The 57,671-nt window shown below is 54.6% G+C and carries 22 protein-coding genes (2 of these 22 cut by a window edge); 3 read left to right on the top strand and 19 right to left on the bottom strand.

Annotated elements, in window-relative coordinates:
• The 6 genes from IPJ96_05265 to IPJ96_05240 all read right to left on the bottom strand — a co-directional run.
• Nucleotides 1–235, bottom strand: partial view of a DUF58 domain-containing protein gene (locus tag IPJ96_05265; GenBank protein ID MBK7909758.1) — the 5' end (the start) only. The gene continues 689 nt to the left of window position 1, outside the view; only the first 235 of its 924 coding nucleotides appear in the window; the start codon lies at nucleotides 233–235; its stop codon lies off the left edge, out of view.
• A 95-nt stretch (nucleotides 236–330) separates the two neighbouring features.
• Nucleotides 331–651, bottom strand: coding sequence for a thioredoxin (gene trxA, locus IPJ96_05260; protein ID MBK7909757.1), 321 nt, complete (start codon nucleotides 649–651; stop codon nucleotides 331–333).
• Nucleotides 652–744: 93 nt separating this feature from the next.
• Nucleotides 745–4,335, bottom strand: a complete 3,591-nt coding sequence (dnaE, locus tag IPJ96_05255; protein ID MBK7909756.1) for a DNA polymerase III subunit alpha — start codon at nucleotides 4,333–4,335, stop codon at nucleotides 745–747.
• Between the two features lie 125 nt (nucleotides 4,336–4,460).
• Nucleotides 4,461–5,669, bottom strand: a complete 1,209-nt coding sequence (locus IPJ96_05250; protein ID MBK7909755.1) for an ABC transporter permease — start codon at nucleotides 5,667–5,669, stop codon at nucleotides 4,461–4,463.
• Nucleotides 5,670–5,672: 3 nt separating this feature from the next.
• The gene (locus IPJ96_05245; GenBank protein MBK7909754.1) at nucleotides 5,673–6,806 is read right to left on the bottom strand and encodes a glycosyltransferase; all 1,134 of its coding nucleotides are present in this window, start codon (nucleotides 6,804–6,806) and stop codon (nucleotides 5,673–5,675) included.
• Entirely contained in the window at nucleotides 6,803–7,786 is a 984-nt protein-coding gene (locus IPJ96_05240; protein MBK7909753.1) for a flippase-like domain-containing protein, read from the bottom strand. The genes IPJ96_05245 and IPJ96_05240 overlap by 4 nt, the downstream gene beginning before the upstream one ends.
• A 46-nt stretch (nucleotides 7,787–7,832) precedes the next feature.
• Here IPJ96_05240 and ruvC point away from each other — a divergent pair, with 46 nt between their 5' ends.
• Entirely contained in the window at nucleotides 7,833–8,402 is a 570-nt protein-coding gene (gene ruvC, locus IPJ96_05235; protein ID MBK7909752.1) for a crossover junction endodeoxyribonuclease RuvC, read from the top strand.
• Here ruvC and IPJ96_05230 read toward each other — a convergent pair.
• The 5 genes from IPJ96_05230 to IPJ96_05210 all read right to left on the bottom strand — a co-directional run bounded on the left by IPJ96_05230 (nucleotide 8,395) and on the right by IPJ96_05210 (nucleotide 18,201).
• A complete protein-coding gene (locus IPJ96_05230; GenBank protein MBK7909751.1) occupies nucleotides 8,395–8,790 on the bottom strand; it encodes an HIT family protein in 396 nt (131 codons plus the stop codon). The genes ruvC and IPJ96_05230 overlap by 8 nt on opposite strands.
• Nucleotides 8,790–9,263 carry a transcription elongation factor GreA gene (greA, locus tag IPJ96_05225; protein ID MBK7909750.1) on the bottom strand — a complete coding sequence of 158 codons (474 nt, stop codon included), beginning with the start codon at nucleotides 9,261–9,263 and terminating at the stop codon, nucleotides 8,790–8,792. Before greA ends, IPJ96_05230 begins: the two co-directional genes overlap by 1 nt.
• 82 nt (nucleotides 9,264–9,345) lie before the next feature.
• Entirely contained in the window at nucleotides 9,346–10,371 is a 1,026-nt protein-coding gene (locus IPJ96_05220; GenBank protein ID MBK7909749.1) for a PorV/PorQ family protein, read from the bottom strand.
• A 74-nt stretch (nucleotides 10,372–10,445) separates the two neighbouring features.
• Complete coding sequence (locus tag IPJ96_05215; GenBank protein ID MBK7909748.1) at nucleotides 10,446–14,438, bottom strand: T9SS C-terminal target domain-containing protein; 3,993 nt, start codon at nucleotides 14,436–14,438, stop codon at nucleotides 10,446–10,448.
• Between the two features lie 40 nt (nucleotides 14,439–14,478).
• Nucleotides 14,479–18,201, bottom strand: coding sequence for a carboxypeptidase regulatory-like domain-containing protein (locus IPJ96_05210; GenBank protein MBK7909747.1), 3,723 nt, complete (start codon nucleotides 18,199–18,201; stop codon nucleotides 14,479–14,481).
• A 344-nt stretch (nucleotides 18,202–18,545) separates the two neighbouring features.
• On the opposite strand from IPJ96_05210, the gene smc reads away from it, so the two are divergent.
• Nucleotides 18,546–22,109: a chromosome segregation protein SMC gene (gene smc, locus IPJ96_05205; protein MBK7909746.1), complete on the top strand. Its 3,564-nt coding sequence runs from the start codon at nucleotides 18,546–18,548 to the stop codon at nucleotides 22,107–22,109.
• 70 nt (nucleotides 22,110–22,179) lie between these two features.
• Here the strand turns inward: smc and IPJ96_05200 are convergent, their stop codons facing one another.
• From IPJ96_05200 to IPJ96_05175, 6 genes are all read right to left on the bottom strand, one after another.
• The gene (locus IPJ96_05200) at nucleotides 22,180–27,714 is read right to left on the bottom strand and encodes a hypothetical protein (GenBank protein MBK7909745.1); all 5,535 of its coding nucleotides are present in this window, start codon (nucleotides 27,712–27,714) and stop codon (nucleotides 22,180–22,182) included.
• Nucleotides 27,715–27,842: 128 nt separating this feature from the next.
• A complete protein-coding gene (locus tag IPJ96_05195; protein MBK7909744.1) occupies nucleotides 27,843–33,635 on the bottom strand; it encodes a hypothetical protein in 5,793 nt (1,930 codons plus the stop codon).
• A 262-nt stretch (nucleotides 33,636–33,897) separates the two neighbouring features.
• Nucleotides 33,898–36,204 (bottom strand): T9SS type A sorting domain-containing protein, encoded by a 2,307-nt coding sequence (locus IPJ96_05190; protein ID MBK7909743.1) that lies wholly within the window; start codon nucleotides 36,202–36,204, stop codon nucleotides 33,898–33,900.
• Nucleotides 36,205–36,234: 30 nt separating this feature from the next.
• Complete coding sequence (locus IPJ96_05185; protein ID MBK7909742.1) at nucleotides 36,235–39,792, bottom strand: SprB repeat-containing protein; 3,558 nt, start codon at nucleotides 39,790–39,792, stop codon at nucleotides 36,235–36,237.
• 98 nt (nucleotides 39,793–39,890) lie between these two features.
• A complete protein-coding gene (locus IPJ96_05180; protein MBK7909741.1) occupies nucleotides 39,891–52,097 on the bottom strand; it encodes a lamin tail domain-containing protein in 12,207 nt (4,068 codons plus the stop codon).
• A gap of 641 nt (nucleotides 52,098–52,738) precedes the next feature.
• Complete coding sequence (locus tag IPJ96_05175) at nucleotides 52,739–54,421, bottom strand: hypothetical protein (protein ID MBK7909740.1); 1,683 nt, start codon at nucleotides 54,419–54,421, stop codon at nucleotides 52,739–52,741.
• 545 nt (nucleotides 54,422–54,966) lie between these two features.
• Between IPJ96_05175 and IPJ96_05170 the strand changes: the two genes are divergently transcribed.
• Nucleotides 54,967–56,526: a T9SS type A sorting domain-containing protein gene (locus IPJ96_05170; protein MBK7909739.1), complete on the top strand. Its 1,560-nt coding sequence runs from the start codon at nucleotides 54,967–54,969 to the stop codon at nucleotides 56,524–56,526.
• Between the two features lie 107 nt (nucleotides 56,527–56,633).
• On the opposite strand, the gene IPJ96_05165 is transcribed toward IPJ96_05170, so the two are convergent.
• Nucleotides 56,634–56,930 (bottom strand): hypothetical protein, encoded by a 297-nt coding sequence (locus IPJ96_05165; GenBank protein MBK7909738.1) that lies wholly within the window; start codon nucleotides 56,928–56,930, stop codon nucleotides 56,634–56,636.
• A gap of 248 nt (nucleotides 56,931–57,178) precedes the next feature.
• Nucleotides 57,179–57,671, bottom strand: partial view of a sugar transferase gene (locus IPJ96_05160; protein MBK7909737.1) — the final stretch only. The gene runs 686 nt beyond the window's last position; the window shows 493 of its 1,179 coding nt (coding positions 687–1,179); its start codon lies beyond the right edge, outside the window; its stop codon occupies nucleotides 57,179–57,181.

Below are 57,671 nucleotides of genomic sequence, written 5' to 3'. Positions count from 1 at the left end.
GCAGGTTGGTCTCTTCTTCGTAGCGTTTGACGAAGAGCTTTTCGGTACGGCCGAAGAGTTTCCAATCGATGTGCCGGGTCGATTCGCCGGTATTGTAGAGCCGGTGCTCGGCGAATTCCACGGAGAAACCATGAAACGGACTTTTGTGCAGCCCGGTGATGAATCCCTCCACTACCTGCTTGGCAAGCAGTTCGAGGTGACCGAAACGTTGGATCTCCTGTTGATTGACCGGCATGGGATCAAAGATAACGAATCGCTTCGGGCGGTATTGAAAAGCAAAGAGCGGCCAGCCTTGGGGCTAACCGCTCTGCTCTATGCGTCCAGGATCGATCAGGCGATCTGGGCGTTCAATTTATTGGCCAGAATCGACTTCGGTACGGCGCCGACCTGCTTGTCGACTACCTGACCGTTCTTGAAGATCAACAGGGTCGGGATATTCCGGATACCGAAGTTCATCGAAATGTTCGGGTTATGATCCACGTTTACCTTACCGATCACAGCCTTGCCGTCGTATTCTTTGGCGAGTTCTTCCACGATCGGACCTACCATGCGGCAGGGTCCACACCACTCGGCCCAAAAATCGACGAGGACCGGCTTATCGGACTTCATGACCAGTTCTTCGAAATTCTGGTCGTTAATTTCTAATGCCATTTTTCTTTGGTTTTTTGATGTTTTTACTTCTTCCCGTAGCAGGCACAAACTTAGGCAAAATCCCAGCCAAGGCCGGTTTCCGCCTTATTGTCACTAATTAACTTGATATTCTACTGTCCCGATGGCGTCAAGATCCTCCAGAAGCTGCCTATTCAGGCGGATTCTAAGCTTTCTGGAAGGTAAATCCACCGCCAGATTGTCCACCGGGTCGCTGACCTGGATCTTCACCTGGCAATTGCCCGGACTGGCGGACAGGACGTCCGAGAGGCGGTCAATCAACCCTTCCGACAAGACACTCAAAGGCAGTTTGAGTGTAAAGGATTTTGCCATTTTATCGCTTACGTCGGACAGGTACTGCATCATATACGGGCGAACTTCATACTGATCGGGTGCATTGAACCGGTTCTGGACTTTGGCCCTGATGAAGACGAATGATTCCTGTGCCAGGTAGTCTTTCATCTTCATGTAGTCCTCTCCGAACAAGACCATTTGAACCCCGCCGGTATAATCCTCAACAGTGAACGAGCCGAATGGTTTTCCATTCTTGCTGATACGGTGATTCACTTCCGTCAGAATTCCCGCAATGGAAACTTCCCGGTTCTTCAACTCCTCCAGGTTCGCCAGTTGTTCGATGCGATGACTGCAAAAGCTGCGGATCTCGAACCGGTATTCGTCGAGGGGATGGCCGCTGATGTAGAATCCGATTACTTCTTTTTCCTTCCGCAACTTCTCCAGGTTATTCCAAAACTCCCCTTCCGGAATCACGGGCAATGCGATGGTCTCTTCATGATCGTCTCCGAAAAGGCTATTCTGCATGGAACCTTGTTTGTTCTGCAAGGCGCTACCGAAACGTATCGCCTTCTCGATGCCGTTGGCGTTGTCTTTGGGATCGATCGCGAAATAGCGTGATCGCTCGATCGATCCAAGGCTGTCCAGCGCACCGGCCTGCACAAGGCTCTCCAGGCATTTCTTGTTCATCGCCTTGCTGCTGACACGTTTGGTAAGATCGAAAATGCTTTCGTAGGGCCCCTCTTTGGTTCGTTCGTCAATGATGGAGATCACCGCGTTCTCCCCAACCCCTTTCACCGCACCCAATCCGAATCGAATCTGTCCTTGTTGGTTGACACTGAAATCATAGAGCGATTCGTTCACGTCGGGCCCGAGAACCGGAATACCCATCCGCCGGCATTCTTCCATGAAGAAGGTGATCTTATCGATCGTTCCGAGGTTGTGCGTCAGTACCGAAGCCATGTATTCGGCCGGGTAATGCGCTTTGAGGTAGGCCGTTTGGAACGCTACGAACGCGTAGCAGGTGGAGTGTGATTTATTGAACGCATAGGAAGCGAACGCTTCCCAGTCGGTCCAGATCTTCTCGCAGACCTCCGGATCATGTCCGTTGGCTTTGCAACCGTCCATGAACTTCGACTTCATCTTGTCGAGTACGTCCTTCTGCTTCTTGCCCATCGCCTTCCGCAGCGTATCCGCGTCGCCCTTGGTGAATCCGGCCAGTTTTTGCGACAGCAGCATGACCTGCTCCTGATAGACGGTGATCCCGTAAGACTCCTGAAGGTATTCTTCCATCGCCGGCAGGTCGTAGGCAACCGCCTCCCGGCCGTGTTTACGTGCGATAAAGTTGGGGATGTATTCCAGCGGGCCCGGACGGTAGAGGGCGTTCATGGCGATGAGGTCCTCGAACTTGTCGGGGCGCAACTCCTTGAGGTATTTCTGCATGCCGGCGGATTCGAACTGGAACGTTCCGTTTGTTTCGCCGCGTTGGTAGAGTTCAAACGTCTTGGTATCGTCGAGCGGGATGGCGTCAATATCGATCTTGACACCGTGATTCTGCTCAATGAGACGCAACGCATCACGAATGATCGTCAGCGTTTTCAGCCCAAGGAAGTCCATCTTGATGACGCCGGCATCCTCAATGACTTTGCCATCAAACTGGGTGATGAGCAATTCCGTATCCTTCGAGGTGGCGACCGGGATGATCTCGGTGAGATCCTTCGGCGCTATGATGATACCAGCGGCATGGATGCCGGTATTCCGGACCGACCCTTCCAGTCGGAGGGCCTCTCGCAGCACCTCAGCATGCAGGTCTTTTCCATTATATATCTCACGCAGGCGCTTGACCTGTTCCAGATCATCGCTGCTGAGGTTCTCCTTTTCGCGAAGGCTTTTTTCTCCATCGAGTGGGGCCTCGAGTACCCGCTGGAGTTCGATGCCGGGCCGCTCCGGCACCAGCTTGGCCAGGGCATTGGATTCGGGCAATGGCAGATCCAGGACACGCGCCACGTCCTTGATGCTCATCTTGGCGGCCATGGTGCCGTAGGTGACGATCTGGGCCACCTGGTTTCGTCCGTACTTCGTCACGACATAGTCGATCACTTTCTGACGGCCTACATCGTCGAAGTCGGTATCGATATCGGGCATGCTCTTGCGATCCGGATTCAGGAATCGCTCGAACAGCAGGTTGTACTTGATCGGATCAATATTCGTAATGCCGATGCAATACGCCACGGCAGAACCGGCGGCCGATCCGCGGCCTGGTCCGACGAAAACGCCGAGGTCGCGGCCAGCCTTGATGAAATCCGCAACGATCAGGAAGTAGCCCGCGAAGCCCATCGTCTTGATCGTAAACAACTCGAAGTTGAGTCGCTCTTCGGTTTCCGGAGCGATGTCGCCATAACGCTTTTTCGCGCCCTCGAAGGTGATGTGCCGCAGGTATTCGTCCTGGTCGGTAAATCCCTTCGGCAATTGGTAGTGCGGAAGCAGAATATCCTGCTTCAGCTTAAGCGTCTCGATTTTGGAGACAATTTCGTTGGTGTTGTCGATCGCCTCCGGCACATCGGAAAAGAGCGTCGACATTTCGTCGGTCGTCTTGAAATAGAACTGGTCGTTGTAGAAAGCGAAGCGTTTTCCTTTCGTAAAAGCATCGTCGTCGCTGAACTCCTTCATCGTCGGAGTCGCCTGCTTCTCCCCGGTATTGATACACAGCAGGATGTCGTGGGCATTGTAATCATCGCGATCGGTATAATGGGAATCGTTCGAGGCGATCACCTTTACACCATACTTGACCGCCCATCGCAACAGCACCTCATTCACTTTGTGCTGTTCGGGAATATCGTGTCGTTGAAGTTCGATGTAATAATCCTCACCGAACAGGTCGAGCCACCACTTGAACTCTTTCTCTCCTTCGGCCTCGCCTTTACGCAGAATGGTGCGCGGCACCAGGGCACCCAGGCAGCAGGTCGTAGCGATCAACCCTTTATGGTACTTCAACACCAACTCCTTGTCGATGCGGGGATATTTACCATACAACCCTTCGATGTAGCCGAGTGAACACAGCTTGACCAGGTTCTTGTACCCTTCCGCGTTCTTCGCCAACAGGAGTTGATGAAAACGCTGGTCGCGGTCGTCTTTGGTAAACTGTTGCTTGTGGCGATTCTCCACCACATAGAATTCGCATCCGACGATCGGCTTGATCGTATCCGGATGTTCTTTCGTGTTGTGTTTGGAAGCCTCCGCGACAAACTTAAAAGCGCCGAACATATTGCCATGATCGGTGATGGCAATGGCAGGCATCTTGTCCTTGACGGCCTTTTTATAGAGGTCGGATATATCGGCAGCCCCGTCCAACAGGGAAAACTGCGTATGGACGTGCAGGTGGGAAAAGTTCGGCATGATGACGGAAAAGGGCCTGCTACCGGCCCAGTCTTGTAAATATACGCAATCCGGCTACCCTCCGGGAAGCGGATTTTTAACTTTTTCAGGATGAAGCCTGAAGGTTATTGACAGCCGTGTACAACTCAGGCCGACAAGAGCTGTTGCCTGCTGTCGAGGGCGTCGCGTAGCCCGTTGGCCACAAAGGTGAAGGCGAGGGTCAGCAAGAGGATGGCAAGGCCCGGTAACACGGCCAGGTAGGCCGTACCGGGAAGAATGATGTAGCCATAGTTCTCCTTGATCATCGCACCCCAGCTTGGCGTAGGTGGTTGTGCGCCGATGCCAAGAAAACTCAGTCCGGCTTCGAGCAGGATCGCGGTAGAGAAATTCGCGGCGGCGACAACGAGCACCGGCCCGGCGATGTTGGGGAGTATATGACGAAAAATGACCCGGGCGTTCTTATAGCCCAATGCTCTCCCCGCCGTTACGAACTCCTGTTCCCGCACGCTGAAGATCTGTCCGCGTACCAGGCGGGCCACATCCACCCACAACGTCAGTCCCACGGCGATAAAGACCTGTGAAAAGCCTTTACCCAGTAGCAAGGTGATCGCAATGACGAGCAGCAAGGTTGGCATCGACCAGGTAACGTTGATGAGCCATAAGATGAACCGGTCGATTCTTCCCCGGAAGAAACCGGCTAAGGAACCCAGGGTCACGCCCACGAGCAGCGCGATGACGACAGCGACGAGACCGACGAAAAAAGTGATACGCGTTCCGGTAAGCAGGCGGCTCAGCATATCGCGACCGTACCGGTCGGTACCAAGTAGAAACGTCCGGCGGGTGACCTGGTGCTCGCTGAATGTCGTTCTCAATTCTTCCGTGGAGGAAGTACGGATGGTACCATAAACATCGCGCGCTGACCACTTGCCATCCGTGTTCACCAACTGATGCGGATCCAGTAAGGGCCATACCGCTTCGGCCAGGAGCACGAACTGCTCCGGGAGCAGGGCATCGGGCGACCATTCATGATAGAAAACCGTATCGGACGCGATGCGCCAATCGGAAACCGCCACCCATTGCATCGAATCCGGGGTTCCGTTCCAGAACTGTTGCCACAGACCCGGGACCATGGCTTCCTGGTTCTTTCTTAACAAGAGAAAATCGGAAGTGAATCCCGGGCGTTGATTCCCGATCGGCAGGCAGATCCGGTTAGCCTCCGGGCTTTCATCGGATCGAATGACAGTGCAGCAAAGAGCTACCAGGATCGCAAGCGCGATGACCGCTAATCCGGACATGGCCGCACCGTTTTTTCGAAAGCGGCGCCAGACTTGCTGACCGGGAGAATCGTATCGCATGGGTTACCGGCCTTTTCGGCCTTTCCAGGTATAGGGAAGAAACACTGCCGCCGCGCCTACCAGGGTGATGTAGAGCGCATAGAACGGTTGAGCGGCTAAAATTAAGCCGAAGGAAACGCGATGACCGAAGTAGTCGGCTCCATCTTTCAACAAGAGGTATTCAGCAAGGACCTTGAGGAAAAAGACCGGCAGCACCACAAAGGCTGCAATGGGCGAGAAAAACATGATGCAGAGCGCAGCCAGGAAGCCGGCATGCGACAACCAGGCGATCAGGGAAATCAGCAAGGTAACGGTGGTCAGTGCAACCGGGATCTTGGATGCCCAGCGATGACGCTGACTAAACGCAGAACCAATACCATCGTCTGCGAAGGTTTCGACGATAGCACCTGTCCCGGATTGAAAGCCGATGCTGCCGGGCCAGCTTCGACTGAATTGCAGCAGGAGGTCCGTGTCATCACCCGACAGCCTCTTCTTGCTCCTGGTGAATCCTCCGCTCTCTGTGAATGCTTGTTTCCGATAAGCCAGGTTGGCTCCGTTACAGAAGAAATTCCTTCCGCGGTAGATGCCGGCAGCACCGATGCATTGAAGACCGATCCACTCAGCGGTTTGCAGTCTGCCCAGGAAATCCGGTGAACCAACCAGGTTGACGGGTCCTGCCAGCATGGTACGACCGGGCGACATACCCTGCGCCATAGTTGTTAACCAGGAAGGGCCAACCCTACAATCCCCGTCGGTGGTGAGGATCCATTCGCCTTTTGCATTTGCTATCGCCATCGCGACAGCCTGCTTTTTTGATCCGCCTTCCTTATCCGGAAGATTCAGCAGACCGCCGCGGTTCGGGTGGGAATGAAAAAAATCAGCCGCAATGGCTGCTGTGCCGTCGGCAGACCCATCATTCACAACGATGAGCTCCCACCGATCGTCCGGATAATCCTGTGCCAACAAGTCGTTCAAAAGATCGGGCAGGTGTTGCGCTTCATTCCGCACCGGTACAATAACAGTGACGAATGGGAATGAAACGGAAGCTGGCTGCTCGACATTGGCTTGTCTCAGGCTCCACCAGGCTTTCCGGACACGACCTAGAAAGATAACATACAGGAAGCTGAAGAGTGTATAAACTCCGAGCACGAGCATCATGTACGCTTCTTCACGAATTTGAAATCAAACACGAACAAGAGGCCGATGAGCGCGGGCAGTACCAGGTTGATGACCCATAGCGCGGATGTCGCGAGCAGTACGCCGCTCACCTGCTCGGTGACCGGCTGAAAGACCCAGGCGGCCAACGCGCCTCGTACACCGAGTTCCGTCAGCGCGATCGAAGGAATGACCGACATGGCCAGGTACGTCAGGGCGATCCGGAGCATCGCGACCCCATACGGTAAGGGGGCACCGAACACGTGCAGGAGCAGGAAGAATTGTCCGGTGAAGATGAAATAACGTAAGGCCGAGAGCAACAAGAGTTCGATCATCTGCGCCTTGGTATAGCGCTCCAGAATCCCGGTGACGCGCAGCCACCTGCCCGAGAAACGCAGTCGCACGAACATTGCCTGCAATACACCGGAATAGATAAACGCAAGCACGAGAAAGCAGGCGCCCACCACGGACAAGATCCGGAAGGAACTCATCAGATAGGATTGGGTCGTAATCAGGTCCTGCACACCATAAGCCAACGCGAAGCCGCCAAAGAAGAGCGTGATGACGAGCTGGCTCACGTTTTCCAATATGGTTGCCAAAACCGCCTGTGGGCGATCGGCTTTCACGAGATGGAAAACGCGACCCGCGTATTCCCCTACTCTATTCGGGGTAAAAAAGCTGACGGAGAGTCCGGAGAAGACCGCTTCCAACGCCTTCAGGAGCGAGACCTGCTCCAATGGGCGCAAGACCCGTTTCCATTTGAACGCCTCGATCGCCCAGTTGATCAGCATGCCGAGCAACACGGCCGAGAGGAGTACCCGGTTGTGCGGCTCACTCCAGGAATCGCGTGCAACAGCTACCAGTGTTGCCAGTCCTTCCCGTCGAACCACTTGCCAGTAAATAAACGTAAAGGCGACAGCGGCGATCAGGAGCTTGAGTATCCAGCCCCAGCGAACGAGTATATTTTCCGTACTTTGTCGCATCCGGTCACGACAATATTACGCAATTTGAATCCGGAAACCCCTGAAGATGGCTACGGTGAAGGAACGAATCATTCTTGGGATCGACCCGGGCACCAACATCATGGGCTACGGTATCATCCGGGTGATCGGGACCAGACCGGAATTGATCACCCTGGGTGTCTTGCGCCTCAAGCGCGATGACGACCATTCCCTACGGCTTAAACAAATATTCGAATATACCCTGGGCCTGATCGACCAACATTTGCCGGATGATCTCGCGATTGAAGCGCCGTTCTTCGGTAAAAACGTGCAGTCCATGTTGAAGTTGGGACGAGCACAGGGCGTAGCGATGGCTGCCGGGCTGTACCGACAAGTTCCGATTACCGAATATTCGCCTAAACGGGTCAAACAATCCATTACAGGGCATGGCAACGCGTCAAAGGAACAGGTAGCCGCCATGCTGAAGACGCTCCTCTCGCTTAACGAAACACACGCGTATCTGGATGCAACGGATGCCGTAGCAGTCGCCCTGTGCCATCATTTCCAAAGCGGAAACAATTCAGCCGGAGCGGCTGGTGCGCACTCCGGCTGGAAATCGTTTCTGTCGGCTAATCCTGACAGGATCGTATCTAAATGATCTTTTCCCGGATGGCAGCGGCGGTCTCCTCCATGACAGCGGGAGGCAGACTGATTTTCGGGTTCGCGAAGTTCATGTCTGAAACCCGCTCCATCGGAATTAGATGAATGTGCGCGTGCGGCACTTCCAAGCCAATCACAGCAATGCCGACCCGCTTGCAGGGCACAGCGGCGCCGACCGCTTTGGCGACGCGCTGCGCAAAGGCCCAGAGGGCGGTGTACTCTTCCGATTGAATATCGAAAATGTAATCGGTCTCCTGTTTCGGAATGACCAGGGTATGCCCTTTCACCAACGGATTGATGTCCAGAAAAGCCAGGAAACGATCATCCTCCGCTACCTTGTAGCAAGGTATTTCGCCGTTGACAATGCGGGTGAAAATGGATGCCATTAGCGGGAGATCTCGAGTACTTCGAACTCCATCTTGCCGGAAGGGACTTCGATCTGGGCGGTGTCGCCGATCTTCTTACCCAACAGGCCTTTGCCGATCGGAGACGTGACGGATATTTTTCCGGCCTTAAGGTCCGCCTCATTTTCCGCAACCAGCGTATAGGTGAGTTCCTGACCGGTCTTCCGGTTCTTGATCCGCACTTTGGTCAATACCATGACCTTGGAAGTATCTAGCTTGCTGTCGTCCAGCAGGCGCGCGCTGGCGATCACTTCTTCCAGTTTGGAAATGCGCAATTCCAAAAGTCCCTGCGCGTCTTTGGCAGCATCATACTCCGCGTTTTCGGAAAGATCTCCCTTTTCGCGTGCTTCGGCGATCTGCTGGGAAATGCGGGGGCGTTCGACGTTCCTGAGCTGGTGCAGCTCTTCCTGTAGTTTCTTCAGGCCGTCGGGTGTGAAATATTGTACGGATGACATAACAGAATCTATTAAGGCATTTAAAGCAGAACAAGACCCCGCTGGTGCGGGGTCTTGTCCGATTATGCAAATATACGGTTTTTTAGAGCGTAAAACGCAAGCCGAAGGTATGCACCCCGTTGAAGGGGTTGGTAGCCCGGAACGCGTAGTCGATACCGAACTTCTTACCCGACTTTCCCATCGGCACATCCACCGTCACACCAGCACAAGGACCGGTGTAAACAGTGGTACGATCGTCGTCGGAGGTGATGCCGTCTTCGTAAACAAAACCACCGCGAATCATGAACATCTCGCGGAAGGCATATTCAAGTCCACCGGCGATCTGGTCACGCGTGAAAGAGTTGGAGGTGAAGCTTGCTGAGGCCGACAACCTGTGATCCTTAGCCAGACTAAAGTCGTAGGTAGCACCCATATTCAGCAAGGAAGGAATTTCAAATCCTTGTGAACGCTGCTCAACAGTGTACTGGTAGGCGCCGGAAGGAGCCGTCAGGCGCACCGACAAACCATCTCCGCCGAATTTCATCGGGGTACCGACGTTTTTCAACGAGATACCGAATTTAATGTTGTCGCGATCTTCATTGGTACCGGTTACATATTGGATACCTGCATCAACTGCGACTCCTCTTGCGCTGACGTTGGCGATATTCTCATTTACGATCTTCAGGTTAAAGCCACCATAGATAGAATTAGAGAACACCTTTGCGTAAGAAAGTCCGATGTTGATGTATTGGGGTCGGTAATTACCAATATTTCCTTCCGGTTGATCCGTGGTAGTGACGGGGATCTCGCCAAAGTCGAAAGAGACAACGGATAAACCAATCACACCTGCTTCTCCTGCTTTTTGCGTCAGTCCAAACGCATTCAAAGCCATTCCACTTCCCTCCAGGTACATGGTATGGGCAAAGATGGCTTCCGTCTTTTTGGTGAACGCGGTTCCTGCAACGTTGAGAAACTGTGCTTCCAAGCCGCGGATGGAGCCTGAGTTGGCTCCGCCCCATCCATTCGAGCGTGCCCAGGGATTGATCAGGAGCTCAGAGGCCCCAGCCTGACCGGCACGGTCTGGATTACCTGCCTGCACGCCCGCCGGTAGCAACAGGGTTGCCAGCATGACACGAAGGAACGGTCCGATATTACGTGTTTTCATAGTGCGTGTTTTTCTGTGTCGGTGCGTGTGAAGTGGGGTCAGAAGGTATCAAGATCAAGCGGGCGCATTACGCCGAACCATTTCACTGTACGTTCTCCAATTCCAGGTGCATCAACATGAATGATGTACATACCGCTCGCAACAGGTATTCCTTTCGTGTTCTTGAGATCCCACTCCAGCGATGTATCAAGGTTCAGATTGGGATAGACAGCACCGGATGTATTATCCGCAGAAACATTGCGGTTAAATTTCCGGACGAGGGTACCCGACGGGGTGAAGATCGAAATGGTACAGCGAGAAGGCAGGTTGGTGATCTTAATTCGATTATCCAACTGATTCTTTTCGTACATGGAGTATGCATAATAGGGGTTTGGCACTACACTCACCAAATCCAGAGCATTCTTGGCAACATCATTTTGATTCACCTTACTGACCAAATCGTTCGTATTGAATTTGTAGTAAGGGAAGAAATTGTTTTCAGTGACATTAGAATCAAACTCAACCTGACGGTAAGGACGTGCAACACGAAGTCTGATTTTTGCCGTATTGGCGAGCCAGGTAGTGCCCGGCGCAGCCATCGGGATGCCCACCCACTGGCAATCGGCCCAGGCCTTCGGGAAGGGACGACCCGGAGTAGCCAGCGGCTGCGTCGTGATCGGCCACAGCAGATCATAGATGTACTGGCAACCATCATAGGCCGGACTCTTGTAAATCGAGTCGTTACCGGTAACACCGTCCGGCAGTTCCACATCGGTATGGCCGAAGACATACACTACGTGACGGCCACCGGCGATGACTTCCAGGCTGTCGTTGACCAGGGTGGTCGTCGGATTGAACTTCATGTCCGCGCCCGTCTGGCCGGCATATCCGCTATCCGGATTGAGGTAGGAATCTTCTCCGAAGGCGATATTCAACCGCTCGCCGGTTTCCACATTGATGGCATAACCGGGGAACCAGGAGAAACCGGAATCGGTCGTGCTGTAGGTTCCATCGAGATTGAGCGAAGGATGCTTGCGAATCAGGTTCTTGTACTGACGGCCTTCCGATTTATTGCGGTCGCCCTGCATTTCGAATACCACGCAACGGCTCCACTTGCTCTTGTCCGGAGTGAAGACGATGTCAACGCCCGGCAGATACTTCAGTTGTGCCTGGTTACGCGCAGCACTGGTGCTGTATCCGGGAGCCGGAGCGATCGCACCGCCGGAAACGTCCGTATTCGTCAAACGATAAGGAGCCCAGGAGCCGTTGAGTACTTTTTCAAAGAAACCGGCACCATCGATGAACTCACCCTGTGAAGTCAGATCCACGCCATCGGTATTTCCGGCGCGAATCCAGTTCAATGCCGTGAAATTATCGATGTCCTGTGCGAATGATAACCAACGGCTATTGGCATCCGAGTAGCTTATCGTCCCTTCTGCGAATCCATTGCCATCGGACGGTGCTTCACCCGGCGACTTCACCTGGTTCATACTAATATAGAAGCCGTAATCCGGGAATAATTGGTCATAGGGGAACTCCAAGGTTTTCTCAGATTCCACTTCCTCGCCGGTCGACACGTTGCGAAGTTTCCATTTGCCACTCGCAGTTACTGTATCCTGAAGGAATAGCACATACTCGCCAGGAGCTACCTTAACCGGATCATAAATTCGAATATCAACCGGACCACGAGCACGTTGATAAATCGGTGAGGGGATGGAAACTTGCGGGTTAGATGAGTTGAAAATGATATTATCGATCTGATCCTGACGAAGATCCATGGTCAAGCGGTCCGATAAAAGATTGTAACCGTTACCGACGCCATTGATCCGTTGGATTTCCGGTCCGTCGCCATAGGAGGTATTGAGCACAAGCCCTTGTGCCTCCGGGGCTGGAATATGTGGAATAGCCGTGAATACCTTCACCGGACCACCATCAGCGCCACGACGTCCCTGGAGATAGGGCTTACCGAGTGCGCTTTCGTAAGGATCGAATACTTCCTGGTCCTTGTTATAGCCGTAGGCAATCGCCATGAAGTAGTACGTCTTATGATTGACCATGTTCGGATCACCGGTGGCAAACGCATCCGTAGTCAGGCGGAAGGAATGCTTCAACCCTTCATCAACGCCTTCGACCTCAACAACCGGAAGGAAGGTGGTAGTTTCCGCCTGCAGATACTGATTCACAATTCTGCCAACACCATTCTTAATATCGCACTGGAATACCAAACGGGCTTTGTCCGCATCGGCAAGATCCGTTACGGAGACCGATGCATCCTTCAATTGATAGACTTTATAGCCTTCGAAGGTGAACTGTGATCCCGGGAATCCATTGTCAATGGCTTTCTTGTCAATTTCCGCGTACAGCTCCCGGTAGTTATTGGAGGAGGTAGGATTGACAAGCGAGAAAATGACTTCCTTGTCCAATTCGCGAATAACCAGATTCGGCGCATCCGGACCATCGAGTACTTTAAAGCAGTTGTTGAACAGGTCCTGAGCGGTGTTGTCGGTGATGCGCAGGAGTTTCACGGATGCCAGGGGACCGCCGGAAGAAGCACGGGCCCAAACAGCACCAGTAGTAATGTAATTGACGGCACCCGGTTGCAGGGTGAATGCACCGGCAGACTGGAGGAAACGACGGTCATCCGGCTGGTTCGGTGTACCGCCCGGAGTCGGTTCGGTTTCCGACCAGGGGAACAACTGACTCAGCGGTGTTCCGTTGGTACCCCAGCCGTTAGGATCCGTATCCCCAGGAAACATGAAGTCACAGGTATCGGCACCGGGAGTCTGGTAACCATTCCCGCCGTAAACTAAGAGTGACCCGTCTTTCCAAATACCACGCAGGTAGTTATAGTATTGTTGAGCATTATTGGGGTTACCAATGTTAGAGTTATCGTTGTTATAATAAACGAACTTCGACATGATGATCTGCTCACCGCCGATCTGATTGGTGTCTGCAGCATCGATCAGGGAGTCGCGGTCGTTGTCAATACCGTCTGTTGGATCCGCCACCGGACCTTCGAAGAAGTCCATACCGATCGCGGGAGGATTGGCACCATAACCCAACGCACCGTCGTCGTCCGCGTCGCCGTTGTAGCAATAACCGAAACCACGGGTGACGTCACAACCGACGTAGTCGTCCACATAGTTGCCCAGATCCGGATCCACCCACGCGCCGAAATATGTTTCGTTCAGTGAGGAGGAAGACCGGTTAATGATCTGGTAACGATAGAAGGTCATGTTGTTGATCTCGTTCGTCGTAGAAAAGGCGAATGCCTGCCCGCGGATCTCAAGCCCAACAGCATATTGTGATTCAGTTTCGGTATGGATATTTCCCACATCGTTGAACACCCACCAGATGGTCTGATCGCCCAATAGCACGTTTCGATCCGAGCAATCCGGTGTTGAGGAATAATCATACTTTGGGTAATCACCGGCCTCCCAGTTATAGAATCCATCGTTATCGCGGTCCACGAATGGTGCTAAATATTGATCTTGCCCCTTGGAAACATCGCCATTTCCGGGCCAAGTCTTGATCATTTCCGAGACCGGGTAACCGGATGCTGTCCCGTTGAGGTCATAGTAATCTTTGAAATCCTTCACTTCCGCTTTGCTGAGCTTCCAGTGTTTATCGTACTGAGAGCATACGTCGGCTGTGGTTGTGGCATCTCTTTTATCCACTGGTCCTGGCCAGAAGTCCGATCCCGACTGACGGTAGGTTTGGGCCGCAACCTTCAGGTTACCGGCCGCGTCTTTACCACCGATCCAGATGGCACCGGCGAACAGGGAGTTCTTTCCTGAACCTTTCGGCACTTCGTACTCGGCATTACCGACGAGGTCCCACCACATATCGCCGTTGATCCAGATGGGCGTACGGACGTTGTTGATATCGAGGTCTGCACGGGACTTGGACGGGGTACAGCCGGCGAAGATCCGGCCGGAACCCGATCCCCCACTCCCGTTGCTCGTGCTCGTCTGACCAACATTCTGCCGGGCCTGTGCGCTGAAAGCTACAGCCAGGAGAATGAGCGTGGTTTTGACAAACTTGTTCATCATGCTATCGCGGATGGATTGTTAACGAATGGAATAATTATGATCAGAAGTTCAACTGAAGACCCAGGCGGATACGACGTGGTAACTGATAATTCCCCGGGTTGTTCTGGGCAATCTCATACAAGTCGATATAGGACTGCGGGTTGACTTTTGAGTCGATGAAGGCTTGCGCGCCGGGTGAGCTGAGATAACCATCGTCGGCGGGATCGCCGGTAGCGGCGTAAACGCCCAGGATATTCTGTGCATCGAGCACGTTCTGTACGAGTAAATAGATGTTGGCGGCTACCGGATTGCGGGCTTCCCCATCCTGCTTCTTACCCATCTTGATCTCGAAGTTCTTATCTACACGGGCGTCAATACGGAACTGCCAGGGCAAACGGGATCCGTTGATTGAGCCGGTCAGCACGGAACGGGAGTTGGCTGTTGAGGTGAAATCAGCCGTCGGCGTGATGTTGGACTGACGTGAATAAGGAGTACCGGAACCTGCACGCAGGATCAGGTTCAGCCCAGCTTCGGCAAGCACCTGACGTCCCCACATCACCGGACCATTGTAATCTTTTCCTCGTCCATAGTGGTAGTCAAAGGTCGCGACGAAGGTATGGCGTTGATCGAAGCTCAAAGGTTGGGGCTGACGCAGGTTGGTCTGTCCCTGCTGTGCTAACACGCCGGCGGAAGTGAAGGGGCTTGATCCGGTACCATCCGCGAACTGCAGGGTGTAGCTGAAGTTCATGCGGACGTTATTCGTACGGCGCAGGTCATACGCGAAGGAAAGGCCTTTGACCGTTCCAAAGTCGATGTTGCCGTAGGTCGAATACGTGATCGGGTAAGCGTACTGAACGTTGATGATCTGGATCTGATCACGCAATTCACGATAGAAGGCGGCGATGGAGAGTGCAGAGCTTCTGCTTAATCGTTGCTCGAAGGTCACTTCGTACTCGACTGTACGCTCCGGTTTCAGATCCGGATTGGAGATAGTACCGGAAATACCGCGTGCCAGTGAGCCATAACTACCCGGATTCAAGCGAAGAAGCGCACTATTCTGGGGTCGCTGCGTCAATACATCGTAATGCGCACGCAGAATCGCCTCGTCTGAAATCGGGAATGAAAACGCGATACGCGGCATTAGGTTAATCTGAGGAGAATAGTCAGTAAACACTTCAGGTCGGAAAATGCTTTGTTGTACGTCAGAATAGTTCTTGACGAAAGGCTGAATTCCGCTTCCTCCGGTTCCATTATCAAGCAAGGGAGAAAGATCGGTTATCGGAGTCCCTTCGGCATTATACCATTGGTCACCATCACGAAAACCGACAATAGCTGTTGGATTCTGAATGTTGTTTACGTACACTGCAAAGTCGGACCCGATATTGCTGGGGATAACCGCATTGGGGATTTTATCCAGCACCGCCGGGTCACCGGCCGTGTAAGTCGGGTACAGCAGATACTTATCCCGAAGCACCTTTTGGTTTGCATCGAAACGATCCACACGCAAACCAACGTTGAAAGTAATATCCTTAAACGTGAATCGATCTTGGATGTAACCGGCAACATAATTCGGCCGGAATGCATCGACCTCGCGCAGGTAGTTGTTCTTGCTGTCTTTCTTGATAAAGTAATCTTCATACGCAGGCTGCCCGGTGAGTTTTTCACCGGTATACGTATAGCCATAGTAGTTGACGAATCCGAAATCAAGCAACTCATCCGGACTGAAAAGGTCCAGCGATAACTGGGAAGGGTCAAGGGCGTCAATTTGAATGGTATCCGTATAAGCTATTCCCAGGTGATCCCGAACCTTTTCAAAAAAACCAGGAGCGACTTGTCCATCCAGATTGGTAGTTGGGCTATAGTTAGCGTTCGGATAAGTAATAAAGGTAATTGGAGTACCGCCCGATGTTGTGGACGTGATAACAGCAGTTGTTGTGTCAAATCCGGTAAGACGGCTATTGGAAAGTTGGCGCATGAGCGACCACAAGTTGCTGGGGTTAACCGACCAACCTCTGTCCGTACGCTGCTCATACTCCATTCCCAAAATAATATTGTGATTATTAATATCCACCGATCCTCGTGCAGTCAGACGGAATTGGGAATTATCAGTTTCTCCATAGAAATTGCGAAGTCGACCAGTGGTACCCCAGAGGCCATAAACAGTCAGCGGATTCCGATTGTCGCCGTTTACCAGGGCGCCACGAAGCAGCAGTGTTCCATATGAGTCCTGGTAACCTGAAGTGCCAAGCGGATCTGTTATATCATAATATTGGGATGTATAGGCCGAGATTTCAGGATTCGCATCTCCGGGTACAAAATCGTATAGGGTGTCGAAATTGGCAATCTGGGTGAAAACCAGACTATCAGACAAGCCCGGTCTTGTAATCGCCTCTCCCTGGTAAAAAGGAACACTGTAGGTGGTAAACTTCCCAACATGACCGTAGCGGAAAAGATCATCCTTCAGGCGATAGTCCTGACTGGTTTGCATATTCCGGGAGTAATCAGCCTGAATTGAATAATACGCACTCTTCAATGCCGAAGAAGCGCCTTCTTTACCTTCCGATACAAATCGCTGGGTGATGCGTCCCCAAGCCCGCCAATTCGTGTTGATGGTTTGTGGATTATTATCATAATCCATGAGTGAATAAATGTCAATAAAATCCCGACTCTTTGAACGCTCCAGGGATCCACCAAATGCAACTGTTACATTCTTTACCGGCTGAAGGTCCAAACGTCCATTGAATCGATAGGCGTCCGCCGCAACATTCGGTCGTGCTTTCACTTTATCCAGACTATCATAGGTCCAATAGTGTGACCGGTGGATGTAGGTAAAACCACTGGGGTCGCGCACCAAGGGGCTGGATTTAGCACTCTCAAGAATATCGTCTTTAACTTTATAAATTGGAATGGCTGAAGGGTCAGGATCCTTGTCATACTGATATTCGGCCGCCAGGAAGAAACCAGCCAACGGTTGTCCGAACTTCTTGCCTGCTGAGTCGCGCTTGGTATAAATCGGTCCTGATACCGAACCGGTGGCAAGGCGATAGCCATAAGCGTCGAGGAATTCGGAGGTTTGAAACTCCACCCCTCCGTTGTAAAATGGCGAAGCACCGCGGGTAGTAATGGCGATCACACCACCGGTAACGTCACCGTATTGGGCTTCCAGTCCTCCGGTTGTTACCGTGATCTGTTCGATACCACGCTGGGGAAGACCGGTACCGCCACGAACGCGCACACCGTCTACGAAGTAGGTCGTTGCATCTTCACGCGCCCCGCGGATATTCAGTCCGCCGCCTTCGTCTTTCTGGTAAACACCGGCGGTTGTAGAGGCAAGCGAGTTGACGTCGCGTGTCGGAGCCGCCTGAATTTCTTCATAGGTAACGGTCTTCTTGGTCGAAGGCGAACCCTTATCAATCAGCGGAACGGTATATTCCGTGATCTCAACTGCTTTCAACTCCACACCCTTCGTCATTTCAAAAGAAACGAAAGCGGCCTTATCGGTCGTGACGAGAACGCCTCGCGTTTCTTTGGCCGTGTAACCGACACAGGTCACCTTGACATCGTACTTCGCAGGGTTCAACGGCTTGATGACATAGTTACCGTCAAAATCCGTCAGTGTCGCCTGGACCTGAACACCGTTGAGCATGGCAGCCACGCTGGCGAACGGAACTCCTTCGGCTCCGCCTTTTTCCGTGACACGACCACGGATCTCTCCGGTCTGCGCATAGCTGACGCCGCAGAGGCAAAGGAGCAATAGAAGGAGTACGTATAGCTTTCGTCCCATAGGATGGATTTGTTAGCAGGTAGTTAATTTTCGTGGGCGGTAAATGTATGAATTGAATAGTTAAAACCAAAAACAACGCATTTTTCCGACATTCGATGACGACCTTCATGCTGAGTGGGTTAGCAATTATTCCGGCAGAAAATACTTCCGTGTAATTGTTAAAGCCACTCACTTTCTTCCACCCAAAGAAAAGGCGACGTTTTTCGAATTCTGTCAACCGCTCGTCAGCTTATTTACTGCACATGAATTACCCCGTCATCACAGGGTCAAGAGTTATTAACAAATCCTTCTGAAGCCCCATCAAATGGCTTATTTTTGCCAGTTCACGACTCGACACACACTTTATGCGTCTTACAACACTAGAAATCAAGGGATTTAAGAGTTTCGGCGAGAAGGTGACCATCCACTTCGACAAGGGGGTCACTTCGATCGTAGGTCCCAACGGTAGCGGCAAATCCAACGTGGTGGATGCCATCCGTTGGGTACTGGGCGAGCAGAAGACGCGGATGCTGCGCTCTGAAAAGATGGAGAACATCATTTTCAACGGCACCAAGAGCCGGAAAGCCGCGAACGTCGCCGAAGTCTCCCTGACATTTGAAAACACCAAGAATATCCTCCCGACGGAGTATTCCACCGTCACGATATCCCGCCGCTATTACCGCGAAGGCGAAAGCGAATACCTGCTCAACGGGGTTACGTGTCGTCTCAAGGATATTACCGAACTTTTCCTGGACACGGGTATCGGTTCGGACTCCTACGCCATCATCGAATTGAAGATGGTCGACGAGATCCTCAACGACAAGAATAACGCGATCAAGAATCTCCTCGAGGAAGCTGCCGGCATCTCGAAGTACAAGATCCGTAAGAAGCAGACTTTCCAGAAACTCGAGGATACCGAAGGCGACCTCAACCGGGTCAACGACCTGTTGTTCGAGATCGAGCGGAACATGAAATCGCTCGAATCGCAATCAAAGAAAACCGAGCGTTACTACCGGCTCAAGGAACAATACAAAGAACTGAGTACCGAACTGGCGGTTTTCACCTTGTCCGGCAGCAAGCAGACATTCGACGAACTGCAGCAGCAGGAAGTCCAGCAGGTGGAACAAAAGGTCGCGCTGGATACCCAACTGGATACCAGTGAAGCCGAACTACAGCAAAAGAAACTGCTCGCACTCGATCGCGAGAAGGAACTGACGGAGTCACAAAAGAAACTCAATCTGAAAGTCGACACGATCCGCTCTCAGGAAAACGACAAGAAGGTCAGTAATGAAAAACTGAAGTACCTCCAGGACAAGGAGCAGACCCTGACGCAGCAGATCTCTTCCGATCGCGCCAATCTGCAGACGACTCAGGACCAGATCCGCCAGTCGGAAACCGATCGTTTGCAGGAGGAATCCCTGCTTGACCAGCTTCAGGCACAGTTACAGGAAATGAAAACCGCGCTCGACGTCGTGCGTTCCCGCCACGACGAAATGAAGAGCGACATCCACCGCTTTACCACCGAATCGCAGTCGATCCAGACGGCGATGCATGAAACGGAGAAAACGCTCGCGGTCACCCAGGCGCGGAAAGAATCCCTTCAGAAGGAGATCGAACGACTGGGCTCCGACACCAGCCACAAAGAGCAGGAACTCGGACGCATCAGCTCCGATACCGACCAGAGCCGCCTCAACAAAGACAACCGGGAACAGGAGTTGAATTCGCTGCTTGAACGCGAAGTACAGATCGGCGCCGACCTGACGCGTTACGAAGAAGAATTGAAAAAGGCGAATGAGTCGCTCATGGCCGAGGGTCGTAAGCTGGACGCCCGCCAGAATGAATTCAACCTCACCAAGAGCCTCGTCGAGAACCTCGAGGGTTATCCGGAATCGCTGCGTTACCTGCGTAAGAACGCGCCGGACGCACTTCGCGCTCCCCTGTTCTCGGAAATCCTGAGCTGCCAGGCCGAGTTCAAGACGGCAATTGAAAATTACCTCGATCCGTTCATGAACTATTTCGTGATCGAGGATATTGAAGCCGCCAGCCAGGCGGTTAACCTGCTGGCACAAGCCGCGAAAGGCCGCGCGAATTTCTTCATCCTCCAAAATTTCGAAGGAAGCGCCTCTACCGATTCCAACGGCCCGCAAGGCACCATCCCTGCCCTCTCCATCCTCGACGTAGAGCCACGCTACCAGGCCCTTTGCAATCACCTCCTGCGAAACGTATACATCGTCGTGGAAGACGAGGACCGCACACCCTTCCTGCGTGAAAGCCAGGAGGACCGCATCTTCATTTCCCGCAACGGCAAATACTGCCGTACCCGCCACGCCCTTTCCGGCGGCTCGGTCGGCCTCTTCGACGGAAAGCGCATCGGACGCGCCAAGCATCTGGATACGCTTTCCAAAGAGATCGAACAATTGACCGCCTCCCTGGAGACCCACCGCCAGGAGCGTGATCGTCTGCAGGCGGCTTTACAGGCTACCCGGCGCGAACGCGACGAACTCACCGGCCGGAAAAAGCACTTCCAGCAAGAGCTGAACCGGGCGGTACAGGAGTTCGCTTCGTTGCACCACAAGACGGAACACCTGCAAGCCGGTATCGACAACAACCAGAAACTGCTCGACAACCTGAATGCCCAGTTGCACGAGATCGACAACACCCTGCAGCAGGACAACCTGAGCTACCAGGAGCACATCCTGCAGCTCCGGGTGCGGTTTGATGAGGTCACCAGCCATCTGTCGGCCCTGCAAACCGAGTTCAACACGCTGACCGACGAGATGAACCGTGCCGGTACGGAATACAACCAGCACAACATCCATTGCATCCAGCAGCAGAACAAGATCGCCGGCATCATCCGGGATCACGGGTACAAGGTCGAACTGGAAGGCAACCTGCAACGCAACATCACGGCCAATGTGGCCGAATTGGATTACATCCAGGAACAGATCCGGGAGTTGCTCCAATCGTCCACCGATTTCGACGGACAATTGCTGGAACTCTATGCCGAGAAGGAAGAGCTCGAGAAATCGGTCAGCCTCGTCGAAACCGAATTCTACCGTTCGCGCGGCGAGATCGACGAACTGGAGAACCGCATCCGGCAGATCCGTCACCAGCGCGAGCAGTGCGACCAGTTGGCTCAGGCCATCAAGGAACGTACGACCGAATTAAAGATCCAGCTCAACTCGCTCAAGGAGCGCCTGTCGGTCGAATTCAACATCGACATCAACGACATCCTCGAACGCGAACCTTCACCCGACTGGACGGAAGAGGTGTTGCGGGAAAAAGTTGCCAAGCAGAAACACCAGCTGGACACGTACGGTCCGATCAACCCCATGGCGGTTGAAGCGTATAACGAGATCCAGGAACGCCACACCTTCATCACCACCCAGAAGGACGACCTGATCAAGGCCAAGGAATCACTCTTGCAGACCATCGAAGAGATCGAGAAGACGGCCCGCGAGAACTTCATGACGGCCTTCCACTCCATCCGGGAAAATTTCATTCGCGTTTTCCGTTCCCTGTTTACCGAAGACGACGATTGCGACCTGGTCCTGCTCAACCCGGACAATCCCACGGATTCGGATGTCCAGATCGTGGCCAAACCGAAAGGCAAGCGCCCCTTGTCGATCTCCCAGTTGTCGGGTGGAGAAAAGACCCTCACCGCGACCGCGCTCCTGTTCGGCATCTACCTGCTGAAGCCGGCTCCGTTCTGCATCTTTGACGAAGTGGACGCGCCGCTCGACGACGCCAACATCGACAAGTTCAACAACATCATCCGGAAGTTCTCCAAGGACTCGCAGTTCATCATCATCACGCACAACAAGCGCACCATGGCCGCCACCGACATCATGTACGGCATCACCATGGTTGAGACCGGTGTCACGCAGGTCGTGCCGGTGGATCTCACCGAAATGGAAGAGACCGTTTGATGCTTCTGGCCATTTGTAAATGAAAAACGCCCGGCACTGCCGGGCGTTTTTGCGATAGGTCCTGTTCGAATCAGGGGTGAGCGGCGAAGAGAAACATCGGCATGTTGTTCTCGATCCGGCTGTAATCCGTGGCTTCGACCAATCCGTCCCCATTGAGGTCGGTCACTACATAGCCGAACTGAAACGCCGCCACATCGTTCTCGACTAAGGCATAATCGGATGCCTCGATCAGTTCGTCCTGATTGATATCGCCACTCCACAGCGCCCAGATTCCCGGTTCCACTTCCGTCATGTTCGGGCCGTAGGAAAGATTATTATCCGCAGAGAAATCGTAGCTGACTGACCCCGCAATGCTCACCGGAGCTGCGCTCCAGGTCTGCAGCGTATTGCGGTGCATTACCTTGAGGAAATAGCTGCCCGAAGCGGCGAAGCTGAGCGACAACGATCCATCCGACTGCAGAATACCCTGCGCACATTCCACTTCCGAATAGGTCACCGGATCCATCAGACAAACAGTAACACTATCGCAATCACCGGGGTTCGCACTGAGTCCGGAATTGAAGAGTGAAGAAGTCATTCCTCCGCTTGCATAGTAGCCTTGCAGAAACAATGTCAACTGCACATTGGAACCGCATACCTGTTTCAGGTTAAACAACGGACTCACTCCCGCACAACCGGTGGAACCATCGGTCAGCGTAATTCCGCCCGATGTAGTGCCAACCGGGACGGTCACCTGGATGGTGTAATCATCCAGTACGGAGAAAGTCGTGGCCGCCGCTCCATTGAAACTCAGGGATGTCACATTGCTCAACCCTGAACCATTGAGGGTGATGACATCGCCCGCGCAGGCGGAATCCGCAGGAAGGAAGGAATACACCTCCGGAGTCGGATTCACCGTGAAGACCAGGTGATTGGACGCTGAAGAACATCCCAGGGAGTCGCGCGAAACGTAGAAGTCGTAGACACCCGGTGGTGAAAGATTGTAGGCGATCGACGGAGTGTTGTCAAACGTCGGGAACCAGGTGAGTCCGTCGGGAATATCGGAATTGATGGTGACGAATTCATTGTTACACACACTGAGCGGACTGGTACTGGTTATCAGTGGAGCCACAGGAGCAACACCTGCTGTAAAGGCTATTTCGGCATGGGTCACGCAACCATTCGTGTCTGTGGCCGCAACGGCGTAGGTGCCTGGATTAGCAATCGTGATCTGTTGGGTGATTTCTGATGTGCTCCAACTCCAGGCTACGAAGAGCGGTGCGCCATCGGAGAGCAGATCACGGTTGCCCGAACATAGCGCGAGTCCGCCGCCGGAGACGTTGATCAGCGGCGGTACCGTATCGAATCGCACGACATCGACATACGCCCGACCGGAAGGACAATAAGCATCCGAACTGTAAACCGAAACGACCTGGGTAGTATTGACTGTTATGGAATTCGTTGTTTCCCCGGTACTCCAGTAATTCGGGAAAGCCGTACTGGAAGATGTTAAGGTTACGCTTCCGCCCGGGCAGAAGGAAAGCGGTCCGCTGCTCGAAATCACCGGTGTAGGAGCTTGTGGCGATACGAATATCTGTACCGTATCCTGAGCACTGCATCCCGAAGCGTTCGACGCGGTCACGGTAAAAACGGTCGTACTGTTCAGTCCTGTGATAACAGCGGTATCGAGGTTTGTTGCGTGCAGGGTGGCAGCCGGTGTCCAGTCAAATGAGATACCGGCATTGTTGCACTGTTGAGCCGCGGGTGTAAAACGATATGTCACCGGAGTCGACTGAAGCCAATCCAGATTATTCTTTCCCGGAGGCGTTACAGCCGCTAATCCGGCCGCATCTTCGATTCCAAGTGTCTGGTTGTCGATCCGCACCCCTTTATTCATCACATCGATTCTGATTTCGATGACTCCGGTTCCTTCATGCAAAATAATCTTGCCTCCCAAGGAACCGGTTTGTAATCCGATGTTGTAGAACGCGACTGCTCCTGCGTTATACCGGACGACGAACTTTCTATTGGGTGCAATTCCTACCGTAAAGGTATCGATACCCGTAGCCAGTCCGCTGTGAAGAAGATCGTCCCAGCACAAGGCGATAATTCCGTTAGGCGCCGTCGCGGACGGAAGTGTCTGATTTCCCAGCGCGGTTACGGCTGTGGCGCCCATACCGATATAGCCATTTGAGCCAACGCGTATCGACGAATAACTCACTCCGCAAAAGTTGAAGGCGAAGGGCAGGTTAACCAGTGCGTCGCCATCATCGGCGCTCGACAAGGTGATGAATCCCGTGGATCCCGAAGGTGAATAATCCGCAGACGAAGAATCAAGTGTATACGTGTTGAAGGTCGGGTTGACACAAGCCCGCAGCACAGATCCGAAGGGAGCACATCCCTGGGTGGTGTCTGCGCTGACACTAACCGTCAGCGGGGTACCGATTGTGATGGGTATGGTACCGGTGATCGTACAACCATTGGAGGCGGTTGCGGTGACGGTGTACGTTGTCGTGCTTGCGGGACTCGCATTTACAGCAGAGCCGGTGGTCGCATTCAATCCCGCTGCCGGCGCCCAGCCAAAGGTCGTTCCGCCTCCCGAAGAGGCTGTCAGTGCAAGCGGAGCTCCGCAATACACCGCACTGACCGGTTGCAGGGCAAGTACCGGCCCTGGAAGGGCGGTGACGACAACAGTAGTGGACGTGCTGCCCCCGCAGGCGTCGGTAACGGTCAGGTAATAAGTGGAGGATCCAACCGGGGGTGTGATTGACAATAATTGTGTTGTTCCGATTTCGGTTACGCCGTCGGACCAACTATAAGCGAACGGTTCCCCGCCACCGGAAGCGGCACCGGTCAGTTGCGTCGACTGCCCTTCACATACGGAAGCAGGAAGCGCGGAAGCCGTAGCACTCAGTGCGACTCCTTCGTTCACCTGGGCAGTTGCCGTTGCCGTGCACACACCATCCGCAGTAACCGTCACGGTATATACGGTCGTGCCTGACACACCACTGGCGATCGGCATCGGAATGGTTGGATTATCGAGTCCGGCCGACGGGGTCCATGCATAGGTATAACTCGGAACGTAAGGCGAAAAACGCCAGGCCTCCGGACTGCTCACCGACCATGTTCCGCCGTTACGACTGGCGGGCGCAAGTCCACTTGAACCGGTAGCATTTTCAATCCCCAAAACGGTATTTGAGGTCGATGCACCCCGGTTGATTACGCTGATGTGAACCTCCACAATATTGGAACCTTCGTACAATTGGATCTGACCGGTGACGTTGCTTCCGGACTGCAGGTAAAACGGTACGGCGTTCCAACTGATCACAAAGATCCTGTTGGGTGCTGTGCCCACCGTACCATAGGTGACCGATCCGGAAGTGCCCGGATTGAGGTCGGCCCAGCAGAGCGCGATGACGTTATCGGGATCTGTTACATCCGGTATGTTGAGGCCCGCTAACTGATTCGCGGGTGCCGAATTACCAAATATGATATGACCGTTCGAGGAGATATACAGCGAATCCTCCGATGACCCGAAGAAATTGAAGTTGAAGGGCAGTGTAATGGGGCCAACGATCGCATCATCGGACGCGGGGCCGGTCGCGAATCCTGCGGTGGAAACCAATGCAGGAGAAATCGGATTCAACAGATAGGAACTTGAGGGCATTTGAGCAACAGCGTTGAGTTGAGCGCTTCCACCGGAACAAATGTTGACCGGATTAGCCGTCGCATTCACCGAATAGCCCGGCAACAAATTGAGTGAAACACTTTGAGTCGCAGTGCACCCCGTAGCAGTGATCGTACCGACAACTGTATAACTGGTAGAACTCGAAAGGGTGGCCGTGACTGAAGCACCGGTAGTAGCGTTCAAGCCGGAAGCAGGTGACCAGTTGTAGGTGTCAGCTCCGGAAGCGCTCAGGTTAATCGCACCCGGTCCGCAAATGGTCGTACCCGGATTGGCAGCAATTGCCACTGTAGGAAGCGGATTAGCAGTAACCAAATAACCGGAAGTCGTGGCAGTACCGCCTCCATTTGAACAAGTGACCCGCATCCGGTAATACCTGGAAACACTCAGGGCCGGGCTGGTATAGCTATTCGTATTGGCACCCGATCCACCGACGACATTCGCCCAGGGATCAGCCACGCCATTGTCATCCGACTCCTCCCACTGAAACGAAAGCCCTGAAACACCGGACGAAAATCCGGAGGCGGTAAGGGTTGTCGTTCCTCCTGCACACAGGCCGGATGTTCCACTGATAGTACCGGCAGTCGGTGTTCCACTACATACAGGAAGCGAAACACAACTCAATAAGGCATCCCAACCGGCATAGGTGATACTGAGGTCGGACGTGAACCGGAATGTCAATGATCCATCCACCGCCGAAGAGGTATAGGTTCCGGGCACGGTGGAGCCGGAAGTGTTGAGCAAAAGCGGCGCGGCCGTTGAATTGCCATTGTAAATGGACAAGTAATCATACCCGCTTTCGGTGACGAAGGAGTTGAATTGCACGCGAAGCAAATTTCCGGGTGTAGGATAAATGGTAAGAGTATAAGATTCCGCATTAGCATAAGCAGCGGCCAGTCCTCCCGAATCATAAAACCTGGCCGAACAGACGTTGGACAAAGAGCCATTCTGCATGTTATAGCAATTCACCACATTCACCAACAAAGGCGTTGAGAAGCCGTTGAGGCCGGAAGCAGAACAGGTGACACGGCAACGGTAGTACGTTGCAACCGTCGGGTTCGCGGATAAGGTAACGTTGTTTCCAGCGGCACCGGCTACGTTGGTCCAGGTCGAACCATCCGGCGAAGTCTGCCATCGGTAGGTGATGCCGATGCTGGAAGGAGGAGTTGACATCGATAGCGTCAAAGCGCTGCCGCTGCAGACCGGGTTGGCAGAAGCAAGGGTGTTACCCGGGCTGGGTGTTCCGGCACAGGAGGCAGGCGTAAATAAATAATACCGACCGGATGCGGGAAATGTGGACTGGGTATTGGCAGGAGTTGTCGTCGAAGCGGTATTCGATGTGGTCGTAACACTCTGGTACTCGGTAGCCGATGTTGACATGCCGATCGATGCCGAGGATCCGGCGGTGCCTGTCCCATACACGAATTGAATGGCAAAGTTGCTTTCGAACAACCAGAGCTGATAGGTCTTGGTATAGTTGCCCGTCTCTCCTATGTTCCGAACTCGCCATTCAACAACCAATTTCCGATTAGGCGATGTTCCCAATAATTGGTACTGAACGTTCCCGTTTGTACCGGTGCCCATGTCATCCCACCAGGGCATCAGGGCCGGGAAACTTGGCGGTGCTGTAATTGAATTTGAGTACGACGTACTCGGCGATGTTCCGAAACCGAACAGGCCGTTTGCGTTCACCCAAAAATTCGAATAGTTGTTGGAGTTGATGGTGAATGAAAATCCGATGGCCGAAGCGGCAGATGCCGGAGTATCATCTACACCGGAACCCACCAGCACCACCGGAGCGCTGAGCGTCTCCAAAGAAACACCGGTACCGGTTGTAAAGGTGTACGTATTCGCAGGCTGTGCCTGGACCAGGTTAGAAAAGAGCAGTAGAGCAAGCAGCCAGCTACAGGCTGCCTTCATCGGGTAGCGTTTCCGGTTCATTCGAGGGGGCGTTTCTCCTAAATATCGTTGATTTCAGAAGAAAAACCATACCCAAGTCCGGTTTTTATGCAAACGCGACAATTTACTTGGTAAACCTCCGGCCGACCATTACGACCTTTCAAATCTAATCAGGGGGTTATTGAGAATAGGAACAACAAACTGTTGTTTTCTACTAGCGCATAATCCGAGGCCTCAACGATTCCATCACCGGTAATGTCAGATGGCACATAGCCGAATAGGAATTGTTGCACATCGTTTTCCATGGTACTATAATCAGTCGCCTCAATCAAGTCATCCTGATTCAAATCGCCACTCCAGATTGCCCAACGGGCCGGTGCAGTTGAAACCTGAACCTGGTTGTCACCGAAGACGGTGTTGGCTGCAGTTGTCAGATCAAGTACAGTGAACGGACTGACGATCTGAACCGGGGCGGTCGTCCAGGTTTCCAGAATGTTTCGGCCCGTGATCTTGAGGTAGAAGGAAGAGCCCACATACCCGCCAGGAATCGAAATCTGCAGGCTGCCGTTCGTTTTCAGGACTTCATCGAAACAGTCGGTCTCCGTCAGCGTTCCGGCATCCATCAAGCAGACGTGCAGGAATTCACAGTCGGTAGGGTCGAATGAAATTCCAGAATTATACAAGGTGCCGGTCATACCGCCCACGCCATCATAATAACCCTGAATCAACAAGGTCATGTCCAGAAGCGAACCGCCACAGGTGTTTACGGTGAACGACATCGAAGATGATTCCGAACAACCGGAGATCGTAGCGAGGTTAATGGAACCGCTCAGCGCGCCGGGTGGAACTTCGATCCGAAGGAGGTTTGCATTCACGATCCTGAAGCCTGCTGGCACACCGAAGAAATCCACCGAGACGACTGTCGAAAAATTAGTGCCCGCCACATCGATGGAATCTCCCGGACAACCCGAACTCGGATTCAGCGAGGCGATCGTCGGATACAAGGCCGTAGAGACGCTGACCGGTGTTGAGGTTGACGAACACCCTCTGAAATCAGTAACCATTGCCTGGAAACCATAGGGAGAAGGAATGACCACATCCGGTGTGACATTCAAACTGGTGGAAGACGTTCCATAAACATCATTCCACATGAACGATGCACCCGGCCCACTACCGGTTGTATCTGCGGTCAATAAGACCGATGACAACGGATTGACCCCATCCCAGCAGAGATCCGTGGAACCCGTGGTTGTAACCGTGGGGACAGGAGGGTTATTGTAGACCTGGATGCTGAGTGTCGAAGTCCGACTGCAACCGTCGCTTGATGTAGCCGTAACCGTATAGGTTGTTCCCGACAGCAGATTAGTCAATACAGGGTTGGCGGATGCGGGATCATTCAATCCCGTTGAAGGACTCCAGGCATACATAAACGCGGACGTACCGGAACACTGCAAACTGGGTGTGAAGGAATAAGTGATCGGAGTGGATTGCACCCAGTTGGTATTGTTCTTTCCGGGAACGGAAAAGGCGAGCAGTCCCGTCGAATTCTCGATACCCAGGACTTTATTCCGGGTAGCCAAGGCTCCCATATTCATCGCGTCGATCCGAAGCTCGATGGCATTGGAACTTTCATGAAGGATGATCTTGCCGCCGAACGAACCGTATGACGTAGTCCCGTCAAAAAAAGAAACGGCCCCGGCATTGAAGCGGACAACAAATGCCCTTGCACCAGGCGACCCAACGGTAAAGGTATCCACGCCAGAATTCACGGTCGAATGAATCATGTCATTCCATACGAGGGCAATGAAATTGTTCGGCACTCCCGAAGCAGGCATGGTGGCGGTGGTGTACGCAGAGGAGCTGCTGCCAAAGCCGAGATATCCGTTGGTGCTGATGTATGCCGAAGAATAGGTATTACCAAAGAACCGGAACGGAAACGGAAGCGCGATCACGACGGAACCGTCATCACGACCATTGAACGTAACGAAGCCGGAACTGGTTGGAGCATAATCCGCCGAAGAGGAATCCACCTTATAATTCGTGAGCGCGCTGAAACAGGCCTGAGCATGCAAGCTGGTGGTCAACGGACTACAACCGCTGATCTGATCGGCCGAAAGATCCAACTGCTGTACAGCCGGCGCCACCGTGATCGTACGGGTGGCAGTTGCCGAACAACCGGAAATCGATCCGGTTACCGTATAGGTGGTGGTTCCATTCGGGGAAGCTATAACGGTTGTGCCGGTCGTCGCACTCAGTCCAATGGACGGACTCCACACATAGCTGGTGGCCCCGGAAGCGGTCATCGTAACGGATCCGGATCCACAAATCAGACTTCCACTGCTGGTGACGGATACCGAGGGCGAGTTGAGAACGGTCACCTGAACCGTTGAACTACCGGTTCCACCACATGCATCCGAAACGCTAACCGTATAAATTGTCGTGCCCAACGGAGGTGTAACGACCAGGTCCGCGGTATTGCCAATGGTGGTCACGCCTTGTTTCCACGTAATACCATATGGCTCCCCTCCCCCGCTGATGATCGCCTGAAGCGTGGTATTGCTACCCAGACAGAGTATGGTTGCTGTTGCGCCGGCCTGAACGTTCAAGGGTTGACCAACCGACAGGCTGAGACTGGCGGTCGCCGTACATCCGAAATTATCGGTGGCTGTTACCGTATAGGTCGCAGAACCTGCGAGCGGACCGGCAACCGGATTGGCGATTGAGCTGCTATTCAGGCCGGATGCAGGCGTCCAGGAATAATTCAAGCTGAAAGGCAAACGGTCGAATCGCCATGCTTCCGGACTGATCACGTTCCAGGTGATCAGACCCCCATTACGACCCAAGGGATAATGTGCCCGCGTACCGCTTGCATTTTCGATACCCATGCCGTTCAAGGCACCTGAACCGTTATGCTGTACGCTCGCAAGATGAAGTTCGATCCTGCCTGAGGTTTCATATAGATTAATCTGACCGGTCACATTACTGCCGGAAGCGATTCCAAAGAACGGGACCGACTGCAGATCAACAACGAAGATCCGGTTCGGAGCGGTACCTACGACCCCATATTTCACCGTACCACCGGCGCCCGGGTCGAGGTCACCCCAACACAAGGCCACCACATCATTCGGGTGTGCAGGATCCGGGAACAATTGGGAAAAAGGATCGGTAGAGGGAGTACCGAAGGTGATGAATCCGTTCGATCCGATATACAACTGAGACTTGTTCTGCCCGAAGAAATTAAAGCTGAACGGAAGCGCGACCGGGCCGAAATAATCGTCGTTTCCGGTACCCGCCGACGTCCAGGAGGTAATGGTTTGAAATCCTGCGGTCGATAAGGGCAGATATGCAACCTGAGCGAGTGAATATGGCGCCTCCTGGGTCGCGTTCGCATTGAGTTGTGAACTCGTTCCAGTACATAGATTGGAAGGAGTCGCGGTAGCCTGCAGGGTAACACCCGGAACTACGGTCAATTGAACCGTAGCGGTAGCAGTACAACCGGCTGCATCCGTTCCGGTTACCGTATACAAAGTGGATACGGAAGGCGAAGCGGTAACTGTCGCGCCAAAGGGAACACTCAGTTCATCAGCCGGCACCCAGGAATAACCATTGGCACCCGTTGCGTTCAAGGTCACAGATCCGCTGCCGCAGACTACCGAGGAAGATGCCGTCGCACCAACGTTAGGCGGAGCAATGACCGTAACCGACACCGTAGCGCTGGAGGTATTGCCGCAATTATCGGATGCTGATACTGTGTAGGTTGTTGTGCCGGCTGGCGGTGCAACCGTTAAAGCTCCGGTGGTTCCGATGGTTGTGCCACCCGTTGACCAGGAGTACGAATATGGGACACCACCTCCGGTCGCATTGGCGGTCAGGTTCGTCGTACCACCAAAACAGAAATTGTTCGCGGAAGATGCCGCGCTAACGGAAAAGGGTTGACCGGTAATGATCGTTGCCGTGGCCGTAGCGGCACAACCTCCACCTCCACTGACGGTCACTGTATAAGAAGAAGTCGTTACAACACCCGTAACACCCGGGTTGGCAATATTCGGGTTACTCAGTCCGGTCGCGGGGCTCCAGCTATACGTGAATGCCGGATAGGCTGGCGTAAATGACCAGGCTTCCGGCGCCGTCACTGACCAGGTTCCGCCATTTCTGCCGGTCACGGCCGTTCCGGCGGTTCCTCCGGAATTCTCGATGCCCATGACAGCGGCTGCGGTAGAAGTTCCCCGGTCAAGGGTGGTAGCATGAATTTCAATATGGCCGTCTTCGAACAGGCAGATCTGACCGGTCGCGATACTTCCACTGGCATTGTAAAAGAGTACGCCGCTATAGTCAACCACGAACACCCTGTTCGGCGCCGTACCAACCGTTCCATACGATATGGTTCCACCTGATCCCGGATTCAAATCGGTCCAACAGAGTGCTATGTAATTGTTCGGTGCCGCCGTGGCAGGGATGGCAACCGCCTGATAGGCTGTTGACGTTGTTCCGAAGATCAGATATCCGTTGGTACCAATGAATGCACTGGTATAGGAGTTTCCGTAGAAGAACCAATTAAACGGTAAGGTCACTGCCGCTGATCCATCGTCAGCGGTCCCCGTCCAGGAGGTGATGGTGGTAAATCCGGTTGTCGGAAATAACTGGTACGGAATGGAAGCCAGTGTGTAGCCGGAGGTACTGGTGTTGGCCACAGCATTCAGCGTGGTGGCGCCACCGGGGCATATATTCACCGGATTGGCGCCAGCGCTTGCATTGATTCCGACTGTTGTATTGATAGCCGATGTTGCCGTGGCGGTACAACCGCTTGAGGTCGTGGTACCGGTGACCGTGTAGGTAGTACTGACAGTTGGAGTCGCGGTCACCGAAGCCCCGGTCGTCGCGTTCAAACCCGTGGAAGGCGACCAGGCATAGGTATCTGCTCCGGAAGCCGTCAGAACAACACTATTCCCCGCGCAAAGCGTCGAGGTGGTTGGCGATACCGTCACGGTAGGACGCGGATTGACGGTTACGAGGTACTCCGTTGTACTTGCCGACAAACCACTGAACGAGCAACTGACAAGCAGTCGATAATATCGACTGGTCGTCAAAGCCGGTGTGGTATAGACGAGCGTCGTGCCTCCGCTTCCTCCTACAACACTTGCCCAGGGATCACCTACACCGTTATCATCGGACTCCTGCCACTGATAAGAAATGCCACCGAAGGAAGTGGGCGTAGCTCCGCTAGCAGTCAGGATCGTTGTCAAACCGGAACAAAGCACATTCGTCCCGCTGACAGTTCCTGCAGCAGGCGTCCCACTGCAATTCTGAATGACGGGGGGCGTGAACACATACGTTCTGCCGCTGCCTGCCCAGGTGGTTACACTGTTGTTCGGGGTGGTGGTAGAAGCCGTATTGGTAGACGTGCTGACACTTTGATAGGTCGTTGAGCTGCTTGCAATACCGATACTGGCGCTGGTTGCAGCCGTGCCGGTGCCGTAAACGTATTGTACCACATTGGAAGTCTCGAACAGCCAGGCCTGGAAGGTCTTGGTGTAATTGCCGGTTTCTCCGGAATAACTGCGAATGGTCCACTCCACCGTGAGCTGCCGGTTTGGTGCTGTACCGGTCAACAGGTAACGAACACCACCGTTGGATCCGGTATGTCCGTCATCCCACAAGGGCATTAAAGCGGGGAATGGCCCTGTGGTGATTCCATTCTGCCAGGCATTCGTAACAGCAGTGCTACCCAGTCGCATTAGCCCGTTCGAGTTCACGGAGAATTGCGTATAGGCTGTACCGGCGAACGTAAAAGAGAATCCTATGTTGATGGTCGTACTGGCGCTATCGTCCAGGTTACTACCCATGATCAGGGTGGAACCCGTCATGGTGGTGAGTGAAGCACCGGTTGCTGTCGAAAAGGTATACTGGCTTGCGGTCTGGGCATTCACCCGGATCGCGAAAAAGAAAACACTATATACAGACAAAATAATCAGGGTTCGCACAAAGCAATACGAACCAGACTTTCCGGAGGGTAGGCGTGACATGTGGGAGTAGGTGAATTAGCGGAAAACCGCCGCAGTAACGGTTTCCGTAGAGCTTTCAATATAGAAAAAAATCGTCGCCTGTGCAAGCTTTTCTATCGATTCCTGATAAAATCGGACACTAGACTTGATTCCTATGGAATAAAAAAAAGAAGTCCCTCCGCCGTAGCGGAAGGACTTCCTTTCATGATACGCTTCAGGCCGATTACTCGACGATGAGGCGCAGGGTTTGAACATTACCACCCTCGGTCTCCAGGGACATGAGGTACATGCCTTTGGCGACGTTGGTCAGGTTCAGCTCCTTCATGTTGTTGCCTTCGACAGCGTTGAGCTGGTCGCTGACAACCACATTACCGAGCAGGTCAACCACTTTCACCGTGTAACGCTCAGCTGCAACTGCGTTGAAGTTGATCGTAACCAGACCGTTGGTCGGGTTCGGGTAAGCGGTCAGCGCGCTGGCTGCGGTCATCTCTTCGCCGCTGGTGCGGCAGCCGAGGTTCACAGCAACAGCCAGGGTGCGCGGCTGGCTCAGACCACATGCGTTCACTGCATTGACGCGAACGGTAGCGGAAGTGCTGAGTGCGGAGTTGTAGTTCACAGTAGCCGAGGTGCCGCTCGGTACGATCGAAGCACCACCGGTGACCGACCATACATAAGAGGTAGCACCGCTAACCGGGCTGATGGAATACGTACCCGTCTGCGACTTACATACGCTGGCAGGACCAGAGATGGCTGCAGGAGCAGCCGGTACCGTGATAACGGCCAGGCAACGAGCTACGCTCGATCCGCAGGAGTTGCTTGCGGTTACGCAAACGTTACCAGCAGAGGTGCCGAAGTTGACCATGATCGAGGTAGTACCCTGACCGCTGGTGATGGTAGCACCGGCCGGAACCGTCCAGTTGTAACCGGTTGCACCGGCTACAGCTGCGATGGAGTACGAAACACCCGTAGCGTTACACAGGGCAGAGGCCTGACCCGTGATACCACCCGGCTGGGTCGGTACGGAACGGAGCGTGTAGGAACGCGAGAAGGAACCGCAAGTGCTGCTGGTGGTTACCGTCAGGACACCCGAGGTCCAGGCCGGACCGAAGTTCACCGTGCAGCTGTTAGCGCTGCTGGATCCGATGGAAGCGTCGCCGGTGATGGACCAGGTGTACGTTGCAGTACCCGGAACAACGGAGATCGAGAACGAAGCCGAAGTGTTCGGACAGTTGTAGATCGGACCGAAGAGCGCCGAAGAGTGCGTCGGTACGCCGGTCAGCGTCTGGTTGCGGGTCGGGCTGTTGCCTTTGCAGTTCTGAGCATAGACAGAGATCGAACCCTGACCGAAGCCGGCCGGGATGCTAACCTGTACGGAGTTGGTTCCGTTACCGCTTACGATCGACACACCGGTACCGGTGACCGACCATACATAGTTCGTAGCGCCGGAAACCGGAGCAACCGAGTAGGTAGCGGTGGTCGGGCCGCAAACAGGGTTCGGGCCGGAGATCAGACCAGGAGTGGTCGGCTTAACCGTGAGAACCGGAACGTTGATGCAAGCAGGAGTACCGTTGCCGCAAGCGTTGGTCGGGGTTACGCAGATGAAGCCACCACCATAGGTAGAGCTGAAGGTCACCGTGATGCTGGTGCCGGTCGAAGAACCGGAAGCGCCAACCGGGAGACTCCAGATGTAGGACGAAGCACCGGAAACCGGAGCGATCGAGTACGTTACCGTGGTGCTGCGGCAAGCGCCGGCAGGACCAGCGATTGCGCCTGCAGGATCAGGACCAGAACCAGCGCCGCCTACTACTACCGTAGCAGAGCCGGTGCAACCGTTACCATCGGTGATGGTCACGGTGTAGCTGCCAGAAGCAAGACCCGTAGCCGAAGCGGAAGTGCCGCCGGCCGGAGCCCAGAGGTAGCTGTAGTTACCGTCACCGCCGGTAGCGACTACCGTAGCGGTTCCCGTGCTGCCACCGCAGTTGGACGGAGTGGACGTGATCGAGGAAGCCTCAACTTTGGCCGGCTCGGCGATCGTTGCAGAGCAGGAAGACGTACAACCACCGTTGTCCGTAACCGTGTAGTTATAGGTACCTGCAACCAGGTTAAAGGTACCGGTTCCGGAATACGGAGCCGTACCACCCGAAGCGCTAACCGTGATGGAACCGAGTCCACCGAAGCAAACCGCATCAGATGCAACACAGGAAGCCGAAAGCGGCGTTCCGGTTACGTCCCAGGAACAGGTCGTGTTGTTGAAGGTAGCTGTCTCGTAGCAAGCCAGGGTCGGCATAGCCGGCTGGGTGCCCGTTACGTCCCAGGAACAGGTCGTGGTGTTGAAGGAAGCCGTCTCGTAGCAAGCCAGAGTCGGCATAGCCGGCTGGGTGCCTGTTACGTCCCAGGAACAGGTCGTGTTGTTGAAGGAAGCCGTCTCGTAGCAAGCCAGGGTCGGCATAGCCGGCTGGGTGCCCGTTACGTCCCAAGAACAGGTCGTGTTGTTGAACGAAGCAGTCTCGTAGCAAGCAAGCGTCGGCATGGCCGGCTGGGTGCCCGTTACGTCCCAAGATCAGGTCGTGTTGTTGAACGAAGCCGTCTCGTAGCAAGCCAGGGTCGGCATAGCCGGCTGGGTGCCCGTTACGTCCCAGGAACAGGTCGTGTTGTTGAACGAAGCGGTCTCATAACAAGCAAGCGTCGGCATAGCCGGCTGGGTGCCCGTTACGTCCCAGGAACAGGTCGTGTTGTTGAAGGAAGCCGTCTCGTAACAAGCAAGACCGGTCGGAGCTGCAGGCTGGGTGCCCGTTACGTCCCAAGAACAGGTCGTGTTGTTAAACGAAGCCGTCTCGTAGCAAGCCAGGGTCGGCATAGCCGGCTGGGTGCCCGTTACGTCCCAAGAACAGGTCGTGTTGTTGAACGAAGCCGTCTCGTAGCAAGCAAGACCGGTCGGAGCTGCAGGCTGGGTGCCCGTTACGTCCCAGGAACAGGTCGTGGTGTTGAACGAAGCGGTCTCGTAGCAAGCAAGCGTCGGCATAGCCGGCTGGGTGCCCGTTACGTCCCAGGAACAGGTCGTGTTGTTGAACGAAGCCGTCTCGTAGCAAGCCAGGGTCGGCATAGCCGGCTGGGTGCCCGTTACGTCCCAAGAACAGGTCGTGTTGTTGAACGAAGCGGTCTCATAACAAGCAAGCGTCGGCTGTGCCGGCTGCGTGCCCGTTACGTCCCAGGAACAGGTCGTGGTGTTGAACGAAGCCGTCTCGTAGCAAGCCAGGGTCGGCATAGCCGGCTGGGTGCCCGTTACGTCCCAAGAACAGGTCGTGTTGTTGAAGGAAGCCGTCTCGTAGCAAGCCAGGGTCGGCATAGCCGGCTGGGTGCCCGTTACGTCCCAGGAACAGGTCGTGGTGTTGAAGGAAGCCGTCTCGTAGCAAGCAAGCGTCGGCATAGCCGGCTGGGTGCCCGTTACGTCCCAGGAACAGGTGGTGGTGTTGAACGAAGCCGTCTCGTAGCAAGCCAGGGTCGGCATAGCCGGCTGGGTGCCCGTTACGTCCCAGGAACAGGTCGTGGTGTTGAACGAAGCGGTCTCATAACAAGCAAGCGTCGGCATAGCCGGCTGGGTGCCCGTTACGTCCCAAGAACAGGTCGTGTTGTTGAAGGAAGCCGTCTCGTAGCAAGCCAGGGTCGGCATAGCCGGCTGGGTGCCCGTTACGTCCCAGGAACAGGTCGTGTTGTTGAACGAAGCGGTCTCATAACAAGCAAGCGTCGGCATAGCCGGCTGGGTGCCCGTTACGTCCCAGGAACAGGTCGTGTTGTTGAAGGAAGCCGTCTCATAACAAGCAAGACCGGTCGGAGCTGCAGGCTGGGTGCCCGTTACGTCCCAGGAACAGGTCGTGTTGTTGAAGGAAGCCGTCTCGTAGCAAGCCAGGGTCGGCATAGCCGGCTGGGTGCCCGTTACGTCCCAGGAACAGGTCGTGGTGTTGAACGAAGCCGTCTCGTAGCAAGCCAGGGTCGGCATAGCCGGCTGGGTGCCCGTTACGTCCCAGGAACAGGTCGTGTTGTTGAAGGAAGCCGTCTCGTAGCAAGCCAGGGTCGGCATAGCCGGCTGGGTGCCCGTTACGTCCCAGGAACAGGTCGTGGTGTTGAACGAAGCGGTCTCATAACAAGCAAGCGTCGGCATGGCCGGCTGGGTGCCCGTTACGTCCCAAGAACAGGTCGTGTTGTTGAAGGAAGCCGTCTCGTAGCAAGCCAGGGTCGGCATAGCCGGCTGGGTGCCTGTTACGTCCCAGGAACAGGTCGTGTTGTTGAAGGAAGCCGTCTCGTAGCAAGCCAGGGTCGGCATAGCCGGCTGGGTGCCCGTTACGTCCCAAGAACAGGTCGTGTTGTTGAACGAAGCCGTCTCGTAGCAAGCAAGACCGGTCGGAGCTGCAGGCTGCGTGCCCGTTACGTCCCAGGAACAGGTCGTGGTGTTGAACGAAGCGGTCTCGTAGCAAGCCAGCGTCGGCATAGCCGGCTGGGTGCCCGTTACGTCCCAGGAACAGGTCGTGGTGTTGAACGAAGCCGTCTCGTAGCAAGCCAGGGTCGGCATAGCCGGCTGGGTGCCCGTTACGTCCCAGGAACAGGTCGTGGTGTTGAACGAAGCCGTCTCGTAGCAAGCCAGGGTCGGCATGGCCGGCTGGGTGCCCGTTACGTCCCAAGAACAGGTCGTGTTGTTGAACGAAGCCGTCTCGTAGCAAGCCAGGGTCGGCATAGCCGGCTGGGTGCCCGTTACGTCCCAAGAACAAGTCGTGTTGTTGAACGAAGCCGTCTCGTAGCAAGCAAGACCGGTCGGAGCCGGAGGCTGTGGTGTGACCGTCAGATCCAATACCTCATAAGCGCAAGGGCCAACCTGAGCCGTGTACGAACCGGATGCCGTATAGGTCTGGCTGTTTACGGACCAAATGTAGCTGACACAAGCCGATACAGATGTGCTGTTGTAGGTCGGAGCCGGACCGTCAAGTACCGTGTAAGAAGCGGTAGCCGTACAGCCGCCGGTAGCGGTAACCGTTACCGTGTAAGTGCCCGGAGCAAGACCAGAGATGTTTTCAGTGGTTTCGCCTCCCGGAGCCCAGGAGTAGGTAAACGGAGAAGAGCCGGTAGCCGAAGCGCTGGCCGTTCCGTTGTTAGCACCCTGACAAGTCGCGTTGGTACCCGTAGCGAAAGCTTCTACGGTGCAGGCACCGGTTACGTTGGTCGTAAAGGATGCAACACGCGTACAGGAAGTGCCAGGCCAGGTGTAGGAATAGGTTACTACTACAGGACCGGTTCCGGCTGCGGACGGGTTGAAGAAGTTACCCGATACACCGGGACCGCTGAACGTACCACCAGCCGGCGAACCGGTGAGGGTTACCTGCGGGTCAGTTGAAGCATAGGAAGCAGCAAGACCTGACAGCGATACAGTCAGGTTCGCATTCGCTGCAGGATTGGACGCGCCATCTGCATCGGAGCAAGACCACAAGCCATCACCATTGAAGGAGGGGAAGTTACCCTGAGGAGTCCCGGTACAAGCATAAGGAGAGGTGGAAGCCTGGGCAACCGTGAAAGATGCGGAAGCACCACCGGTATTCCAGTTACTGATATCCGTACGAAGTCGGAGGTTGGAAGCTCCGGAGGTCTGACGGTAGTTGAATCGAATGTTCGGAGAAACGCAACCGAACGCAACCGTGTTAACCAGTCGTAGACGGCAGATTTTTGCAGGCGTCGTAGTAATCACGGTGCCCGGATTTGGAATCGCCGCAGTGGTCAAGTTAATGAAGTCAGGCGCAGTTGACGTTCCCGTGTTGTTCAACGTAAACGTAAACGTCGGCGATAACGTGGACGAACCCGCCACGTAGGAACGCGTGAGTGTACCACCATTTCGGAATGCCGGATCCAAGAAGAGACCCAACTGCACCTGGCGTAGGTTCCAGGTAGGAGTCGAAGCATCCGCGACGATGAACACGTCAAACTCGTACGTAGTCGAGTTGACCAGATTGTCGTTGGCGATGTACACGCTATAGTACGGAAAATCCGTCTGTGCTTTAGCGACTGTACACGTCAGCAGAAGCGCGAGGAAGGCCAGCCAGCCACGCGCCCCTTTCTTTAGTTGTTGTGTAGTCATGTTATTGAGGTTTAGGTACTGTGTCGTTCTGAGGAAGGGTTACGGACAAAGGTTCGCTTTGCCCGTAACCCTGATTTTGGTTTTAGATTAAGTCTGGATTAAGGATGCACGGAGGCTAAGAAGAATGGCAGGTTGTTTTCGATCAGCGAGTAGTCTGCTGCTTCCGTGATGGCATCACCGGTGAGATCAGACGGGAAGTAACCGGAAACGAATCCAACTGCATCATTCTCCACAGTCGTGTAATCAGTGGCCTCTACCAATTCATCCTGGTTTACGTCACCGCTCCAGAATGCCCATACTCCGGTTGCTACCTCCACCATGTTCGGACCGTACGACTGCAGGTTGTCCGTGGTGAAGTCGTAGCTGGTGGTTCCGGTGACATTAACCGAATCCGCGCTCCAGGTCTGAACAGCATTCTGATGGGTCACTTTGATGAAGAAGTAACCCGAGCTGGTGAAGCTGAGCGAAACAGTACCATCGGTCTGGAGGATACCCGTTGCACACTCTACCTCTGCATAAGTGGTAGGATGCATCAGACATACTTTGATGGTGTCGCAATCGGTCGCGTTCGGAGAGATTCCGTTGATGAACAACGGAGCCGCCATCGAACCGCCAGAGTAGTAACCCTGAATGAAGGCCGTCATGTTCAAGGTCGAACCGCAAACCACCTTGATGGTGAAGAGCGGGCTTACGCCTGCACAACCCGTCGAGCCGTCGGTCAGCGTGATGCCGCCCGAGGTAGCGCCAGCCGGTACCGTCACCGTGATGGTGAAGTCGTCTACAACCGTGAAGGTGGTAGCCGGGGTTCCGTTGAAGCTGATCGAGCTGACGTTGGTGAAGCCGGAACCCGAGAGCGTGATCACATCACCCACGCAAGCCGAATCGGCAGGCGAGAATGCAGTCACTTCAGGCGAAGGATTCACAACGAAGGTCAGGTGGTTCGACTCAGAAGTACAACCCAGGGAATCGCGGGTCACGTAGAACTCATAGGATCCAGGAGGCGACAGGTTATACGAGATCGACGCTGTGTTGTCGAAGGTCGGGAACCAGGTCAGTCCGTCGGAGAGATCCGATGTGATCGTAACGAGATCGTTGTTGCAAACCGTGTCGTTGCTGGCGGTCGAGATGACCGGAGCAACCGGGGTCTGACCGGCGACGAAGGTTACCGAGTTGTAGGTCAAGCAACCGTTCAGGTCAGTGGCCGATACACCATAGGTACCCGGCGTGCCGATCGTGATCTGTTGCGTGGTCTCGGTCGTGCTCCAGTTCCAAGCGGTGAACTGCGGAGCGCCGTCGGCCAGGAGGTCGCGGGTACCGCCGCAGATCGCCAGACCGCCACCCGATACGTTGATCAGCGGCTGAATGGTGTCGTGGCGGAGAACGTTGACCGAGGTCGGATCGGACGGACAGTAGGCGTCCGAAGCGATCAGGGTAACGGTCTGCGTCGTGCTTACCGTGATGGATACCGTCGTCTCACCCGTGCTCCAGGAGTTCGGGAACGAGGTATTCGACGAGGTCAGCGTAACGCTGCCACCCGGACAGAAGCTGAGCGGACCGCTCGGCGTGATCGTAGGCGTCGGAGCCTGCGGGAAGATGATCAGGGTCACCGTATCCGTAGCGGCACAACCGCTGGCGTTCATCGCCGTGACGGTGTACTGCGTGGTGGTGTTCAGACCGCTGACTTCAGCCGTATCCAGGTTCGTAGCGGTCAGAGCCGTTGCCGGCGACCAGCTGAAGGTGATACCCGTGTTGTTACACTGACGGGCAGCGGCAACGAAACTCCAGGCTTCAGGAGTAGTAACCGTCCAAGCAGCGTTGTTACGGCCAGTGGGAGATGCACCAGAGGTTCCTGTGCTATTCTCAATACCAAGCGTTTTAGCATTGGTCAGAGAAGCCGAGGTTACATGGATCTCAACTTTGTTGCCATTTTCGAACAGTTGAATCTGACCAGAAAGTGTTCCGGTTCCGCTGAACGGAGGCACACCGTTGAAGTCAATGACAAAGATGCGGTTGGGAGCTACACCTACGGTACCATAGGTAACCATACCCGCTGTAGTGACATTCAGGTCACAGTAGCCAATTGCTACGATGTTATTCGGAGCAGTTGCAGAGGGGAAGGTTTGCACGAACCGATCACCCGAACCGCTACCGAACGTGATATAACCATTCGTACCGATGTACAAATCGTTATACAGATTTCCGAAGTAGTTGAAGGAGAACGGAATTGCATATGGTCCACCAAACGTATCATCACCGGTTGGTCCATTGCTGAATCCGGCAGTGGATTGTAAACCATAGGTGGCCGATGTTACGTTGTAGGTATTCAATACCGGGTTCACACAAGCACGCAGGATCGTACCCATCGGGGCGCAGGACTGCGTGGTGTCGGCCGTAGCGTCAACCGTGATCGCGGTTCCGGTGGTGATGGCTACCGTGGCGGTAGACGTACAACCGTTGGTACCGGTACCGGTTACCGTATAGGTGGTCGAGGTGGTCGGAGAAGCGTTCACCGTAGCACCGGTGGTAGCGTTCAGACCGGTGGCAGGCGACCAAACGAAGGTCGTACCGCCGGTACCGGAGCTGGCTGTGAGGGCAACAGCCGTCGGAGGACAGTACAGTGCGGAGCTCGGAGTAACCGATACGCCGGGAGCCGGGTTGACCGTAATGGTTACCGGAGTTGCGCTCACTACAGTAGCGCAATTGTCGGTCACCGTCAGCGTGTACGAGGTGGTCGTGGTCGGGCTCACGGACAAGGCAGCCGTGGTACCTACTACGCTCGTACCGTCTGACCAGGAGTAGCTGTACGGTTCACCACCGCCGGTTACCGTGCTGGTGAGACTTACGGCAGCGCCTTCGCAGATCGTGGTCGGAGCGCCGTCAGCCGAAACAGACAGCGGATTGACATTCACCGTCACCGTTGCCGTGCTGGTACAACCGTAGATGTCGCTTGCGGTCACCGTGTAGGTGGTCGTTGCGGCGATCGGGCTGGCCAGCGGGTTGGCGATAGCCGCGTTATCTAAGTTTGCAGAAGGGGTCCAGCTATACGTAAAGGAGCCGGAAATCGGGGTTCCGATGGTTACAACATAGTCTTCGGTAGAACCGGAGCCCATGCCGACCAGACAAGCCGTGGTGGCGTCGTTTGTGTTGCCATTCAGGCGGGAACGTACGCGCATTCCGGTCTGACCGATCGAAGCGCCGGACGGAACCGGGATCGAGATCGATCCGGAGGATGCAGCCGTGTAGGGCTGGAACCATTCAGAAGCGTCATACACACCGTTGCGATCGAAGTCGATGAAGACCGATACGATGGCGGTACCACCCGTGGTCACGTTAAACGTGTAGGTGGAACCCGGCATCAGGGTCGTGGTGTTCGAACCGGTCGGGGCGTTGAAGTTGTAGAACGGAGAAACGCAGGCAGGAGGCGTGCTGTTCAGGGTGTTGATGGACACGCTGGTAACACACGAACTGCCCTGGTTGGTTACAGCACAATAGGTCGGAGCCGTAGGAGGCGGGTAGGTAGCCGAGGCGTTCAACTGGCTGGATCCGCCAGCGCAAACGTTGGAAGGCGTAGCCGTAGCCGTGGTGGTCGAGGCCGGAGGAATAACCACCGTCCAGGTCGCCGTAGCGGTACAACCCGAAGCTCCGGTACCGATCACCGTATAGGTGGTGGTCGTGGTCGGAGTTACAACCAAGCTGGTGCCGCTGGCCGGAATCTGGTAGGAAATTACCAGGCTGGCCACGTTGGTTCCGGTCGGGAAGGTAGATTCCGCAGTTCCGGTATTGTCGTCAGCGACATCCCAGTACAGGAGGTCGACCGTACCACCGGCGGTATTCACACCGCCTGTGTAGGTTTGAACAAAGTTGAAGGTGCCTGCAGCAGCCGGTGAGCCGATACCGCTCGTAGCGGCCGCGGTCACTGCGCCCTGGAAGCCCAGATTCACGTCAGAACCGAAGGAGTTGGTCAGGGCGGTGATACCGTTGTAGGTCAGCGTGTAGGAGTTCACCACAGCACCGGCAGGAAGTGCCGGCAAGGTGGTGCTGGCAACTACGTTACCAGGACCAACGTTGGTTTCAATCGGCTGAGCTGACGGGCTGAAATAGACCGTGGTCGTATAAACCGTCGGATCCAGATTGCCAGGCCATGCATAGCTGATGGCGGTGCCGGAGGCGGTCAGGGTTGCAGGACCGGAGGTACAGATTCCGGCAGGACCGGAGAGACTGACCGTCGGAGAAGGCAATACGCTGACAGAAACAGTTGCAGTGGTCGTGTTCAGACAAGCGTCCGTGATCGTTACCGTATAAACGGACGATGTGGCCGGGTTAACCGTCAACGGATTGGTCGCACCGATCGAACCGGTACCATCACTCCAGTCGTACGTGTACGGTTCGCCACCACCGGTGACCGTTGCGGTCAGCGAGGCAGGATTACCCGAACATACCGATGCAGGCGAAGCCGCCGCGGTAGCGGCAAGCGGAGCAACCGTCACGGTAACAGAGGCCGTACCGGTACAACCGGCAGAATTCGTGACCGTCACCGTGTAGGTCGATGTTCCCAAAATGTTGGTTGCAACCGGGTTCACGATGTTCGGATCGTTCAGATCGGCAGCTGGTGACCAGGAGTACGAGGAGATCGTAGCCGTGGTACAAAGGTCGATGTAAACAGCGAACGGCGTCGCGGTGGTCCAAGCCGTGTTGTTCAGCAACGGATCGGACACTGCGGAGGTGCCGCCGGCATTTTCAGCACCCAGTGTCTTGGTACGGGTAGAAGATACGGATGTGATGTGTACCTCAATTCGGCCGCTTTCCTTGATGTGGATCTGGCCACTGTGTGTACCACCACCGCTGAGTTCAGGAACAGCGTTGTAGTCGATGACGAAGGTCCGGTTCGGGGCAATGCCAACCGTACCGTACGTGATCTGACCGGCTGCAGCGTTCAGGTCGCACCAGAAGGCTGCGATCACATTGTTCGGAGCAGTAGCACTCGGAATCGTTTGCGGCGTGTAAGCCGTGGAGATTCCTCCACCCAGTACCACATAACCGTTGGTAACGATATCGACCTGGTTGGTTGCGCCCGCACCGAAGAAGTTGATGGAGAACGGCATGGTAACCAACAGCTCACCATCATCGCCAGACGGTCCGGAGGCGAAACCGGCAGTTGATTGCAGGCCATACGTCGTCGTTCCACTCGTGTAGTAGGAAGGACAGGACGGCAAAGTGGCCGATACACTTAACTGGGTAGTTCCAGGAGCACATACGTTCGAAGGTGCTGCCGAGGCGGTCACTGACGTGAAGTTAACACCCGGAGTTACCGTGGTGGTTGCACTTGCCGTACAACCGGTTGCTGTAGACGTCCCAACAACCGTATAGGTCGTTGCAACAAGCGGGGTTGCCGTTACCGAAGCGCCTGTCGTGGCGTTGAGGCCGGCCGAAGGCGACCATACATATGTATCAGCACCGGAAGCCGTAAGCGTGCTGGAGGTGATCGGGGCGCAAAGTCCCGGAGCACTGTTGGTTACACTGACAGAAGGAGGAGCAGCCACGTTAACCGTAACGGTAGCCGATTGCGTAGCACCGCAGAAGTCGGATACGGTCACCGTATAGGTGGTGGTGCTGGCCGGGACGATGGTCAGCGGGTTCGTCGTTCCGATCGAACCGGTGCCGTCGCTCCAGTCGTAGGTGTACGGAGAGCCGCCGCCGGTAACAATAGCGGTCAGGTCGGAAGAAGAACCGGCGCAGGCTGGATTCGGGCTACCAGTAGCCGAAACTACCAGCGGGTCAACCGTTACAGCAACCGTCGCGGTCGCGGTGCAACCGGTCGAGTTGGTGATCGTCACTGTGTAGGTGGTGTTTACTAACATCGGATCAGCCACAGGGTTGGCCAGTGAAGGATTGTCCAGATTGCCCGAAGGGCTCCAGTTGTAACCGGTGATGGTCGCGGTGAAGCACTGGGTGAACGCATAGGCAACCGGGGTAGACACCGTCCAGGTAGTGTTGTTGAATCCAGTCGGAATCGCGTTATCCGTTCCGGCTGCGTTACGCAAGCCCATGGTCTTGGAACGGGTAGAAGACGTAGCAGACGCAATGTGGATTTCAACTTTTCCATTCTGGAAGATCTGGATCTGACCGGTATGGGTACCGCCACCAGAATATTCCGGCATGGCGTTGTAGTCGATCACGAAGATCTGGTTGGGGCTCACACCAACGGTACCATAGGATACCTGACCGGCAGCCGGCAACATATCCGCAGCGCTGAAGTTAATACCGTTCGTCACACCGGCAGCCAAAATCGAACCGCCGTTGGCAGCTCCGAAGTAGACATAACCATTCGAACCAAAGTTGATGGTAGTCTGCGTAGTGCCAAAGAAATTAAAGCTGAACGGCAGTGCAACACTGGTAGCCAGATCGATATCATCGCCGCCACCGAGGGCCGTGAAGCCGGTAGTCGGCTGAAGACCGTAGGTCGCAGATGCGATCGAGTAGTAAGTTGAACAAGTCGGCAGCGTACCGCCGGCGTTCAATTGGCTGGATCCACCCACGCAAACCGTTGCAGGTGTAGCCGTAGCGGTCGTCGTCAGGAAGTCAACGCCCTTCACTACCGTCGTGGTAGCGGAGGCCGTACAACCATTGGCAGCGGTTCCTACTACGGTGTAAACCGTGGTAGCCGAAGGCGTGGCCGTTACCGTAGTACCGGTCGTAGCATTCAAACCGACAGACGGAGACCAGGCGTAGGTATCAGCACCGGAAGCCGTCAGCGTGCTCGATACGATCGGAGCGCAGAGGTTAGGGTTGCTGTTGGTGACACTCACCGTCGGTGAGGTGTTCACCGTTACACTTGCGGTAGCCGTCATCGTTGCACCGCAGTTATCGGTAACTGTTACCGTATAGGTACCGGAAGCGGACGGGCTGATGGACAGCGGGTTGGTGGTACCAATGCTGCCGACTCCGTCAGACCAGTCGTAAGTATACGGAGCACCACCGCCGGAAGCGGAAGCGCTCAGGCTCGAGGAGCTACCGGTACAAATCGTACCAGGAGTAGCCGAAGCTGAAACAACCAGCGGAGCACCCACCGTTACAGTAACCGTACCGGTAGCGGTGCAACCCAGAGCTTCCGTAACCGTCACCGTGTAGGTGGTAGTAGCCGTCATGAGGCTGGCCGTAGGCGTCTGGATAGCAGAGTTATCAAGGTAGGTGGACGGTGACCAGGCGAATCCGGTAATGGTACCATTGTTCGGGTTATTATATCCCGCGTTGAAGGTGCCAATCGTCTGTGCTGTCGTGCTGGAGGCAGTCCAGTCAGCACCGGTATTGGAATCGTTGGCTGCAGTACGAACGCAACCAGCATTTCCTGAAGGTGCAGAAGCGCCAGAACCGGACCACTCCGTCGCAGTCACACCGAGTGCCACGTTGAAGGTGTTGGTGTTGGTGCTCACTACATCCACGAAAGTTGAACCATTCTTCAGGATAAATCCGCCAGAAGTACCGGAAGAATAGAAGTTACCGGTTCCACCCGTGTTGTAAAGGCGGTTGGTTACATCATCCGTGCCGGTACCCATGTGGAGTACCAATACACTGTTCGGAGGAATGACCGTACCAGGGAGGAAAGTATAGGGGTGGTTGGCCGTAGCCGAACCACTGCTATAGTCACCAAAGGTCCATCCGCTGATATCTGCGGATACGATGGAAGTGTTCGTGATTTCGATATAGTCTTGTACACCTGTAGAAGGAACCCAAGCCGGGTACGGGCTGGTTAGACCGGTACCCTGGTCATAGAAGGTCACTTCCGTGATGCGTACAAACGGTTGGGCAGCCACAGCGGTCACGTTCAGGTTGGACGTACCGTTGTTACAAACCGTAGAAGGCGTGGCCGACGGTGTAACGCTCTGGATGATCACACCCTTGAGCACCGTAGCGGTTGCCGTGGTGGTACAACCGTTTGCGGTGGTCGTACCGGTTACGGTATAGGTCGTCGAAGCGGACGGGCTGGCGTTCACCGAGGTACCGGTGGTAGCATTCAGACCGGCAGCCGGTGACCAGGCATAGGTATCAGCCGTACCGGAAGCGGTCAGCGGAATAGCGGTACCGCAATAGGTAGAAGAAGTCGGGGACACCGAAACGCTCGGGCTGGGGTTCACGGTCACGGTCACCGTTGCGCTGGCTGTTGCACCGCAGTTATCGGATACCGTAACGGTAAACGTCGTGGTGCTGGCCGGAAGGACGCTCAGCGGATTGGTGGTACCGATCGTGCCGGTGCCGTCGCTCCAGTCGTAGGTGAACGGAGCACCGCCACCGGTGACGATCGCGCTGAGCGAAGTGGACTGGCCGGAACAGATCGTGGCCGGAGCGGCCGCGGCCGATACGCCCAGCGGGTCACCCGCGGTCAGCGTAGTCGTGGCCGACAACGTACAACCGTTCGAAGCCGTGGCCACCACCGTATAGGTAGTGGTAGCGGAAACAGCGGAAGCGGTCGGGCTCTGAATAGCCGGGTTGTTCAGGAAGGTGCTCGGAGACCAGGCGTAGCTGCTGACTGCAATTACGTTCGGGGTGAACACCTGCATGTCGTTGGTAGCGGACCAGGCCACGCTGTTGCGGCCGGTGACCGGATAGGCAACGGTGCCGCCCTGGTTCTCGATACCCTGTGTCGCGGTGTTGGTGGAGACGCTCTTGTTCGTGGTTACAATACGCACGATGTTGGTGGTCTCTTCAATTACTACCTGGCCGTTGAAGTTATCGGCTACGCCGCCGCCACGACCTGAAGAGTTGAAGCAAACAACCAGTTTGCGGAAGGGAGCCGTTCCGGTCAAGCCGTAGGTGATTTCACCGGCGCCTACCAGCCAGTCATCCCAAGCAAACGCGATCATGTTGTTCGGCACACCAGTATTCGGCATGGCCACGTCCGTATAAGCGGTCGAATAAGCCGGGTTGTTGGTAGTACCGGATCCGTCACCCAACTGGATGTTACCGTTGGTGCTGATCGTGAACTGGGTGTAGTTCACGCCGAAATAGTTGAAGGTGAATCCGATTGCGGTTGCCGCCATCACCGCATCATCACCCGTCGGACCTGCGTTGGAACCGCAGGCTTCGAGGGCGTAAGTGCCGGTGGACTGGGTGTAAGTTCCCAGTGCCGGTGTGGTGGCCGTTGCGTTCAACACCGAGGTGCCGCCGCTACAGATCGACGAAGGCGTCGCGGTTGCGGTCAGGGAGGTCAGGTTGAGCGAATACGTGACAGCAGCAGTGGCCGTAGCCGTACAACCGTTGGCATCGGTACCGGTCACCGTATAGGTAGTGTTGGCGGTAGGCGAAGCGTTCACGGTCGCGCCGGTGGTCGCATTAAGACCGGTGGCAGGAGACCAGGCATAGGTCGAACCACCGGAAGCCGCCAGGGCTACCGGGGTGCTTCCTGCGCAATAGTTACCGGAGGTCGGCGATACGCTGACCGAAGCGGCCGGGTATACCGTGTAGGTCACTTCGTTTGAAAGGATGGAATCACCGGTATAGCTACACTTGAAGGAAGCCACAAAATAAGAGGTAGCCGTTACCGCACCGCTGGAAGCGTTGGCGGAGTTGCCGCCGGCTACCGGGGTGTAAGGACCACCGGAGGTGGTGGAAACGTACCACTGGATGGTTACGCCGAGGCTCAGGTTCGGGTCGTTGACCGACAGGTTGGTCGAACCGGAACCGCAGGCAAAAGCCGGGCTATGGGTGGCAGTACCCGCACTTGGTACACCAGCACAAAGCGCCGGGGGGGTGCCTTCGAATTCGTCGGCGCCGATATCGGGGGCCGTGCCGCTTCCGCCGTAACCACCATTACCCTGGCGGATGTTTGCATCATAGTCGTCCGTGATCGCGGGAGTGGTGATGTTCACCGCACCCGATTCGAGCAGGGTGGCCACAGCCGGATCGATGTGGAGGAAGTTGGCGCTGTTACCAACCAGGCTCAGGTACACCGGAGTCCAGTTGACAGAAGCAGCGTCGCGGGTAGCCACCAGGGCCTGGTAGCCGCTCCAGCTATAGGAAGCGGTACCGTCATAGTAAATGGTAGCTGCGACAAAGTCGTTATTGTTGGAGGCTGAACCATAAGAGGTCAACGTGGTGCCGGACCGGCGATAGGCAACAGCCAAGCCTGTACCATTCGCACTTGAAGCGTTATGCAGCAAGTTGTTGCGAAGTGTTACCGTAGGGGTAGTATTCGCGAATAAAGCAGTAGTACCGAAGTTGGCACCCGAACTGCTAGCACTAAAATACACTGTATTGTAGTAGGCGTTGACTGTCGTACCACCGGTAATGTTGATACCGTTAATTGCATTAGCAAGGCTGGCCGTGGGAGCCGACAGGTTACCTACGATGTTGTTATAGATATTGGACGTAGTACCGGCAGAGACCGTGATACCGTTAGCGATGCCACTGGCACCATTCGAAGTCAACCCGTAGACTTTGTTCTTATAAATATTCGAAGCCGTGGCTGAAGAAATGCTGATACCTGTCACCGTGCTGGCAGAGCCGGTCGAAGAAAGGTCGCCGATCACGTTGGAATAAACGTGGCTGGTAGCGCTGCTGGAAGCAAGTGCCGTCACCGAACCACCTGTTCCGGTAGAACTAAGGCCGGTAATAGTATTTCCGAAAAAGGACACTACACCGCCAGTGGTGCTGCTGGAATGGGTAATACCCGTTATCGCACCCTGACCGGTAATGTTCGAAATGACGTTTCCTTGAACAACGTTTCCATTACCACCGCCCGTTCCACCATAATTCAGGTTCATGATGGTGATGGCACTGGTACCTCCGGTTATGTTCGAGAACGTGTTATTCTGGTAGGTTTTGTTGTTGAGGCTAGTGGATAGACCATCGGTGTTGTTCCAGCCTGTGATCGTGGTAGCCCCTGTAACCGTGACATTCGAAAAGTTATTGTTACGGTGAAGGATAGTGACAGTAGCCGCCACAGTTGAGGCGCCGGATGTAAAGAAAGTAACGGTACCGCCCGCTCCTGTCTTATTGAATGCCGTGTTGATGGCATTCGCCTGGATCGTCTGCGTACCATTGGCCGGGATCGTAATGCTGTTTGAGATAAAGGTTACACTGCCGGTGGAGGGGGTTGACAGGTTGCTGAACACGTTATTATTTATAGTGGTGTTCAGGTTAGCCATCGCACTGATGATAAAGATGGTCGTGCCCGAAGGAGAAGCCACATTGTGGCCGCAGTTCTGGAAAGTATTGGTGTTAATGGTCAGGCTTGTGGTGGCATTACCGGTTGTTGTTTCAACGGAAATACCATGCAATGTCCCGGTAGCAACGCCAGTTGTTACCGAAATCGTGTTATTGCTGATTACCTGACTGTTTGTTCCGGTTGGAGCAACACTGAAAGAAGGAACATAGATACCACGCAAAGTACCTGAGGAGGTCAAGGCACCCGTCGTATTGGAACTCGTAATGGAGTTATATTGAACGTTTATGTTCCGGGTATTCCGAACCAGGATACCATATACTGTTCCCGAAACGTTGGCATAACTGGAAAAAGTACCGGTATTCCCGTAATTGGAAATGGTGTTACCGGTTCCGGCGGAAGATCCGCCGATGTCGACATAGTCCGCCTGATCAGCAGCAGCGGTCGGTCCAACTACAACAATTCCATTGTTGACGTTGCTGATATTGTTAGTATAAACCCGGAGGGAGTCGTGCGCACCTGCTGCACCAGTCGCCGTAGCCGAAGTGGACGGAGCGGAAGCCGAATGGGTCGCGTTAGCGTAGATACCGAAAGAATTCTGGTAAAGCCGGCTAAGGGAAATGGTGTTATTCTGAATGGTGTTGCTGCTGGCTCCATTTGTGGTAGACGCATACAACAGGGCCACGCCCCATTCCGTCATGTTGTTCGACGCGGCGGTGGTGGTCGTGTTGGCCGGATTCTCCTGCATCACGAAGTTTTGAATTGTGACGAAGTCGGCACCTACGAGCTTGATGAGAGCGTCGTTAAGCGCGCCGGCCGTCAGCGTTCCGTTCGCCGTGATGGTGAACCCGCCACCATCGATGGTGATCGTGTTCGCGGACGAACCCTGCGCGGTGATCGAATAACCGCCGGCAGGAGCCGTTTCGTTGGCGGTCAGCGTAATGACGACAGGCGACGAGATCGTCGCGCCGTTCAACGCCGTAATCGCCGTGGCCAGATCCGAATACGACGGAGCCAGGCCGGATCCCGAGTTGGTTGTTACCTGCGCCGTAGATGTCAGCGACAAGCCTGTGATGAACAGTCCTGTCAGACAGAGCGCACGCAACCAACGGTAGAACCCTGGGACAAAGTAGACTTTGTTTTCCATGTTGGTGTGTGTTAGTTAATTATTGGTTTGGGTTGATGAATTAGCGGGTAGTTATAATGAAAAATGCAGCGGTGCCAAGGCACGACGCTGCATTCGCGTTGAGCAGATGATGACAAGACCGATTACACGTCGGGTAGAAGTGTTTCACGCAGCTTGAGTTTATTCTGTGTTCCCCATTCGTCCGCAGGTTGATGCTACGGACGAATCAAAGATGATTTTTTTCTGACACTTTCCCAAGCCTGATTTATCAACATGTGTTAACGAAACCCGCAGCAGGCTTGCTTTTCAGCGCATTTTCAATTCCGAATATTAAGAAATAAGCGGGACGATTACAAGACCGGCTTGTAATTAAATCCTATCCATTTTGGCCAATGGCGGGAAAAGCGTGGTGAACGACGCGAGGGTTCCTGGTTCCGAGTTTCGGGTTTCCTGCCTGCGCTAAAGCTTCGGCAGGCAGGCGAGTTCCGGGTTAAATGAAAAAAAAGATAAACGGCGCGGTTGTTGTGGCGGGTTGCAAGGATCGTGCCGGGACGAGGGACGCGGGACGAGGGACGAGAAAAAGTTACGGGTTTCTGGTTTCCGGTTTCTGGTTGGTTGAATAACGCGAAACACGAAACCGGAAACGCGAAACTATTTACCCTTCAAAAACCGAAGTTTGCTCCGAAGCTCAGCGTGCTGAGCTCCCCGCGGAACCAAGGCATGGTGTAGGTATCGACCATGGCTCCGTGGTGGTCGCTGCTGAGGAAGCGGGCGAAGACCCAGCCGTCGTTGATGACCTGGTAGCGGGCCTGGAGCCCGATCTCTTCGGCTTGCCAGAAGACCCGGTCGATGAAGGGAAGCCCCTTCCCGTTGAATCCGCTTGAACGACCGTCGTACGGATACTCCTGCCCTTTTTGGGCGATGCTCCAGGAGGCCTCCACCCATAACCGCGCTACCGGCTTATACCCTACCGCCAGGTAGACCTCCTGGGCGTTGTCGCCGAGGTAGTGTCCCATGTTAAAACTATTTGATGAAAAGGACGCGGTCGGGATATAATGCCGGTAAGTGATCGGATTGCTCCGGGTATACTCGCCGGTGAGGAACAGATTCTTCACCAGGAAATTGCTCATCCGGGCGCCGATCTTGGCCGAAAAGATGTTCGAGGATTTGTCTTCGTCGAGGGCATTGCTCAGGCTCAGCTCGTCGATGAAGAGCGAACTGTACAGGTGCAGGTTGCGGATGTTCCGGGAACTGATGTTGAAGAAGAGCTGCGAATTCTGGCCGAGGAAATTACTGCCGGTGGACGTCAGCCAGTGGTCGACGCTCTTATAGAACAGGAACGGGATCAGCATGACCGGATGGACGGGCTGGTCGCCGTAGACGATCGAGTTTCCGAAAGAAAAGTTGAACCGTTTCCAGGGAGTGAAGGTGAACAGGTTGGCGGCAACGAACTTCTGCCGGTACACAATGCGGTTGCTGATTCCCTGCGGGTAGATCCTGGCGCTGTCGATGGCGTCGGAAACCAGCCAGCCGTGGAGGTAGTTGAAGTCGAACCAGCGCGTCGGCTTCATGTGGAGGCGGATGTGGGCGTAGCTGGGCACGTGGTCCGACAGGATGTTCGCGCCATGGTAGTTGTCGCCCCAGACGGGGTTGTCTTTCAACAAGCCCACACTCCCCCACTTCCAACTCATCATGAAGCCACCGCGCACTTCGTCAAAATCACCGCCGCCGTCGGAATCGGGTTTGTAGTTAGATGCCGGGTACTGGTTCAGGTACAAGGGGTCGCTCAGTCGCCGGGACTCGCGGTTGTCGCGCAGGCTGAAATAGAAACCGGTGTACGGCCCGATGTATCCCCAGGCCTCTCCTCCGTTCCAGATCTTCCGGAACGAACCGGAGTCGTTGCTGAACAGTTCGCCGCCCAGGATCGGGTTGACGGTAAAGGTGAACAGCGAATCCTGGTAGTAGAACAAATCGAGTCGGGTCTCCCGTCCCTGGTAGTTGCCCAGCCGCTTGCCGGCCAGGTTCATTTCACGGTCGTGGCCGTTGCGGGTTTCGTTCGGGTTACGGTAGGCCTGGAGTTCTTTCCTAAAATCCCGCAGATAGAAATCCAATTCTTGCTGCTGTCGCGCATTCAATTCGCTTCTCCGGCGATCCGCTTCCGATAGCACCGAAGCGATGAACGTCCGGCTATACGGTTTAACCGCCGAGTTCAGTTCCGAGATGCCGGCATTGGCCAGTTCGTCGATGTAGGTATAGAGATCGGTATTCGAAACGTGCACGTAGACTTCCTGCGCGCGGGCCGACAGACCGGTCGCGATCATGAGCACTAACAATAGTCGCAGCATGCGATCAAGGTAGGAAGGGATAGGGAGGTATGCAAGGGAGAATGGAGAATGGAGATTAGTGATTAGTGATTTGTGATTTGTGATTTTTAGAAAAATAAAACCGGAAGTTCGTACGACCCCGGAGGGGTCCAAAATCTTTGACGATGTCCTTCTATTCCAATTCACAGCCCCGGAGGGGCGTAATTATAGTTCCCCCTACCTGTGGCCCATGACAATGAAGCCAGACCGGTGACCGGTGATCGGCTTCAGTGGCGTTGTAAGCTAGCCCCGGGCGAGCTCGTCAGACAGGATTGCTGATGAACGTACACGACGTTCCATGACGAGCGAGCACGGGACGGGTGGTGAGGAGGGCACGCGCGTGTCGCTCCTGATTGACGGTCATTGTTTCGGGTTTCCTGCCTGCGCTAAAGCGTCGGCAGGCAGGCGGGTTTCTGGTTGCTTACATCGAATCACTAATAACTAATTACTAGTTACCACTCCCCCTTGCCCACCTGCTGTCATTTTTTTTATTCCTCCATTCTATTACTTTCACAAAAAACTATCCGATGAAAACCTCTTTACTTCTTTTATTGACCTGCCTGAACATCTCCGTTTTCGCGCAGAGTTTTGGCCCCGACAGGACCATTTTCGTCGATCCTGATTACGAAGTGCGGGAACAATTTCTTTCGGTCGCCTTTAACGGATGGATCTACAATGGATTCAATTATTACTCCATGCCCAGTACTGGTTACCGGGTGTCCGTTTCCAAAGACAACGGCTCTACCTGGCAAACCGTCATCGACTTCAGTGTACCCGGTGCATCGGGCTGGTATCCGCAGATCGAGGATATGCTGGTTGCCGGTACCGACACGCTGAATCTCCGGATTGTCCTGGCGCTATTGGGCCCGGGAAACGGAGGGCCGGAGAACTTCGGTATAGTCCGTTGCTACGATGCCTCGTCCGGTATCCCGGTGGGAACGGAAGTACAGCTCGGCGATTTCACCACCTACGCCATAACGGATATCGCCCTGGCCACCGACAGTAAGTACCCGATGAGTACTTCCTCACCCTACTCGGTGGCCATCGCCTATTCTGTCCGGAACAGCGCTTCGGTCGACTCGCTGAATTATTACCTCTCGGAAGATGGCGGATTGAATTTTGACGGCCCCTACTGGCTCGACTCCACAGCAGGAAGCTATGGGAAGGTTGATATTTCCTACGGCACCGGACAGGGAGGCAGCGACGGCCGGTTCGGGATCGTAGCTGAGCGAAACGGCCATTTATCGGTACTCTTTACCATTGCCGGATTGCCTTCCTGGTTCACGGTACCGCTGAATGTCGATACGCTTTTCTCGTTCACGAATGCCATTTGCGGCAGTCCGGAGATCTGCATGCAGAGTTCCCTAACGCCTAACAGCGCAGGGGGCTTTTCCACTTCCATCTTCGCCGTGGCCGACAATCCCGGAAACGCTACTAAAGACATGGTTTCTTTTTTCCTTCCTGCAACACCGGGCGGAACGTGGGGGCTCGAAACCGTGGATGGCTCTCTGGACAATTCCACCCTGCCCGCGCAAGCGTACAGCCAGAACGCAGGAGGATTCTTCACCGCTACGTTCTACAACTCCGTTGACGGGGAGCTTCCATTCTACTACCGCTCACAGGATGCCGGGGGAATGTGGATTGATTTATCCTATGTATACCCCGATACGCTTCGCTTCAGTACGCCATATCCGGCCACTTGCATCAGCGAGGTCTCCGGAACGGAAGCCATCTGCAGTTGGAAACAGGTGGTGGATACCGGTGGATTCGTTTCACCGCTGGAGGCCATCAAATTCGATATGATGAATCTGACTTCCGGTGTTCCGGCATCGAATGGGATCGGAGTCGACTTTACGATCTTCCCCAATCCGTCGCGGGACGGATTCAATTTGCAATTCAAGAAGGAGCTCAGGAATGTGAGCGTTGAATTGTTGGACGTTACAGGAAAGACCGTCTTCAGCAAAGCGCACTTCGCGGTCACCTCGGAAACAGGAAGATTGCGACTACCCGCTCAAGCCAGTGGTGTCTATTTTTTAAGAGTCACTGCAGGTACCGGCACGGAAGTGGTCAAGTTGATCGCAGAATGACCAGCAAAGATCCTCGCACGCCCGAATGGTGGCGCGGGCTTCAGTCTTACAGCAAAGTCGGGCGTGAATTCTATCACGTCGTCACGGCAGTCATTGACTTAGTTTGATCAGAATATCCGGAAAAACGCTTCAGCCACTTCGTGGCAGAGGTCTTTGACGCATTTGCGTTCACAATCGCGTCGGATCTCGTTGCGCGTGAGGTTGTCGCCGTCTTTTCGCAGGTGGACGATCACATCGCGGTGACGAAATGGAAACAGGTTTCTGCGCAACCGAATCTGCCGGCTTTTGTCGCAGGAGGAAATGACCTTATACCCTGCCCGTTTCAAAGCGCCGGAAGACACCACCCGGAATACTTTCTCGGTGGGATAAAATAACTGAAACGCCTGAGCAGCTTCGGTGACCATGAAATCGCAGCGCCGATCCCGGGCTCCAAACCGGTTCGGCAGTTACAAGTTACGATAAAAGTGGGAATGTGCAAGACGGTTCGGCATTATTCCGAACTAACGAGTATGATGCTCCCGATCGGCGCAACCGGGTAGACTCCACTATGTAAAAGCAGAACTGCCGGCAGTGGCCGGCAGTGGCCGGCAGTTCAAGATATTTTTGGTGGAAATCGTAATCGATCGGTTTCCGTTACGACGAGCAGCCGGTGTTACTTGGACCGGGCCATTTTGACGAGGATGTTGAACGCAGCGCGACAGAAATAACGCAGGTCGGTCAGCAACGGTTGTTTTTCGTAAGCGCGCAGGTAGCGCAGTTCCGACTCCTGAATCTCGTCGAGCGTCTTGGGCAGGTCGACATAAAAAGGAGGAATCAGTCCGGGCTTGTGTCGCTTCCGGACTTCCCGCAATTCTTCCGAATACAGGCTGAGGTAATGACTGCTTAGTGGCCGGACGCCGACGATCTTCAAATCACCTTTGAGCAGATTGAGGATCATCGGGAGTTCATCGACCCAGTATTTCCGGAAAAGTTTGCCCAGGGATGAAACGCGGAAATCATTGTTGAGCTTTCCTCCTTCGGCCAGGTTGTGGTTTTCGTAAACGTACTTCTGGATGTACTCGGAATAAGCATGCATGGTCCGCATCTTGTAGACATGGATCACCTTGCCGCCCTTTCCATGCCGACGCATCTTGAAGATGGGTCCG

This window comes from Bacteroidota bacterium (assembly GCA_016713765.1).
GTDB lineage: Bacteria > Bacteroidota > Bacteroidia > AKYH767-A > 2013-40CM-41-45 > Pollutiaquabacter > Pollutiaquabacter aromativorans.
This window is presented reverse-complemented; position numbering and strand designations above follow the sequence as displayed.

Excerpts from the sequence above, each read along its gene's own strand:
- trxA (MBK7909757.1), bottom strand. The coding sequence starts at position 651 with ATGGCATTAGAAATTAACGACCAGAATTTCGAAGAACTGGTCATGAAG.
- dnaE (MBK7909756.1), bottom strand. The coding sequence starts at position 4,335 with ATGCCGAACTTTTCCCACCTGCACGTCCATACGCAGTTTTCCCTGTTG.
- IPJ96_05250 (MBK7909755.1), bottom strand. The coding sequence starts at position 5,669 with ATGCGATACGATTCTCCCGGTCAGCAAGTCTGGCGCCGCTTTCGAAAA.
- IPJ96_05245 (MBK7909754.1), bottom strand. The coding sequence starts at position 6,806 with ATGATGCTCGTGCTCGGAGTTTATACACTCTTCAGCTTCCTGTATGTT.
- IPJ96_05240 (MBK7909753.1), bottom strand. The coding sequence starts at position 7,786 with ATGCGACAAAGTACGGAAAATATACTCGTTCGCTGGGGCTGGATACTC.
- ruvC (MBK7909752.1), top strand. The coding sequence starts at position 7,833 with ATGGCTACGGTGAAGGAACGAATCATTCTTGGGATCGACCCGGGCACC.
- IPJ96_05230 (MBK7909751.1), bottom strand. The coding sequence starts at position 8,790 with ATGGCATCCATTTTCACCCGCATTGTCAACGGCGAAATACCTTGCTAC.
- greA (MBK7909750.1), bottom strand. The coding sequence starts at position 9,263 with ATGTCATCCGTACAATATTTCACACCCGACGGCCTGAAGAAACTACAG.
- IPJ96_05220 (MBK7909749.1), bottom strand. The coding sequence starts at position 10,371 with ATGCTGGCAACCCTGTTGCTACCGGCGGGCGTGCAGGCAGGTAATCCA.
- IPJ96_05215 (MBK7909748.1), bottom strand. The coding sequence starts at position 14,438 with ATGATGAACAAGTTTGTCAAAACCACGCTCATTCTCCTGGCTGTAGCT.
- IPJ96_05210 (MBK7909747.1), bottom strand. The coding sequence starts at position 18,201 with ATGGGACGAAAGCTATACGTACTCCTTCTATTGCTCCTTTGCCTCTGC.
- smc (MBK7909746.1), top strand. The coding sequence starts at position 18,546 with ATGCGTCTTACAACACTAGAAATCAAGGGATTTAAGAGTTTCGGCGAG.
- IPJ96_05200 (MBK7909745.1), bottom strand. The coding sequence starts at position 27,714 with ATGAACCGGAAACGCTACCCGATGAAGGCAGCCTGTAGCTGGCTGCTT.
- IPJ96_05190 (MBK7909743.1), bottom strand. The coding sequence starts at position 36,204 with ATGCCGACGCTTGCTTGCTACGAGACTGCTTCGTTCAACAACACGACC.
- IPJ96_05185 (MBK7909742.1), bottom strand. The coding sequence starts at position 39,792 with ATGACTACACAACAACTAAAGAAAGGGGCGCGTGGCTGGCTGGCCTTC.
- IPJ96_05180 (MBK7909741.1), bottom strand. The coding sequence starts at position 52,097 with ATGGAAAACAAAGTCTACTTTGTCCCAGGGTTCTACCGTTGGTTGCGT.
- IPJ96_05175 (MBK7909740.1), bottom strand. The coding sequence starts at position 54,421 with ATGCTGCGACTATTGTTAGTGCTCATGATCGCGACCGGTCTGTCGGCC.
- IPJ96_05170 (MBK7909739.1), top strand. The coding sequence starts at position 54,967 with ATGAAAACCTCTTTACTTCTTTTATTGACCTGCCTGAACATCTCCGTT.
- IPJ96_05165 (MBK7909738.1), bottom strand. The coding sequence starts at position 56,930 with ATGGTCACCGAAGCTGCTCAGGCGTTTCAGTTATTTTATCCCACCGAG.